The organism is Pseudoalteromonas sp. McH1-42, assembly GCF_022347845.1.
Lineage (GTDB): Bacteria > Pseudomonadota > Gammaproteobacteria > Enterobacterales > Alteromonadaceae > Pseudoalteromonas > Pseudoalteromonas rubra_D.
In genome coordinates this window covers 1-57,671 of record NZ_JAKRFU010000024.1, presented here as the reverse complement: position 1 = coordinate 57,671, position 57,671 = coordinate 1, and the positions used below count along the sequence as shown (strand labels likewise).

Below are 57,671 nucleotides of genomic sequence, written 5' to 3'. Positions count from 1 at the left end.
GATACGCAGCGGTAAGGTCTGACTCTGTGAGCGGCTTTGGTAAAGCTTCCAGGTTTGTTTATCGATACCAGCATCGTGTGCACTGGTTATGCCCAGGCTGAGCAAATGATCACCGGCTTTATTCAGAGCCTGATTAAGGTGTGCGGTGGACGTGGGTGGAATGTGTTTTTTTACTAAGTTCTCTGCTTTGTCGATAAAAATACCGGTCGGATTGCCTGAAGAATGCCGAAGGATCTCACCGCCAGCAGGAGAGGCCGTTTGTGCATCAATCCCCGCCAATGACATTGCCATGCTATTGACCCAGATGGCATGTCCATCAACCCGCGTCAGGACCACAGGTCGATCTTTGACAAATTTGTCCAGATCAGCCGCAGTGGGAAAACGATTAGGCGTCCAGCGTGTTTGATCCCAGCCGCGCCCAAGGATCCAGCCCTTGGGGTTTTGGGTGCTAAATTCTTTAAGTTGCTGACCTACCTGCTCGACTGAATTGGCTTCACGAATATCAAGCCGGGATAGGTTATTGCCCAAGCCAATGATATGACCATGGGCGTCTATCAGCCCTGGTAGTAAAGTCATCCCCTGGCCATCAAATTTGCTGGCTTTTGGGTATTGGGCTGTAAGCTGCTTGTTGCCCACCCGAACGACTTTACCATCCTTAATCACTAAGGTTGCAAAGGTCTTGATTTCGCCGCTGCGAGTGGGGGTATAACCGTTGACATTGTGTATCAGTGTAAACTGAGCCATGCTGATCCCACTGTACAAAGTCAGGGCCAGGCAAATAAACCGGATCATGGCGGGAGTTTCCTTGTGTTATTTTATTTGTTTAGCAACCAATACCGCATTTTGTCTTAAAAAGACATCGAACTGAGACAGAAAAGCCACTGTGGTACCATAAACTGGTATATGTTCATTTTATAGGGTCAATAATGCAGTTATTTATGGTTTATCTGGGCGGCCGTTTGAGTGGCTGTCACATTGAAATGCATGATATTCGTTTCGTGGTTGGTACATGTATTGAAGACACATTTGGCGCGCTAAAGCAGCAATGGGTCGGTGACAAAGACAAAGTACACATGGACAGCTATGTCGCGCTCAGACATATCGATGGTTACCAGGTAGATCTGGTCAGTGAACCACCCGTTCAACAGCCCAATTTATATTTTGTGAATCTGGGAGGCTATCGCCATGACAGTCTGGCTGAGCAGCATGAATTTGGCTTGTTTGTTGCGCCAACAGCACAAGCGGCCAAAGCCCGTGCGCTCAACACATTACTGCCTGATACCGAATTGCGCCATAAAGATGATTTGTATGCCGTGGATGACTGTATGGTGTTAGATCTCATCGATGGAAAGCACTATGTTCAGCTGACGCCCAGCGGTCAGTCTCAGCCCATCGTCCCGCAGTGGTTTGGCTACCACAAGTTGTGATGATGCCTTGGCCCCGGTTTATTCTTCTTTATCTGCTTTAATGGCGATCTTGATGGCAATAATGACAATCGCAAACATCAGAAAAGGCAGCGCTGCTAAAGCATATTCTGCAATATGACTGTCCTGATAGTTAGGCTGCAAAATAAAGTGGCCACCAATACACAAAGCGATGCTTACAAAGAGTAAAGGTAACATTTTTAGTTCTTTATTTGGTTTGCTCATGATCCCAGCCTGTCATTACTTTTCGTCACAGGCTTTTTAAACGAGTTGGCTCGACAACGCAAGTTAATGCGGGCGTTTCTTTGATCCAACCCCTTTTTTGCAGTGCCATTTTTTTGCACCCCTCTTCGTGATATAACAAAGCTCAATGCCTGTCATTTATACAGTGAAGGAATGAGGAATGAAGAAAAGTAAAGTTATCGTGATTAAGCTGGGGACCAGTGTGCTTACTGCCGGTACAGATAAGCTCAATAAACCACGTATGATCGATATTGTCACTCAGTGTATGGCACTCAAGCAACAGGGTTATCTGCCCGTGCTGGTGTCCAGTGGGGCGGTGGCTGCGGGCAGAGATGCGGTTGAGCACAGCGTCGGCGTTTCGATAGCAGAAAAACAAATGCTGGCGGCCATTGGCCAGGGTCAATTAATCCACTTATGGCAGTCTCTGTTTGCGCTATTTGATCAGCCAGTGGCACAACTACTGCTCACACGCGCAGATGTAGAAGACCGGGAGCGCTACCTGAATGCACGCGATACCATAACCCAGTTGCTGAAACATCAGGTGATCCCCATCGTTAATGAGAATGATGCCGTCGCCACCTCAGAAATAAAAGTGGGTGACAATGATAATTTATCTGCGCTTGTGGCGATTTTGGCCAATGCCGATAAGCTTTTACTGCTGACCGATCAGCCCGGCTTGTTCACGGCGGATCCCCGTAATAATCCTAAGGCCACGTTAATCTCTGAGGTCGAGTTTATTGATCAGTCACTGATGGCGCTGGCGGGTGGGGCTGGCAGTAAGCTGGGCACTGGCGGTATGTATACTAAGCTCGAAGCCGCACGCACAGCACAGCGGGCCGGGATTGAGACCATCATTGCTAAAGGGGCTGAGCCTCAGGTAATTGAACAGGTGATGGCGGGTACTGCACAAAGCACCACCTTTGTGCGCTTTGATGCGCCGCTTGAGGGACGTAAAAAATGGCTCTTGTCAGGTCCTAAATCAACGGGCTATGTGCAATGTGACCCCGGCGCGGTGGCTGCCATCGCGCATCAGGGCGCAAGTTTATTGGCGAAGGGCATTGTGGCCATCGGCGGCGAGTTTGCGCGGGGCGATGTGATTGAAGTACGTGACCTTGACAATCAATTGCTTGCTAAGGGACTGGTCGCTTTTGATCATCAGGAAATGGACCAAATCAAACGTCTGCATAGTAGTGAAATCCCCCTGGTTTTGGGGTATCCGGCGTCTAATGTAGTGGTACATCGTGACGACCTGGTGTTACTGGATATCTACGCCGGCTCACTCTAAGTTTTACTCGTTGCTACCTGGCTGAGTCTGTTATTCGTGGGCTCAGGTCAGGCCCGTTTTGAAGGTTGGATTGAAAGCTGGTAAATAAGCGCTAATCTTTAAGTTGGGTCTGAATACTGGGCAATTACGTGACTACCTCCACTTGCGGACACGAATACACCATTAGCTTGTTAGAGCTGAAAGAAGAGCAGGCATTGTATCAGCAGTTTTGCGACATTCTACAGTCGCTGCTGCCAGAACAACCTTTGAGTTTTTTTATTCGCCCTAGCTTGTCTAACAAAGAAGCGCTAAAGCTGATTTATCAGCAACATGTCAGCGAACCCATGGTATTGCAAGAGATGCTCGAGAAAGCCCAACTGTGTATGGGCAAATCTGTGCTCATCAGTAAATCCTACACCTGTATGCCGTTACGGCTTGATGACCAGGTGATTGGGTTGCTGTGGATCTATGAGGCGTTAACCCCGGCTAATTGCAATCTGACTGCACATTTGATGAATGTGTTTTTTCATCAGCTACATACACTGGCACTGGCCCGTATTGACCCCTTATCTCAATTACTCAACCGCCAGACCTTTGATGAGAAGGTCCTTGAAATCGCCTCAGGCCAGGGCTTTTTGCAGCCCCGAGAAGAGCCGGATCCGCGTCGCTGGTATCTGGCCTTGTTCGACATAGACCATTTTAAGCGCGTCAATGACTCCTTTGGTCATGTCATAGGGGATGAAGTGATTTTATTGACCGCTCAGCATCTGAAAGAGAATTTTCGAGCCGAGGACTATGTGTTTCGCTACGGAGGCGAAGAGTTCGCAGTCTTGTTTCAGGCGCACAATGATAGCGAAGCCCAATCTTTGTTAGATCGCGTACGCGGCGTGATCCGTTCTGTGACGTTTCCTCAGGTGGGCCAGGTGACCCTGAGTGTTGGCTTTACGGATGTGACGGATGTGATGCAAGTGTCCGAGCTGGTTAACCAGGCCGATATGGCACTGTATCACGCCAAACAACATGGCCGGGACCGGGTCATTTTTTATGGCACGCTGGAGGGCGTCTCTTTACAGGTTACGACCTCAGATATTGAACTTTTTTAAGTCATTCGGTGCCAATTTTCCGGCAATTCTGTGGTATTCTACGCGCCACAAGAATTCTGGAGTATGACAATGAAATTAATCCGTATGCTGCTTGGCAGCCTGATTTTACTGTTTGATTTTATCTTTACCCCGCGCAGCAAAAAGCGCCCTGCAGAGGCGCAAGCCAAGTTGGATGCGCAAACCGCCAAACTGAAACTGTATCAATTCAAAGGGTGCCCATTCTGCGTTAAGGTGCGTCGTGCCGCCAAGCGGGAAGGCCTGAAACTGGAAACCCGTGATGCCAAGAATAATCAGGCATATCGTCAGGAGCTGCAAGAGCAGGGGGGCAGAATCAAAGTACCTTGCCTGAGAATTGAAGAGCAGAACCAGGTAACCTGGCTGTATGAATCGAACGACATTGTTGACTATTTACAAAAGCTTGAGCAAGCCGCTTAATCTCGACATCCGGCATACTGGCTGTCAGCGGTTTGCCCGTACAAGGGGCTATGCTAGCATTAGCCCCATGACCTCATTAGACACAATTTAAGAGAAAAAACATGACTATCCGCACGCGTGTTGCACCGTCACCGACGGGCGATCCCCACTTAGGCACAGCCTATATTGCGTTATTCAACTACTGTTTTGCCAAGCAGCAAGGTGGTGAATTTGTTCTGCGTATCGAAGATACCGATCAGCAAAGAAGCACCCCGGAGTCAGAGCAAGCAATTATGGACAGCCTGCGTTGGCTTGGCCTGGAGTGGGATCACGGACCGGATGTCGGCGGTGATTTTGGTCCTTACCGTCAATCTGAACGCAGTGACTTATATAAAAAATATGCTCATCAGCTGGTGGAAGAAGGCAAGGCGTTTTATTGTTTTGCAACGGCCCAAGAACTCGACGAAATGCGTGAGCAGCAAATGGCCGAGGGTTTACGTCCTAAGTATGATGGCCGTGGTCTGAAACTGACTCAGGAAGAAGTACAGGCAAACCTGGATGCGGGCAAACCTTATGTGATCCGTATGATGATCCCAGAAGAAGGCAGCTTTAAATTTAACGACTACCTGCGTGGTGAGATTGAGATCCCGTGGGAAAATGTCGACATGCAGGTGCTACTGAAAGCGGATGGCTTCCCAACTTACTTCCTGGCCAACGTGGTTGACGATCACCATATGCAGATCAGCCATATCTTCCGTGGTGAAGAGTGGATCAATTCAGCGCCGAAACTGCTCAAGCTGTACGAAGACTTTGGCTGGCAAGCGCCGGTTCTTGGCCACCTGCCATTATTACGTAACCCGGACAAGTCGAAGTTGTCTAAGCGTAAGAACCCGACTTCTATTAACTACTATAAAGAAATGGGTTACCTGCCAGAAGCGGTCCTGAACTATCTGGGCCGTATGGGCTGGTCTATGCCTGATGAGCGTGAGAAGTTTACGCTGGCTGAGATGATTGAACACTTCGACATGAAGCGCGTGTCTTTGGGTGGTCCGGTATTTGATATCGACAAGTTAAGCTGGCTAAATGGCCTGTGGATCCGTGAAGATCTCAGCGATGAACAGCTGATTGAACGCTTTGTTGACTGGAAGCTCAATGGCCAGATGTTGGCGCGAGTGCTGCCAGAAGCGAAAACCCGCATTAATACCTTGTCTGATTTGGTTGGTCTGGCAGGTCACTTTGTTGGTGGGATCCCTGAGTATGATCCGGCACTATTAACTGCGGGCAAAGCAGAAGAAGATACCGTGCGTCAGGCACTGCAGTTCTTTATCTGGGAACTGGACAAGCTGCGTCAGTGGAACAAGAGTGAAGTTTTCGCCGTGGCTAAGTCTGTAGCGACCTTCCACGAGTTGAAGATCAAGGACTTCCTGGAGCCCATCTTCGTTGCCATTACCGGCAAGACCTCGTCGACCTCTGTGGTGGATGCCATGGAGATCCTGGGATCAGACTTGTCTCGTGCGCGCTTACGGGTGGCATTAAACCACCTGGGTGTGTCTAAGAAGCAAGCGAAGAAGCTGGAAAAAGCATACCGTGAATACCCAAGCATAGGGTAACGGCGAACAACTCACATTATGCCCTTCAGATTGACGGGGTAATGAAACGGGTTGGATATAGAAGGCTGAACTGAGGTTCAGCCTTTTTTATGGCTAATCAGCGTCTGACTGACTCGTTAAAAAGCCATCCAGGAGTGCCTTGAGCTGTTGCAGATCTGCCAGTGGCATTTTGGTCTGTGCCAGCATTTGTTGGGGAATGCAGCTACAGTCAGCCTCCAGTGCTTTGCCTTTTTCTGTGAGGTAAATATGGCACTGGCGCTCATCACGTTCTGAGCGCTCCCGCGTGACTAATGCTTGCTGGGCCAGCCTTTTAAGCAGTGGCGTAAGTGTGTTGCTATTGAGTTGCGCGCGTTTGCCAATTTCTCCCACCAGTAACCCATCCTGCTGCCAGAGGATCATCAGTACAATATATTGCGGATACGTCAGGCCGCGCGCCTTCAACAGCGGTTGATAAAGCCGGGTGACCTGCCGCGATGCGGCGTACAGGCTAAAACACAGTTGATTGTCCAGACGTAGTTCCGAGGGCTGCTCTTTCATTTTATGCGCTTAATGCTTTTTCGATGTCTTTACTTATTTTCTCAGGTTTTGTTGTTGGCGCATAGCGTGCTAATGGCTGGCCATCTTTACCCAGCAGGAATTTAGTAAAGTTCCACTTAATTTTATTACCAAACAGGCCGGGCAGAGCGTCTTTAAGATAAGCATACAACGGGTGTGCCTGTGCACCATTGACGTCGATTTTTTCCATCATCTGAAAATCCACGCCATAGTTGATCAGGCAGCCTTGCTGTATCTCGCTGGCACTGCCGGGCTCCTGCTGGCCAAACTGGTTACAGGGAAAGCCAATGATGCTCAGACCCTGGGAACCATATTGCTCATGCAGCGCCTGAAGCCCCTCATATTGCGGGGTCAATCCGCACTGGCTGGCAGTATTAACAACCAGCACCACTCGACCTTGCAGGCTGCTAAACTCAAACGGTTGCCCTTGCAGTGTGTTTGCACTGAACTCATATAGTGTTGTCATTTAAAATCTCTCAAGATTATATCGTGTGCGATATAATTTAAAGTAACAGACCACATAGATCAAGCTTTATTCAGTCAAAGCTTGTCTATGTGGACTGAAACCGCTCCAAGAGAAAGTCGATAAGCAGGCGCACGCGGTAGGGCATGAGATCTTTACGCGGATAAACCAGCCAGGAGGCGTTGTCGGTGACCTGAAACTCATCCAGCAGGCTGATCAGTGCACCTGAGGCGAGATGCGGCTCGACAATGTCGCGTGCCAGATGAGAGATCCCCAGTCCTTGCAGGCAGGCCTGTAACAGGGCATGTGGGTGATTCGTCCGCCAGTTGCCGTTGATTTTGACTTCTTCAATCTCACCATCAATGATAAAACGCCATCGATTATTTGCGGCCAGCAGGCAATTATGCTGAGCCAGCGCATGCGGATGTGTGGGGGCTGGGTGAGCATCAAGATAACGAGGGCTGGCAGCCAGGGTCATGGGTCGGGGTGTCAGCTTACGGGCGATGAGACTGGAGTCACGCATCCGGCCAAAGCGGATCGCCAGATCAAAGCCATCTTCAACCAGGTCAACGTTGCGGTTGTTGAAGTCAATCTCAACGGTCACTTCCGGATACTGAAGGCAAAACTCGGCAATCACCGGCGCAACCGTATTGGCGACGAAATCCCCGGCACCAGTAATGCGAATGTGTCCTTTCGGTATTTGCTGGCCACCCAGTAGCTGATCATTGGCTTCGCTGAGTTCTTGCTGGATCAATTTGAGTTTGGCTGCGTAATGCTTGCCTGCATCGGTCAGGTTAATGCTGCGTGTGGTGCGTTGCAGCAACAAAGTGCCCAGTCGCTGCTCCAGTTGTTGGATCTGGCGGCTCACATGTGAAGTTGATACATCCAGTGCCTGAGCGGCTTTACTGAAACTGCCCTGCTCAACGACGGCGAGAAAGATATCCAGCCCTTGCCACATTTTTGTTTCTCCAGTGCAAGTAAGATTAATATGGTATTAGTATTGTTGCAGTATGGCAAAATTAATTTGCCAGTGAACTAATGATCATGACAGTCTGTCAGGCTAGACTGAGAGTCGTTTTATATCGAGTCACAAACTAACAGGAACAAAGCATGCTGAATTTCAGTTTTCATAACCCAACGCAGATCCTCTTTGGAGAAGGTCAGATTGCCGCTATGTCGGACAGTATTCCTGCTGACGCGAAAGTGTTGGTCATCTATGGTGGTGGCAGCATTAAAAGCAATGGCATATACCAGCAGGTAAGTGATGCGCTGGCCAATCATCACTGGGGTGAGTTCAGTGGTATTGAGCCAAACCCCAGCTATCAGACCTGTATGCAGGCGGTCGAGGTCATTCGTCAACAAGGATATACCTATTTGCTTGCTGTTGGCGGTGGCTCGGTCATTGATGGCAGTAAGTTTATTGCGGCAGCTGCTGAGTTTAAGGGTGAGCCCTGGGACATTCTGGCCAAAGGGGCGCAAATCGAATCGGCCCTGGATCTGGGCGTCGTGCTGACCTTACCTGCAACCGGCTCTGAGTCGAACAGCTTCAGTGTGGTCTCAAACAAAGAAACCAACGACAAACTACCGTTTGCCTCACCGCAGGTACAGCCTAAATTCGCGGTGCTGGATCCCACAGTAATGAGCTCATTGCCTGAGCGTCAGTTGATCAATGGTGTGGTCGATCCGTTTGTACATGTGATGGAACAGTATCTGACTTACCCCATTGATGCGAAAGTCCAAGACCGTTTTGCAGAAGGTCTGTTGCTGACTTTGATGGAAGACGGCCCGAAACTCTTCTCAGACGAGGTGGACTATAAAGTTCGCGCTAATGTGATGTGGTCAGCGACCATGGCTCTGAATGGGCTGATTGGTTCGGGGGTACCGCATGACTGGGCAACTCACATGATTGGCCATGAATTAACAGCCGTTTATGGATTGGACCATGCTCAGACTCTGGCCATTGTTTTACCACGCGTGATGCATGAACAGCGCGACAGTAAACAAGGCAAATTGCTGCAATACGCAGAGCGTGTGTTAGGCCTGGATATCAGTGACGAAGCACAGGCGATTGATCAGGCGATTGAGAAAACCGAAGCCTTCTTCCAGTCGTTGGGCATGAAAACGCGTCTCAGTGACTATGGTGTCGGTGAAGAGGCGGTGGATAAAATCGTCGCTCAACTGGAGCGTCATGGCATGGTTGCACTGGGAGAGCATCAGCAGGTTGACCTGAGCAAATCACGCGCCATTGTGGCTGCGTGCCTGTAACCTCAGAATCTTGCATATTAATCTCACTGTTCGGGGCGATGAGCGCAAATCTTCGCCCCGAATTCACGTATTTTTCCCGGCTGTGATACCCTTCGGGGTTGTAACCAATATCACGCGGGGTAAATAGCATGGCAACTAAAGTTTGGGACGGATTCATACGTGGCTTTCACTGGCTACTGGTCATTGGCATTGCGGTGCTGTATTTCAGTGGCGAAGAAGGCTGGCTGGAAATCCACTTTGTAACAGGCTACCTGTTATTGGCACTGATGGCGACGCGTTTGATTTGGGGCCTGATCGGGAGCCAGACGGCAAAACTCAGCAGCTTATTCCACTCTCCAAAAACCGTGCTTGCTTCGTTGAAATCTTCAGCCCCGTTTGTTGGTCATAATCCGGCAGGTAGCCTCATGGTACTGGCATTTTTTGTGTTGATCATGGTGCAGTTGATCTCTGGGTTGTTCACTACCGACGATATTTTGGTTGAAGGGCCACTGGTTTCATATGTGCCTTATAGTTGGGCGGAGTTGGCGGGTGATATTCATCATACCAATATCGACATTTTGCTGATTGCCATTGCCGTGCATATTAGTGCGATTGTGCTCTATCGTCTGAGAGGCAAAAACCTCGTTAAGCCGCTGCTCACGGGTAAGACAACTGAGCCAGTTGCAGCAGCGCCGGCGATGCGCAGTGGTTTGTTGGCTTATGGTATCTTTGTTGTATTCAGTGTGGTGTTGCTGCTGACGTGGGGGTATGAACCCCTTATGGCTCTATTTTGATTTTGTTAACTTGTTGCAATTACTAAACTTTTAACAGATAAAAACGTCTTTTTAAGGAAACTTAAACAGATATGACCTCTGTGGGTCATAATTCTGCTAACATAGTGCGGTTTTAACGCAATACAGAAGTGAATTATGCTAACTCCTTATTACCAGCAAGAAATGGATAGCGTGGCAATTAGCCGCGAGCAGGCCAGTCAGTTCGCTAAACAAGTGGCGGATGACTTTAACCCTTTGCACGATGTGGATGCTAAAAAATTCTGTGTACCGGGTGATCTGTTGTTCTCACTAGTCCTGGAACGCTACGGTGTGAGTGAGAATATGCATTTTGATTTTGTCGGCATGGTGGATGAAACCAGTCGTCTGCAGTTTCCACCGTTGAGTGACGCTTTTGATATTACCTCAGAAGACAAGGTCATGCTGTCGGTGAAACGCAGTGGTGAAATCAAACAATGTGACAGCCTGACCAGCAGCTTGATCCGTAACTACGTTGAGTTCTCGGGCACGACTTTCCCACATGTGATTATTCCATTGATGGGCAAACAAGATGTGATGATCAACCCAGCACGTCCTATGGTGATCTACGAATCAATGTCGATTCACCTGGATATGCTGGACATTGAGTCGGTGACTCTTGAACCGGCGGAGCCTGAGTTTTCCTTTGAAGGCAAACGCGGCAAAATCGTCCTGCGCTTTAATCTGTTCCATGGTGATGAGCAGGTTGGTCAGGGTGAAAAGCACATGGTGGTTGCAGGCGTACGGGAGTATTGTCAGGAAGCTGTCGATAAGCTGATTGAGTATTACAACGAGCGAAAAGCAACCTTGTAAGCACTGCACACACAGTTTAAAAATAAAAAGCCCGCATCATGCGGGCTTTTTGTTGCGGGAGTTTTAAAAAACATACTTTACGGAGAACTGCAGGCGGTCCAGATCGCCTTCTGCGCCACTTTCAGTTTCACGTGTTGCGACTTTATATTCCGCACCAAAGGTCAGCTTTTTAACTGGTGAGTAGAGGATATTCGCGCTATAGCTGGTGGTCGACTCTGTGGGATCTATGGTGATACCAAGCAGATCTTTGTCATTATCCGCAGACAAGAAAGAATAGAGGAAGGTCGAACGCCACTGTGGGTTCCAGTAATGCTGGTAGGCGATAAATCCGGAGGTCGAATCAATTGCATGCAGGTCTTTGCCATCATAGACCGCACCATGTGCTGCATTGAGGCCCACATAACGACCCAGACCCTGGCCTTGTGTCAGCATAAACTTAAGGTTGTTCTTACCAAAGTTGATACGACCAGATGCGCTGATCCCGAATGAGGTCTCGCTTTCATCTGCTGTGGCGACTTTATAGGTCAACTCGCGACCTAAGGCGGCAACTACCAGGTGTCCCCAGTCCGCTTTATAGGTATATCGTGCGGTAAAATCAGGCATACTGGCGTCGTCTGTTACCACGCGCGCGCCACCTTCAGAGGTAATGGTACTTTCCGGGTTTTCCGCTGAAAAAGACCAGTTACCAATGGTGTATTTGGCCATAGCTTGGCGAACAAACACGGTGCCATCAGCCGGGCCGACAAAGTCCAGGGTTTCAGGCAGGGCGCTAACATTTTGGAAGTTAGACCAGGCCTGACCAAACAACCAGCCTTTGTAAGTGACATACGCCTGACGAATTCGTGGTGAGTAAGAGTTAGTCACACGCTCGTTGCCGCCGGTTGAGGCGATAAAATCCAGCTCAATTTTTGTTTTAATACTGCTACCATCATCCAGCTTGGTATCTGTAGACAGGTTGAAGCGCGACTGACGGGCATGCATATCAAATACCGCATCTTTAGGTTCGCCGCCACTAACAGGAGTGGTACCAGGGACATAGAAATCCCGGCCAATATGCTGTGAGCCTAAACTGCCATCGGAAAAGTCACTCCAGATAGCATCCAGCTTAATGTATCCACCATATTTTACTTCAGTACTGCCCAGCTCAGCCGCATTGGCACTGGCTGTGAGCAGGCCGCCAAGTAACGCGGTTTGCACGGCCAGGGCACTAAGCGTTAAGTTATTTTTCTTTGCTGTTGTCATAGTTGAATTCCTGTATACATTGCTCCGGATTGCGCAGACAAACCCGGGGTGAGGTCAGCGAATGTGCTTCGTGTTCTTCAATGTTGTTGATGACGGCTTTTTACTCAATTAACCTTTGGTCTATACGACTAAGGTGGGATGTCTGAGGGAAACGACTCTGCATTGTGTATCTTGCGCTTGTCGTACATCTGCAGAAGTGCCCGGTTTGTCTACTATGTTTGCAATACAGGTGCAAGTACAACTAAGGTCTAATACTTAATATAAAAAGAGTGGGCGATCCTTGGTGAATCGCCGTCTGGCCAAAAATCAACATGGAGATGACTATGTCACAGAGCATTTATCCGGTTCCTGAAGCCATCAGGAACGCAGCGCTGGTAGATAACGATCAATATACAAAGCTATACCAAGAATCCATTGACGATCCTCAGGCGTTTTGGGCGGAGCATGGTAAGCGCCTTGACTGGTTTACCCCTTACAGCAAAGTAAAGAATACGTCGTTTGACAAAGGTCATATCAGCATTAAATGGTACGAAGATGGTGTATTGAATGCCTCTTACAACTGTATTGATCGTCACCTGAAAGACAATGCAGACAAAGTCGCGCTGATCTGGGAAGGCGACGACCCAACGCAAAGTGAGCATATCACCTTCCAGCAACTGCACGATGAAGTGGCAAAACTGGCCAATGGCCTGAAGAAGCTGGGTGTCCAAAAAGGCGACCGTGTTGCCATCTATATGCCAATGACGCCACAGGCAATTTACGCCATGCAGGCATGTGCCCGTATTGGTGCTATTCACTCGGTTGTGTTTGGTGGCTTTTCACCTTCAGCGATTGCTGATCGGATCAAAGACTCGGGTGCAAAAGTTGTGATCACATCAGATGAAGGCCGTCGTGGTGGTAATTGTGTACCGCTTAAGGCAAATGTGGATGAAGCGGTCAGCCAGGACGGTGTTAACATTGAACATGTAGTTGTGCATCAGCTCACCGGTGGAGAGGTGGAATGGCAAGCGCACGATGTCTGGTGGCATGAACTGGTGGCTGATGTAGCCAGTGAGTGTGAGCCTGAGCCAATGAATGCCGAAGATCCTCTGTTCATCCTTTATACGTCTGGTTCAACCGGCCAGCCAAAAGGGGTCGTACACACGACCGGTGGCTATCTGGTTTATTCATCCATGACACACGAGTATGTGTTTGATGTTAAAGCCGACGATGTTTACTGGTGTACTGCCGATGTGGGTTGGATCACCGGCCACAGTTATATGGCTTATGGTCCGCTGGTAAATGGCTGCACTCAGGTTATTTTTGAAGGTGTCCCGACTTACCCAAGTTCAGGACGTATCGGTGAAGTTGTGGATAAGCACAATGTCACTATCCTATACACAGCACCGACTGCTATCCGTGCCTTAATGGCGAAAGGCGATGAGCCAATTGCCAGCTCAAAACGCACCAGTTTGCGCATTATGGGATCAGTAGGCGAGCCGATTAACCCGGAAGCCTGGAGCTGGTATTACGAGAAGATTGGTAACAGCCAGTGCCCCATCGTGGATACCTGGTGGCAGACTGAAACTGGTGGCATCATGATCACGCCACTGCCGGGCGCAACGGATATGAAACCGGGTTCGGCGACCCGTCCATTCTTTGGTATCGCACCGGCCTTGTTCGATGCAGAGGGCAATACATTGCAAGGTGCGACGGAAGGGAATCTGGTGATCCTGGACAGCTGGCCTTCGCAGGCACGCACAGTGTATGGCGATCATGAACGTTTCGAACAAACTTACTTCTCGGCCTATCCGGGCGTGTATTTCACGGGGGATGGCTGTCGTCGCGATGAAGATGGCTATTACTGGATCACCGGTCGTGTGGATGATGTACTCAATGTGTCGGGTCACCGTCTGGGCACCGCTGAGATTGAAAGTGCTCTGGTTGCACACGAAGCAGTCGCAGAAGCGGCGGTTGTGGGTTATCCCCATGACATTAAGGGTCAGGGCATTTATGTATACGTGACGCCAAACGAAGGGGTTGCCGTCACAGACGAGCTGACCAAGGAAGTGCGCAACTGGGTACGCAAAGAGCTTAGCCCGATTGCGTCACCGGATATGATCCAATGGTCACCGGGTCTTCCTAAGACGCGTTCCGGTAAAATCATGCGTCGTATTCTGCGTAAGATAGCGGCGAATGAGTATCAACAATTGGGCGATACTTCGACTTTGGCAGACCCTAGCGTGGTCGATGAATTGATCGAAAACAGACTAAACCGTTAATTGGGCGTTAATCGCTTGAATTATGACAAAATATTGACCTACTATATCGGCTGTCGAAATGACAGCCGATTTTTTAGGAGCCAAGCATGAACCAGTTTTTAATTGCGGACGATCACCCTCTGTTTCGCGAAGCATTAAAGGGGGCACTGCAGAATCAGTTTGACGGGTTAGAGATTTTCGAATCTGAGAACTTTGAGCAAACCTTGCAACAATTATCCGAACAGGAAGAGCTGGATCTGCTGTTGTTGGATTTACATATGCCGGGCAATGGCGATTTATATGGCCTGATCCGGATCCGTGAAGATTACCCGAGTTTGCCTATCGTAGTGGTGTCGGGTAGTGAAGACCTGAATGTGATCTCTAAAGTGATGGGCTATGGTGCTATGGGCTTTATTCCCAAGGCGTCATCATCACAAGAAATTGTTGAAGCATTGAATCAGGTGCTCGAAGGGGATGTCTGGTTGCCTGCCAGCCTGAAAGATCAGATTGCCGAACTCGACGGCGAAGACAAGCAGCTGGCACAGCAAATTGCTTCTTTGACACCCCAGCAATACAAGGTTCTGCAATATCTGCACGAAGGTTTACTCAACAAGCAAATCGCTTATGAACTGAATATTTCAGAAGCGACGGTCAAGGCACATATTACCGCGATATTCCGTAAGCTGGGTGTCTATAATCGGACACAGGCGGTGTTAATTGCAGCTAAGTTGCAACTGGAACCGGTGGAAAGTACGAGTTAGCTGCGAGCCTGGAGCGTGTCAAACGCCAGCCCTGGAGGTTGGCGTTGTGTTGTGTGCTAGGCAAACACGACGGTTTTGTTGCCGTTGATAAACAGCTTATGTTCTGCTGCCAGCTGAATAGCCTTGCAAAATACCACTTTTTCAATATCCCGGCCCATTTTTGCCATGGCTTCTGCGCTATCTGCATGACTCACCTGGGTGACATCCTGCATAATGATTGGCCCCTCGTCCAGCTCATCATTAACGAAATGTGCAGTCGCACCAATGATTTTTACCCCTCGCTCAAAGGCCTGGTGATACGGCTTTGCGCCAATAAACGCAGGTAAGAAAGAGTGGTGAATATTAATGATTTGATTGCTAAAGCGCGCAACAAAATCGGGGCTGAGGACGCGCATATATTTAGCCAGACCGATAAAGTCGGGCTGATAGTGCTCAATGACTTTGGCCATGGCATCGTCATGTTGCTCCCGGGTCAGGCCGTGATGAGACACCAGATGAAAAGGCACGCCAAAGCCTTCCACCAGTGGCTTAAGCGTATCGTAGTTAGCGATCACCGCCTGGATTTCGACATTAAAGGCATTTTCGTACTGTTTCAGTAGCATACCACCCAGACAATGGGCTTCTTTGGTTGCGAGCAGGACTACTTTGGTTTTTTCATTACCGTGTAAATGCACCTGGGCACCGTCTGGGAGTGCACTACGAAGCTGTGGTAAAAATGCTTCACTGACTGTCCCGGTCAATTCTGTGCGCATAAAAAAGCGCTCGCCTGCGTTGTCAACAAACTCATTGTTGCGCACGATATTCAGATTATGCTCAAAGCACAGCCCGGTTACTTTGGCTATCAACCCCACATCATCTCGGCACTGGGTCGTTAAAACTATACTCATATCCTCATTCCCATACGTTTTTATGAATTCTTCACAATACCCCGTTGAACGTAAAAAACAAGCAGACAAAAGTCCGTACCCGGTCAGGGGGTTTACTGGCTTACTTGATTAAGTAAATGTTAATTTCTGTGTTGAATTTATGTGTATAAAAATGGCGCTTTTATAGTGCCTGTTGTCACATCAAACACCAATACTATCGTTAAGCTGCGTAAATCACTGCGCTTAAATTCGAAGAGTGACAAGGTTGACAATAACAATAAAGGAAATAGGTATGGACCATTTAACTGGCACTTCAGTCTCATCCGATCAGCACACACATCGGGAAAAAGAGCTGAGAGTGTGTGATACATCAAGCATCACGCATTCTATTGCCGCCACATTGACCGCCCTGGTACAGCGTAACCCAGAAAAAACCGCACTGATTGACGGGACGAAGGAGATTAGCTATCAGGTATTGTGGGGGCGTGCCGGGGCCATTGCGGCTAAGCTGGTGAGCCATGAAATAGAGCCCGGTGCATTAGTCGGTGTGTGTATGGAGCGCAGCTGGGAGCTGGTGGCTGCTTTACTCGGGGTGTTGAGAGCCGGGTGTGCTTATGTGCCGTTGGATCCGAGTTATCCGCGTACCCGAATTGACTATATGCTAGCACATAGTAAGGCTGCTGCAGTTATCGTCGATAGCAACACGTCGGCTGAATTATGCCAGAGTATGCCTGGACAAATTTCGCTGGCTGATATCGGCGATGAGTTGCCTTCCTGTTCACCCCCTGAGCTGGACCCGCAGGCCCTCGCTTATGTGATTTATACCTCAGGGTCGACCGGAGAGCCCAAAGGTGTGGCTGTCACGCAAAGTAACGTGCTTGCCATGACTCAGGCTATGGGGGCACTATTAAACGAAGAGGAGCTGAACGGAGTTTTGGCTGCTACCTCAGTGTGCTTCGACCCCTCAGTGATGGAGATCACAGGCACCTTATTGCTGGGGGGGACCGTGATCCTGGCGAAAAATATTTTGGCACTGCCAGATTTACCGAGTGCTGGTCGGGTTCGAACCTGCATCGGTGTGCCCTCAGCCCTGCGGGCCTTGCTCAGTGGCTATACCTTACCAGACACACTGCGATGCTTAATTTTTGGTGGTGAAGTACTTAAACCCGCATTGGTAAAACAAGTCTATGCGCAGCAGCCTACTCTGCGTGTTATCAATGTTTATGGGCCAACAGAAGACACGGTATTTTCAACGGCCGTCCAACTACACCCAGACATGGCAGAAATCACCATTGGCCAGCCTGTGGCAAATACCCGTGCTTATGTGCTTGATGAGGCGTTGCAGCCTGTTTCCAAAGGTGAAGCGGGTGAGCTGTATCTGGCGGGGGACAAGCTGGCTGCGGGTTATCTGTTTGATGACTCGCGCACAGCCACGCGTTTTATCACGCCATCTCCGGATAGTGGCATAGCAGAGCCGCGCTTATACAAAACCGGCGATGTGTGTCAGTGGACGGATAGCAAAGAGTTGCGCTTTATCTCCCGTGTCGATCAGCAGGTCAAAATTCGCGGCTTTCGCATTGAGCTGGAGGAAATCGAAGCGGTTCTGAACACTATGCCGGGTATTGCCGCCGCCGCTGTGAATGTGTTGCAGCAGGGACATGTGCAGGCCAGGTTACAGGCTTGTATTGTGCGCCAGGAGGGAGAAACTTTAAGTCCAGATGTGATTTTAACTTTCGTGGCACGGCATTTGCCAAAACACATGGTGCCCCACAGCGTATGTTTTCTGGCGGCTTTGCCGTACCTACCTAACGGTAAGTTAGATCGCAACAGCTTACCTGAGCTGTCGGCAGAGCCAGAGCCACGGCGATCCGCCAGAGTTGCCGACTCGGAGCAGGCACTGATTGCTGTGATCTGTGACGAGTTAAGTACTCTGTTGGGCCACAGCGCTCATGCTGTGCAATCGCAGACTTTTGAGCAGGCGGGTCTGGATTCACTAACCTCGCTGGAGCTGAGCAACCGTCTGAGCAATCTGCTTGAATTGCGCTGCCCGGTGCAGGCCATTTATCAATTCAATACGCCTCAGCGTCTGGCTCAGCACCTGAAGGCGTCAAATGGTTGTGAGGAATTACAGTCTCAGCAACCATTGCGTGACACTTTGGCTGACTTGCAATTTCAATTGCGCGCCAGCCATCCGACGTTTGCTGTGGCCAAGGCGCCGTCCTGGTCGGCTAGCGATAAAAGTAATGTGGTACAGGCAGCCACGCAACTGGTCAACAAACGTCGAGCTAACCCCTACAGCAAAGTGCTGCGCTCAGGAAGTGGCACCCGTGGTACGGTCGCAGATGCACATCATAGCGATGCACGCGAGGCGATTATCTGGACTACGAATTTATACCTTGGCTTGAACCGGGATACAGAGGTAGTCGATGCCGCATGTCAGGCCGTCACTGAGTTTGGCACCGGCATGGGCACTTCGGCGGCTGCGTCCGGGTTAACTGATCTGCATTTGGCGTTTGAACAACAATTTGCTGCGCTGGTGGGCAAATCTGCCGCTTGTTTATTTCCCACCGGGTATACCGCCAATGTTGGGGCGGTAGCGGGCTTACTGGACGAAAACGATGTGGTGGTGATCGATCAACTTTGTCATGCCTCGATTGTTGATGGTGCACGCTTGTGTGGTGCCAAAGTGCGCACCTTTAAGCACAACGATGTGGATGATCTGGCCTGTGTGCTGGAGAGCGAAACTTCTCCCTATCGCACTGTGTTAGTGATTATCGAGGGCGTGTACAGCATGGGGGAAGGCGCGGCACCTGTGGCAGAAATTGTACGCACCGCTAAGCGTTATCAGGCTTTAATACTGGTTGATGAAGCCCATTCCTTTGGGTTTTACGGGAAGCATGGCGCGGGGATCTGTGCGGCACAGGGGGTCAGCGAAGAGGTTGACTTCATCATGACCACACTGAGTAAGTCATTGGGCAGTCTGGGCGGTGTCGTGGCCGCCCGAGCTGAGTATGTTGATTTACTCAAGGCGTCTGCCAGAGCCTATATCTTTCAGGCTTCTGTAAGCCCGGCTGACATTGCAGCGGCACTCACTGCACTGCAGCGCATCAGCCAGGATGATTCGCTGCGTGAACGGCTATGGGAGAATGCCCGCTACATGCGAGCTCAATTCAGTGCCGCCGGCTTTGATTTAGGCAGTGGAGACGGGCCGATTGTTACGCCGCATTTTGCTGATAAAGACAAGCTGTATGCGATTGTACAGCGCTTGTATGAAAAAGGTATTCAGGCCTCAGCGGTGACTTATCCGATTGTTGAAACGGGGCGTGGCCGCTTAAGGTTTATCTGCTCTGCGGCACATACTAAACAAGATGTGGATGTCACACTGGTGGCGCTGCGCGAAGCCGTGCAGGAGGTAGAGGCGGTATTTGCCAGCGCTGCGGCTGTACAACCAAAACCCTGGTTCGAAACAACGCGACTGAATGACTGGTGGTGCTCCTTTGCCGCTTACCTGGAAAAGTGGCGAGAAACGCAGTCAGGCAAAGTCCCTGAGTTACAACTTGAATTGAGCACGCCAGACAGCAGGTATACTTTGACTTTGTCGCAAGATGCCGTGACGACGAATGAGGCGACAAAGGCTGGGTTATCGGTGTGCCGCATACATTGCCTTAATAGCAATGCGCTGGCTGCATTGACGCGTTTGGATGTGCGGATGCTACTGCAAAGTTTGTGTGACGGGGAATGTGAGTTAAGCGGCCAAAGCGAGGTGTTTATTTGGTTTATGAGTCGTTTACTGACCTCGTCTACCGGGCTAAAACCGACTCATACCTCGTCTGAAAATGTCGAGATTTCGTCGTAAAAGTACTGTTTACTTATACAGTCCAAGTGCTAGAGTAACGCTCGATAATGATAATAAAACAAGGGATTATTATGCTTGAAAGCAATGCACCTGGCGCACCTGGAGATTTCGATTTTATGGTTGGCCAGTGGTCAGTTCAGCACCGCCGTTTAAAAGACATACTGAATGGAGGAGATGAGTGGATTGAGTTTAAAGGGGAGTCATCAACACTCAATACACTCGGCGGATTTGGCAATGTAGAAGATAACCACCTGCATTTTCCAGAGGGATCTGTCAGAGCCAAGGCAATCCGTTCATTCAATGCAAGCACCGGCCTGTGGTCTATCTGGTGGCTGGATGGGCGTAATCCTGGCATGCTGGATACACCGGTGGTGGGCGCGTTCACCGATGGCATAGGGCGTTTTTATGCCGACGAGGAGTATCATGGTCAGGCCATCAAGGTATGCTTTATTTGGGATGCCACGAACCCGGAACAACCAACCTGGGCACAGGCATTTTCTAAAGATGGTGGTGAGCATTGGGAAACCAACTGGGAAATGACGTTTACCCGCATCCAGTAGCGATAAGCACCCACGTAATTAGTTACGTGGGTGTGCTAGTGCCTTAAGATTTACGGTCGTAAACCACAGCATTGTGTGCATGCAGGCTTTCCTGGTGCTCAACTTTAAACTGGTAGTCTGTGACTTCTGTGATTGATTCCAGTGTTGCTTTAATACGCCGTGCGGCGTCTTCACAAAACATCAAGTTTTTCGCATTCTGTGCAGCAAACGCCTGCTCATCTTCGCGCTTAACCGCCGTTTGAACTGGCGTTGCCAGTGTTTCTTCAAACAGCGCAAGCCAGTGCGCCAGATCGGGTAAGTGACCGCCAGCGAGATCGGCTTCAATGTAGGCAAAAGAGCGTTGACTGTGTGGAGTGGCGACCGACCCCTGTGGCCCTTTGAGCCATGCCAGTAACTGCGCTTTGTCTATGTTGTCCTGATCGGCAAACTGTTGCTCGACCGTGTCGCTCAGTAACTGGCGAGACAAAGCCGCTGAACAAGGGCAGGTACTGCTGTAGGTAAGGGTACTGATAAGTTTGCAGTGGGTTTTGCCGTCAAGGTGCTCACAGTGCAATTCTATCGGATAGGCATTGTAGCCGCTGTAGCTGCTTTTCAAAGCTGGTCTGTTCAGTGGCAGCTCAAACTTCAACACCAACTTGGCAGACTGACTGAGGCCCTGCTGAGACGCCACTATCCCTTTGAGTACTTTGTCCAGCTGTGCGAACGTGAGTTCAGTCCCTACTAATGCTTCGTTGGCAAGCAGGTAAAGGCGTGACATATGAATGCCTTTTGCGCCAGTGTCCAGGCTGACAAAAACGTCCATCAGAGTGTTAATGTTGACGCTGGTCTGATCGCAGCGCACCTGCATGGGTAGTGCGATTTTTTCCATCCCAACCCACTTCAACGGGCTCTGGCTGTCTGGCTCAAAATGGGTCGCAATATCGGGGAGTTGCATCATTATTTATGAGTCTCACTTAACGGTTAAAACGTAACGCCTGCGCGGCATTGTGCTCGGTATTGACCTTGTCACCATCAAACACCATTGCACCATTAACAAAGGTCGCACGGATCTGATGTGAGAAAGTGGTGTTATGAAACGGACTCCACTTACACAGGTAACGGGTTTGTTCGTGTTGTACGTGAGTTGCGTGATTTGGATCAACCAGCACCAGATCGGCAAAATACCCTTCTCTGAGGAAACCCCGTTTATCGATGGCAAAGCGGGTCGCGACGTTATGTGCTGTTTTCTCCACCACCTGCTCAAGCGTCATTGCACCACGTTTAACCTGCTCCATCAGGGTCAGTAAGGCATGTTCAACCAGTGGCAGACCTGCCGGGGCTTGCGGATAGGGCACGTTTTTCTCTTGCCAGGTATGCGGGGCGTGATCGGTGGCAATGATATCAATGCGGCCGTCATGCAGGGCCTTTAACAGCGCGAGCCGGTCCGATTCAGCTTTTATGGCCGGGTTACATTTGATGAGGTTGCCCAGGGCCGGATAATCTTGTTCGTTAAACCATAAATGATGAACACAGGCCTCGGCTGTGATGTGCTTTTCTGCCAAAGGTGCCGTGCTGAATAAGTTCAGCTCTTTTGCCGTGGTTAAGTGCAGGACGTGTAGCTGGGTACGGTATTTTTTTGCAAGCGCAACGGCATAAGAAGACGACTGATAGCAGGCTTCATCATCACGGATCATTGGGTGGTGGATGATTTGCGGTGTGCCATATTGCTGCTCAATGCGTGCATTATTTTGCTGGATCACCGAACCTTGTTCACAGTGTGTGGCGATAAGGGTGGGGCATTCTCTGAAAATTGCGTCCAGGGCTGCGGGGTGCTCCACCAGTAAATCGCCAGTAGATGCGCCCATAAATACTTTTACACCACATACCTGGCGTGGATCAACGGCTTTGATCTCATCTAAATTATCAGGCGTGGCGCCGAGGTAAAATGCATAGTTTGCAACGGAATCTCGTTGTGCAATAGCCTGTTTGTCTGCCAGTGCTTGTCGGGTGGTGGTGGAAGGGGAAACATTGGGCATTTCCATAAAACTGGTGATCCCGCCGGCTGCGGCTGCGGCCGATTCACTGGCTATTGAGCCTTTGTGGGTCAGGCCGGGCTCTCTAAAGTGTACTTGATCATCTATCATGCCGGGCATCAGCCACATGCCCTGGGCATCGATGACTGTTTCATTGGGCTTGGCCGATAAATCCGGGCCAATTTCGGCAATGTACTGGTTTTCAATTCTGAGATCAGAAACGTAAAGCTTACCTTCATTCACTAAGGTGGCGTGTTTAATTAAGCGTGCCATTGGTATCCTGATTAATTGTAAGAGATAAACAAAACTAAAGGCCGTTTCTATGGGCCACGACGCAGGCCCAATCAACATTGCGCGTGCTTTTCTTTGCGTACCCAACTCACATATGGGTCTGTTTAGCGCAACAAAGATTGTTGATTGTTTTGTTATATTATAACATACCCGTTCTATTTTACAGATGAGAGAATCGACGATGAAAAAGTTACTTGCACTGGCAGTGAGTTCTGCCTTACTTGTGACGGCCTGCACGGGCGGGGATCGTACGTCAGGCTTGCAAAAAACGGCGGCGTCTGCGACGGTAACTGAGGGCAATCCATTACTGGTAGCAAGCACCTTGCAATATCAATCACCCGACTTTAACCGCATTGATGACGCACACTTTATGCCGGCCTTTGAGCAAGGCATGGCTGAGCAAATGGCCGAAGTGAATGCCATCATTAGCCAGACAGACTCTGCCAGTTTTAGTAATACCATTGTTGCATTAGAGCGAAGTGGTGAGTTACTAAAGCGCACGCAGGACGTGTTTTTCAACTTATCAGGTACCGACTCAAACGCGAAGCGTCGTGAGATCCAGTCTGAAATGGCACCTAAGCTGGCGGGCCACTACGATAATATTTATCTGAACAAAGCACTTTATAAGCGAGTGGCAGAGGTGTACGGCCAGCTCAATGCGCTTAACCTGAGTGCAGAAGAAAAGCGCCTGACTGAAGTCTATTATAAAAATTTTGTCAGAGCGGGCGCCAAGCTGACTGAGTCGCAACAAAAAGAGATCCGTGAAATTAACGCGGCTTTGTCTTCACTGACGACGCAGTTCTCACAGCACTTACTGGCCATGTCAAAGAGCAACGTGGTGTTGGTTAAAGACAAAGCAAAACTGGCTGGCCTGACAGACGCATATATCACGCAGCTGGCACAAGCGGCTGAACAAGCCGGGCATCCGGGTCAGTACTTGATCAAAATTACCAATACCACGCGCCAGCCTATTTTGGCTAAGCTGAAAGACCGTCAGTTGCGTGAGCAAGTATGGCGTGCTTCTGCTGAACGCGGCTTAGCTGGTGAGAATAACAACCGTGAAATTGTTGCACAACTGGCACAGCTGAGAGCGAAAAAGGCTGCTTTACTGGGCTATCAGAGTTGGGCTCACTATGGTCTGGATGCACAAATGGCTAAAACACCCACTGCGGTGTACGACATGTTTGCCAGCATGGTACCAGCTTTGCTGAAAAACGTTGAAGCGGAAGCGCAGGCCATCAAAGACAAAATTCGCGCAACGGGTGGCGACTTTGAACTGGCTGCCTGGGACTGGTTGTACTATGCCGATCTGGTCCGTCAGGATAAGTTCGACCTGGATGAATCTGAGGTGAAAGCTTATTTTGAGTTTGATCGGGTTCTGGAAGACGGCTTGTTCTTCACTATGGAGCGCCTGTATGGCGTGACCTTTAAGCCACGCACCGATATTCCGGTCTATCACCCGGATGTGAAAGCCTATGAAGTGTTTGACGCGGACGGTACCAGCCTGGCTATTTTTATGGCCGACTACTTTGCCCGTGAAGGTAAGCGCGGTGGTGCCTGGATGAGTTCGTTTGTGAAGCAATCAGGCCTTGACCAGAAGCGCCCGGTGGTGGTGAATGTGATGAACATTGAGAAAGCCCCTGAAGGTCAGCCGACCCTGCTGAGCTATTCTGAAACCACCACTATGTTCCACGAACTGGGTCACGGCCTGCACGGTATGTTGTCTCAGGTTAAATATCCGACGCTGTCGGGGACGTCTGTGTCTCGTGACTTTGTTGAATTCCCGTCAACTTTCGAAGAAGACTGGGCTATCCACCCGGAAGTCATTAAGAACTACGCTAAGCATTATCAAACCGGAGCAGCTATTCCGAAGGCATTGCTAGAAAAGGTCATTGCCAGCCGCAGTTTCAATATGGGTTTTGACACGCTGGAATATGTGGCGGCTGCGTTGCTGGATATGGAGTGGCATGCACTGGCAGCTAATGCGCCGTTGCAGGATCTGGTTGAATTCGAGCAAGCTGCATTGAGCAAGCATGGCGTGAACATCGACTATGTACCACCCAGATACAAATCGGCTTATTTTGCGCACTCAATGGGTGGCGGCTATTCAGCGGGTTACTATGCCTACATGTGGAGTGAGATCCTCGCGGCGGATGCCTTTGCTTATGTACAGTCTCAGGGCGGGCTAAACCGCAAGATTGGTACGCACTATCGTAAGAACATTCTCGAAGTGGGTAACTCTCGTGACCTGATGGAGTCTTATAAAGCGTTCCGTGGTGCAGAGCCAACCACCGAAGCGCTGCTTAAGCGACGCGGACTCAATGTTGCACCATAAAACCCGCAATTGAAGGGCTGCCTGCGGGCAGTCCTTACTCTGTTTGAAATTCTCTGATATGTTATACTGTATCCTTTGTTGTGAATGTCGCACAACTCGGTTCAGATGTAGGAGAAGACCATGACCCGTGCTTTAGCCACCAATGACAATTCAATGATCCCTGCCAATCGGTATGCTGCCATATCCCCTGAGCCGAACGTTCTGACGGATATCTATCGCGAAGATATTAACCTGAGTGTCTGGCAATGCACGCTGACTCAGGCGCTTAATTCAGAAGTGACGAATTTACTCAGCAATACCAGTGAGTTGCAGCTGTCGATTGCGGCGACTCCCGAGCAAACGATAGGTGAATTACACGCCGCCTCGGCGTTGCTTGTTGATAAGCCTGCGCTGACTGAGCACCTGGCGATGCTGGTGGATATGTTTTGTACTTTGTTTGAGTTAAAGCGCGCCGGGCTCAGGCTCACGATACTCAATAAAGCCATGTGTCCTAAGTTTCATGTCGATCACATACCTTGCCGGCTGGTCAGTACGCTGGGCGGTGTGGCCTCTCAGTGGCTGCCTCACGACACAGTCGATCGCAGCAAACTTGGTGCCGGTAGCAAAGGTAAAAAGGACCAGGAATCCGGAATCTATACATCTGAATCCGACATTCAGCAACTCAATACAGGTGATGTTGCGCTATTGAAAGGATCTGGCTGGCTTGGCAATGAAGAGGGCGCCCTGGTGCACCGTTCACCTGCCCCCGCAGCGGGAGAAGCGCGCTTGTTGCTCACGCTGGATTTTATTGACTGAGTGGTAAAGTCACAGTGTGTTACTATTTGACTGCACTGGATTATCGTCAGATGACTATCAGGTCATGAGTGTTTGTAAGTTGGCAGGAGAGCAATGTAAGTATGGAACCAATCCTTGTACTGGTTGGCTTTTTGGGTGCGGGTAAAACCACGCTGTTAAAACGTCTGCTGCTTGAGGCTCAGCAAGCCGACTGGGACCCGTATGTGATCCTGAATGATTATGAACATGCCGAGCTGGATGCCAGACAACTGGCCGAACAGCTCAGTGAAGGGGCGTTAAAACCGCTCGACGGCAGCTGTATTTGTTGCAGCGGCATCACGGCGCTGCGCGACAGCATTAATCGTATTCCACAGCGCAAGCGAGGGATCACCTTGATTGAAGCGAATGGCACATCCGATGCCTGTCGTTTAATGGGGTTTCTTGGGGTGGGGCTGGACGAACGCTTCAAGCCCCCGGTACAGATCGCGGTGGTCGATGTCAAAAACTGGCAGTGCCGAGGTGAGCACAATGCGCTGGAAGCCAATCAGGTGCAGGTCTCTTCGCTCATTGTGCTCACACATACCACCGGCTTATCCGACGCGCGCATACAGAGTGTTAAGGATGAACTTCATCAGGTGAACCCAAACGCGACAATTCAGGGCGTCAATGAGCTTGCGCTTTGGCAGCTGCCGGAGCTATCACCTGTGTCGGGTAATGTCGATGCATTCGAGCATCAAAAATCACACTGGGCGTCCTGCTCTGTGGCGTTACCTGCTTTACCTGAGGAAACCTGTATTGAGGCTTTGTGTGCGCGAATACCCGAGAGCATTTTGCGCGTGAAAGGCTGTACTCGTATTGGCACAAGTTCTGATTATACTTACTTTGAGCGATGTCCGGATGGCGCTGTGTCGATACGGCCATTCAAGGGAGAGCCGGTTACAGGGAGTAAATTGCTGGTCGTTGGACCGGGTAGTGACCCAGGCAAATTGAATAAGCTTGTTTCACAGGTCTTGGCCGCACATTGATTGTAAAGGCGGCCGTGCAGGGTGGATTAGTGGCAACGCCCGGTCTGACACAGATTAAAGTTTTTATAGTGGCTGATCACCAGCAACACGCTGCCCAAAATGGTCAACAGCTTTTCCCCTTCCTCTGCCATTAAGTCATGGGCAAAAAATGCGGCGAAGAATAACACGCCGATGCCGGCGGTGCCGTAGCCCAAAATACGCCACTGGTTGTGCTTTTTACACCCCAGAAATAATGCGCTGCTGCTGGTCACCAGCACACCAACAAGTAACCAGCGATGAAATGCCTCATCTGAAAAGAAGGTCGCACCGAACGCTGGCAGCAGGGCAACCAGCAGGGGCACAAACAAGCAATGAACGACGCACATCGCAGACAAGCCGATGGCGTATTTGTCTAACCTTTCAGACAGGTTTCTCATGGATTCCTCACCTTGATGATTAACGCAAGCGCTTGCACAGGCTGATCATACGAGCTGCTGAGCGCCTTGAATAAACTGTTATATTATATCATTTGTGGGGTGTTGAATAGCTTGGCGGAGATGAAAGCACCACGGGAGTCGGGGCTGAGGCCTGCTACATCGCGGTCACAGCAAGCAACACACTCACCACAGCAAATAATATCCATGACCAGTGCTTTCCCTTTGATAGACCCAAAGCCAGCAAACTATGTAGCGCAAATGTCAGCGCGGTGATGTGCAGCAGCGTAGCCGGGGTGGATCCAGGTGATGCCAGCGCAATCAACAGTGCGGCAAACCCCAGCCAGGCAATGGAAGTCAGGTGCCAGGCAAAACGCAGCGTTCGGATGGTAAAATCGCTACTGCCAAACAGTTTGGGCAGATTATCCCGCTTAAACAGCCGCATCAGAATAAAGCGCTCACCGAGGTAAGAATGCGCCAGCGAAACTAAAATGAGCAATGTGGCGGCAAGGTAAAGCAGTACAGTCATAATAACATCCAGGTGTCGTCAGAGGGGAAAGTGACTCTATTTGTACCTTAATAGCTCTGTTGTGACTAGAGGTGCGTAATGTGATCATGTCCCTAACATCCTTGTTAGAGCGTGTGATACGAGTTAATTACAGCTGATTGTGTCACCACTGCTGTTATAACAAGTCTCAACCTGTTGGATAACGTGTCGGCAATTATAGGCGACGTTGTTTTCCATACAGTTAAAGTAAGTGCCATAAATGGCGGAACCGCTGACATTGTAATCAACCCGCCATTCATAGTAGGAATATGGCAGAGTCGATTGGTCGCTCAGCCAGCGTGTAAATACGGCACTGGATACAATGTCGTATAACGGAGTCGGGCGGACACCCAGGCTACGCCAGCCATTGTTATAGCCGGAATACTCACCGGACATTTCAACTACCGCGTTGGCCGCCTCGTAATACGGGTTATTGAAGTTACTTCTGTTATCCACCTTAGACAACAGACCCTGGTAGTCTTTGACCCAGGTAGTGCCTTCACAGCTATTCAGAAATACCATGCCCTTGTCATCGCCTTTACCACAGGTGCCCTGAGGTGCAGCGTCGGCACTCCAGATGAAGTCGGCACTTTTTCCGCCATGAATTTTTGCTTCATAGCCACTTGAAGAAGTGATGATCACATCATTGTCTTTACCGCCTTCCTGGTTGGAGTTTTCGCCATTGGTAAAGAGGATATCGTCACCATTGTTACCCCAGGCTTTGTGCCAGCGCAGGTTGTTTGGATTACCATCGCCATTTTCGAACAAGGCATCGTTGCCATTGCCGCCATGTAAGCGATCTTCGCGGCCGCCATTGCCGGTCAGGTAGTCATTGCCATCTTCGCCATACAGGGTGTCATGACCGTTGTCGCCGCTGAGTACATCATGACCCGCGCCGCCGTATAGTTTATCGTTGCCATCACGATTGCTGTTGCAGTTACTCTGCGCATAAATATAGCCGTTGTTGGCATTGGCCAGACGACAGCCACCGCCCAGATAGTCGTTGTCATTGCCTCCGTAAAGTACATCGGTACCCTGACCACCCATCAGCAAGTCGCCGCCATCATCGCCCCATAAGGTGTCGTCATTGTAGTCACCAAACAACTTGTCATGGTGGTTGCCGCCTTTGAGCTGATCATTCCCCCAGCCGCCGTGCAGTGTGTCGCTGCCATCTTCACCGAACAGCTGGTCATTACCACTGTTGCCCTTTAGGGTGTCGTTGCCCCGGCCACCGTAGAGCCGATCGTTCTGATTACCTGAGATCAGGGTGTCGTTACCATATTGTCCGTACAGGGTTTGTGATACCGAAATGCTGCTGGCATTGAACGAATCGGCCCCATTGCCTAGACGCGCTTCAAGCGCACTGATCTGGCTCATAAAGAAGGTTTCACAGCTACTGTTGCTACCCACTTTACGGGTCACGGTCAGGGTATCGCCTGATTTACTGAGGGTGAACTGTTCGCTGTGGCGTGAGCCCTTAACTTTCAGTGTTTCGCCGTCCAGGTAAGCTGAAGCGCCGCCCGCAAGCCCGTTACAGGCTGCCATTGCCTGCCCAGAGGTGCCCAGCGCAACCGCCAGGCAGAGCGCATTTAACTTGGTGTTCATTAGGAAATCCTTAGGTTTTTTGTTTTGGATAGTTCCGATGATAGGGTAGCGAAGAAGTTTGTGCGGATTATGGAGTGTCGATGCTGGCCTGAGATATGGATTGTACGCAAAACTACCTTGCTATCAGCCAAACTCGTTGTTTGCAAAGGTCAGACTATTGAAAAATAATCAAAAATCAGACAAGTTATACAGGAGCAACTGGAAATAAAAAGGAAGGAACGAGTGAAATTACAATCAACCATGAAGTATAGCCTGTGTGCCATGCTAACAGCACTGGCTGGTTATAGCTTTGCGGCGCCAGACAGATTACTTGCCAATGATGGCAAGGCGGAAGACTATTTTGGCTATGGTGCAGCGATTGACGGCAACACGGTTGTGGTGGGCGCGCACAAAGCGGACATCAATGGGGTTGAAGACGGTGGCGTGGGCTATGTCTACGTATTAGGGGAGAAGGGCTGGCAGCAACAAGCTAAGCTGGTTGCAAAGCCACTGTCTGCCGATGACACCCTGGGTGGTAAGGTGGTCTTAAAGAACGACATTGCCATGCTCGGCGGTATGAGACGAGATGACAAAGGCAAAGACGCTGGTGCGGTGGTGGCCTTTGCAAGTAAAGCGGACACATGGACACAAACTGAGATTTTCACCGCGCCAGATGCCAAACCGGGTGATGCCTTTGGTCAGAGTGTGGCATTTACCGACAAAGTGCTGGTGATCGGTGCCCCACGTAATGATGCAAAGGCGAACGATGCCGGTGCTGCGTATATTTATACCCGCTCTGGTGATACCTGGCGCTATCAGAGCAAAATTATGGCCAGTGATGGCGCGGCAGGCGATCTGTTTGGCATCGACGTCGCGGTTGATGGCAATACCATAGTCGTTGGCGCTGACTTGCATGACAAAACGGCAGAAAACGCCGGAGCCGTATACATTTACGTGCAAGACGGGGAGCAATGGCATCAGCAGGCCAAGTTGATGGCTTCCGATGGTGGTGACACAGATATCTTTGGCGTCAGGGTCGCAATTTCAGGAGATACGGCGCTGATTTCTGCGAGGCGGGATGACGTAGAGGGTCTGGGCGTGGATGCCGGCTCTGCCTATATTTTTGAGCGCAACGGCACACGCTGGACCGAGGCGCAGAAATTGACTTCTCCTGATGGTGCAGCTGATGATCGCTTTGGCCGCGGTGTGGCACTCAGTGGTGACACGGCGATTATCAGTGCGATGAACCATGACGAACAAGGCAAAGACACCGGTGCGCTATATGTTTATAAAAAGCGCGCTGATGGCTGGCACTATTCATCCAAAGTGGTCGCTAAAAATGCGCAGCCAGGCGATCAACTTGGCTGGAATGTCGGCCTCTCCGACGGTAAGGCGGTGATAGCCACCCCACATCATGACGCCAATGGTAAAGAGTCCGGTGCGGTCTACGTACAGGATCTGAATCAGTACAGCGCATTTCATATTGAAAGTCGCATAAGTGAAGCAAATAAAGGTCAAAAGGTGACTTCGCAGTAGGATTTTGTTAGCTCCGCTTATGTAGGAGCTAACGTTAGTGTATTTGAGTTGAGTCGGGGAGCTAGATCAAACGTCAATTAAGTACTGATTTAGTACTGTTGGTATTTGAAATTTACTAATCGTCAGGCGAGTATGAGTCTTCGCCAACTGATTTGTTTGCGAAGTCAGCTACTTTAACCTCATAGTCAACATAGCAGTCTAATTGGTGGGGATCGACCTGTTTAGAAGTAGGCAATTCGTAGCTAATAATATCTCCCCTGCTATTTTTTCGGTCACTTTTTTGCATAAAAAATTCAGCGTACCTATTTGGAGATACCCCTTCGAAATTTTTTAGTACAAGTTTATCTTTTGCTTGGTTATCTTCTTGTTGGCAGATCGCGTCATTGTGCAAGTCTAGAGCTAAGCTTTTCTCGTATGGCTCAATATACACGACGTTTTTAATACCTGCTGCGACGATGTGTCTGGCGCAGTTGTGGCACGGAAATGTTGTACAATATAAGGTCTTATCTACAGTACTTGAACCACTCGTACGAGCAAGAGAAATTATAGCGTCCATTTCCGCATGTATGGCTCTTGAATATTCGATGAGTGATTTTGCTTTTGAGTTATTAAAGATCGTGCTTGCAACTTTTTCTGCTTCTGCAACTCCCTCTTCTGAAAGTATTTTCTCAATTTGGCCCTTTAACTGCAATTTATGTTTGTCGTTTTGGCAACCGGATTTGTTATAACAACGTTGATCTTTCTTTGCTTCACTATCATATAACCCACCACCGAATTTAGGGACATCGTTACAGCCGGTAGAAATGATCTTCCCGTACTCATCCATTATTGCAGCCCCTACTTGTCGTGATAAGCAGGCGGATGCTAACGATGCGGAGTGAGCTGAGTACATTCCTCTTTCATCTTTAGTTGGTGTGTAGTTGCCCACACCGTGTATAAGATTAATGAACCTTGTGATAGATTTTTTTAATTCTGAGGTATCGTCGAGATTTCTGATAAAGTAATCTGACATTTGAATTGCTTTTTCGACATGCTGCCCAAATTTGTCATTACTACTTCTGTCCCTCTCTATAAGCTTCTCTGCATCTCCTCTGTCTGTAATACCTTCATCTTTAAGGTTCTGGAGCCTTTGGTTTTTTGTTCTTAAAAGTCCAACAAGATAAAAGTTCTTTCTATAGACTTCTTGAAAGAGGGCGACTTCGTCGTGGTGTTTAATTTGATCAATAACGTAAGCAATTTTTTTGGTAACTTTTATAGCAGTACCACTATTCTTTCCATCACCAAAAATTGCATTGCGAATTAAATGAACTCGACGTATTCCCATTTCTGCAACTATCGTGTTTGAATGCTCTTGTCGTAGCTCGTCTCCGAGGTTTTGAAGATTGTTGTAGCGCTGGAATCCAGTTAGGCTTAATATAGATTTAGGGTCTTTTTGAGTTTGTGCAATAAGTTTGCTCAACCTGATGTGTTCAACATGATAGTTGGCAGACTTCAGTTCAGTAATTACTGCATCTTTGAGTCGTTTAACTCCTGCACCTACAGCACCACAAAGTCCAATGACTAGCTCCTGAGAATGTCGAGAGCGAATAGCTTCAAGTGAGTTCTTGTAACTGTTTTTTAATTCTGAAGAAGTGTGTAATGGAGGTAAATTCTTAACTGATTCTGCTGACATCATATATCCCTGAGAGTAATTCACTTAGAAATATATTATTAGGACTAAATACCTTACCAATCAAGTTTGTCAGCAGCAGCTTTTAGGTTCTTCTTTGCATTCTCGAATGCAATCCTGTCTTTCTTTTTATGAATCGAAATTACGGAAGCCATCTTAGAGTTAGTAGGGGACGTGCTTACTTTGCCAACAACCCGAGATTCAGATACTTTTATATCAACAACACTCATTGCGCTTCACCTTGGGAAAAATCGAGCAGATTATACACAGACTACATGTGTTTTCAACATAAATGAAATGACGTTATGTTCTATATATATTAGTAAAAGAATCTAGGGGCTCAAATGAATTGTTCTCATTACTTCTAGCAAGGTAATTTTATGTAGAGATCACAATCTATCAAAAAAGGCAGTATAAGAAACGCGAGCTGTTGTAGCAGACTCGCGCTTTTATGTTATTGCTCACAAAGAGACTTATCTCATCGTCACAAACTCTTCAGATCCCGTTGGGTGAATAGCCACAACCGAATCAAAGTCGGCTTTGGTTGCGCCCATCTTCATGGCAACACCAAAGCCCTGGATCATTTCATCAACCGCGAAGCCGATGCCGTGCAGGCCAACGATTTTTTCGTCCTCACCGGCACACACCAGTTTCATTTTACAAGGCTGACGGTGCTGGGTCACAGCTGTATACATGGCCGCAAAGGTTGAGGTGTAGACCTTGATGTTGTCTTCACCGTATTGTGCAACAGCTTCTGGTTCGGTCAGGCCGATGGTGCCGATGGGCGGGTGACTGAAGACCACAGTCGGGACCAGGTTGTAGTCCATTTTAGCGTCAGGCATTTCCGGGTTAAACAGGCGCTCGGCCAGCATACGACCGGCTTTTACTGCCACCGGCGTCAGTTCAATGCCACCTTCCATGATGTCACCCAGCGCATAAATGCCAGACACTGAGGTGTTCTGGTATTCGTCTACTTTTACGTAGCCGCTGTCTGTGATGGCCACATCGGTGGCAGCCAGGTTGATTTTATCAGTCACAGGTTCACGACCGATGGCCCAGATCACTTGTTCAACTGTGTGTGACTCGCCGTTTTCCAGGTGTAAAGTGACGCTGCCGTCGTCGTTTTTGCTCAGCGACTTAGGCGTGCTGTGAGTGTGCAGGGTTGGCCCTTCTTTGTCCATTACCTCGGTGAGGGTGTCAATCAGGATAGGGTCAAAGTTGCGCAGCGGGGCATGTTTACGTACAAACAGGTGTGTGTCTGTACCCAGGCTGTGTAATACGCCCGCCAGCTCAACGGCAATATAGCCTGCGCCAATCACGGCCACGCTCTTAGGCTGTGCCTTAAGCTCAAAGAAGTCATTAGAATCAATGCCCAGCTCAGCGCCCGGAATATTCGGAATAGACGGGCGACCGCCTACGGCGATACAGATGTGGTCGGCGGTGTAGTGTTCGCCATTGACTTCAACCGTATTGTTATCAACGAATTTGGCAAAGCCATTGATCACAGTGACACCATTGCTGGCCAGGTATTTGTTATAACCCTGGTGGATGCGGCCAATGTAGGCTTCTCGGCTTTCAACCAGTTTGCCCCAGTCAAAGTCCTTCACCTCTACATCAAAGCCATAATCCGGTGCATATAGTTTAATGGCTTCGGCCACTTGTGCGCCATGCCACATGACTTTTTTGGGCACGCAGCCCACGTTTACACAGGTGCCACCCATGTGCTTAGCTTCGATAAGGGCGACTTTTGCGCCACGCATTGCTGCCCGGTTGGCCGAGGCAATACCACCACTTCCGCCACCAATGGCGATATAATCAAAATGTTGTGCCATGCTTTAATCTCTATAAATGCTGATAAATGGTCCTAGCTTAACACTATATCTGCCGGGGCAAAGTCTGGTGGGATGAATTTTTCCGATGATAGCCATCGCTTTTTCCGATGGTATGGTGATGTTGCACGTGACCAGAGAGTGTGACGTCTTAGGATGGCCCTGATTAATTTTTCTGGATTGACCGGGGAGCCTTGTTTTTTGTCAGAAAACACCCCAAATACATGAGATAAGCAAAGATCTACTGAGAGGCGTTATGACTAACCCGTTAATTGGCATGGAAGGCTTGCCACCGTTTTCACAAATTAAACCAGAACATGTTGTAGAGGCACTTAAGCAGGCAATCGCGCACTGTCGTGACACCATAGAGGGGGTGCTCAAAAACGATTCATATAGCTGGGAAAACCTGGTCTTGCCGCTCGAAGAGGCTGATGACAAACTATCTCGTATGTGGTCGCCGGTGTCGCACATGCACTCGGTTGTCAACAACGATGCTTTGCGTCAGGCCTATGATGCCTGCCTGCCGTTGATCTCAGATTACAGCACCTATGCCGGACAGCATCAGGGACTCTATGAAGCCTATAAATCTCTGAAAGAGTCTGATAGCTTTGCAGCACTGAGCACGGCACAGCAAAAAACCATCAACAATGCACTGCGCGACTTTCAGTTGTCGGGCATTGCCCTGGCCCCTGAGCAGCAAAAGCGTTACGGCGAGATCAGTGCTCGACTATCTGAGCTGGCAGCCAAGTTTGGTAACAATGTGATGGACGCCACTCAAGCCTGGACCAAGCATGTGACTGATAAAGCCGAATTGTCTGGCTTACCTGAATCAGCATTGGCACTGGCGGCTCACACGGCGCAGAGCAAAGAGCTGGAAGGCTGGGTATTTACCTTGGATATTCCGTCGTACCTGCCAGTAATGACCTATGCGGACAACCGATCGCTGCGAGAAGACATGTACCGTGCTTTTGTGACGCGTGCGTCAGATCAGGGCCCGAATGCCGGAGAGTTCGATAACTCAGAGATCATGCGTGAGGAGCTGGCTTTGCGTTATGAACTGGCGCAGTTGCTGGGCTTTGACAGTTATGCAGATAAATCACTGGCCACTAAAATGGCGCAGTCACCTGAGCAAGTATTTGCCTTTTTAAATGACCTGGCGGTGCATGCCAAGCCACAGGCAGAGAAAGAGCTGGCCGAGCTTAAAGCATTTGCAGAAAAAGAGCATGGTACCAATGAGTTGGCGGCATGGGACTACGGTTATTATGGCGAAAAGCTAAAACAGGCCAAATATGCCATCTCTGATGAGCTATTACGTCCTTACTTCCCGGCAGATACCGTACTCAAAGGCTTGTTTGAAACCGTTAACCGTCTGTTCGGTATTAAAGTCACAGAGGTTCAGGATTTCGATACTTATCATCCGGATGTGCGTTTTTTCGCTATTCATGATGCACAAGATACTTTGCGCGGCCATTTCTATCTGGACCTGTATGCCCGCGAACATAAGCGCGGCGGCGCCTGGATGGACGACTGCATGGGCCGTAAGGTACGTGCCAGCGGTGAGTTGCAAACACCGGTTGCTTATCTGGTGTGCAACTTCAACAAAGCGGTAGGCGATAAACCAGCGTTGTTCACGCACTACGAAGTCACGACGTTATTCCATGAGTTTGGTCATGGTATTCACCATATGTTGACTCAGGTCGATGCTGCACCGGTTGCAGGTATCAACGGGGTTGCCTGGGACGCGGTAGAATTGCCAAGCCAGTTCCTGGAAAACTGGTGCTATGAGGAAGAGGCGCTGGCCTTTATTTCTGGCCACCATGAGACTGGCGAGCCGTTACCTAAAGCATTGCTCGACAAACTGCTGGCAGCGAAAAACTTCCAGTCCGCGATGCAGATGCTGCGTCAGCTGGAGTTCTCTTTGTTTGATTTCCATATTCACAGCGATTTTGATGCAGATAAACCGTGTCAGATCCAGCAAACGCTGAATGCCGTTCGCGAAAAAACAGCGGTTGTAAAAGCGCCGGAGTTTAATCGCTTCCAGCACAGCTTTAGCCATATTTTTGCTGGTGGTTACAGCGCAGGTTACTACTCCTATAAGTGGGCTGAAGTACTCTCAGCGGATGCATTCTCCCGGTTTGAAGAAGAGGGGATTTTCAATCGCCAGACCGGTGCGGACTTTATGCAGCATATTCTGGAGAAGGGCGGCTCAGAGGAGCCAATGGCTTTGTTTACCCGTTTCCGTGGTCGTGAGCCAAGTGTAGACGCACTGCTGCGTCACAGTGGTATCGAAAAAGCGGCATAATCGCCCTTATGCTGGTGGCGTTTTGAACATCTGTTCCCCGCGTGCCACCAGCGCCGACTCAAAAACACCACATAAGTACTTTGTGTGGTGTTTTCCATTCGCAAATTAGACAGTTCACGCTATGCTGTTCTAAAGAACAAACCTTGTAGGGAATGCTGCATGAGCAATCTAGTACTGGCCATTGACGACGATAAACTGGTACATCACATTGTTGAACAATCTTTACTGCACAGCTGCAAAGTCATCCATGCCTACAGTGGCGAAGAAGGGCTGGAAATGGCAGCACAGCAGCGCCCGGATATTATTTTACTCGATATTGAAATGCCAGGCCCTTCGGGGTTTGAGGTGTGTGAGCGACTCAAAGCCAACCCTCAGTTGTGTGATATCCCGGTGATGTTCTTATCTTCCAAAAGTGCTACCTCTGAGCGCATGCGAGGCTATAACGCCGGTGGTGCCGACTACATTGTCAAACCCTTCGACAGCGATGAAATGCTGGCCCGTATTAAAGTACTCGATGAGTATCGCCGCCAGTCACTTAAGCTGAAGCAGGATGTTCAGAAAGCGCAAATCACGGCCGAAATTGCTATGTCGGATTCGGGTGATATGGGCCGCATTATGCGATATGTCGGCCAGTCTTATCATGCCCATGACCTGAATACGCTGTCGGAGTATTTCTTTGAGTTTTTTGTGCCTTTGCAGCTGCAGGTTGCCGTCGCATTTTGGTACCACGACAGTGAAGTGTTTTATTCTCAGGAGGGCGCTATTCAGCCTTTGGAGCAGGAGCTACTCGAAAAACACCGTGATGGCGACCGGTTTGTCGATTTTGGCCGTCGTACCATTATTAACTATCCCAAAGTCTCACTGCTGATCAAAAACATGCCAACCGATGATGTGGGCTTGTACGGACGTTACAAAGATCTGCTACCGCATATACTGGAAGCCACCAATGCCAAAATCAAAGATATGGAGGTCAGCGAAGTCGCCCTCACTAAAGTGGAGCAAATTGGTCTGGCATTTGAAGAGCTGAGCGATCAGCTGGGCGAGGTGGCCACAGCGTATAATGACAAACTGAGCCAGTTTTCTGACTATGTGAGTGACGGGCAGGCCAATGGCAAGCAGGCTGAAGTAAAGCAGTTGTATGAGCACTTTTCACTGATCAATGATGACTTTTCGATTATCCGCTACAAGCTGGGAGAAATCACAGAAGTACGCCATGAACTTATCCAGAGCCTTAACCAGATGGCCAAACCCTGGAGCGAGGAAGATGTGCCCGCCCAGACCGACATTGAGCTGTTCTAATCCGTTCAGGCGCAGACACAAAGATTTCATAACCGGGATGATCCAGATATAATCTCCGCGTTACTATTTGCGGAGCCTGCTGTTGATCATCCACACCCCTTTTGCCGAAAACCGACCTTATCTTGAGCGTATAGAGCAGCAGTTTGCGTTGCACGACTGGCAGCAGGCCAATCCTAATTTTCGTCTGACTTATGATGAAGCGGGTTTGCAGCTGCTAAAACTGGATGAGCCAAAGCTTGGTGGCATACGGGTAGACTTTGTCACCGGCGCCAGTGCACACCGTCGTAAGTTTGGCGGTGGTAAAGGGCAGGCCATTGCTAAGGCGGTGGGGCTGAATAAAGGTGCAACCCCAGTGGTACTTGATGCAACCGCTGGACTGGGACGCGATGCCTTTGTACTGGCTGCGTTGGGTTGTGAAGTAATATTGCATGAACGCCACCCGGTGGTGGCTGCCTTGTTGTTTGACGGTCTGGAGCGGGCCTATCAGGATAGTGAAATCGGCAGCTGGATGCAGCAAAATATGCGGATGATCTTTGGTTCCAGTCATGACTTGTTAGCGCAAAGTGCGTTAAACCCGGACGTTGTTTATCTGGACCCCATGTTTCCGCATCGTGAGAAATCCGCCCAGGTTAAAAAAGAAATGCGGGTGTTCCAGTCTCTGGTGGGAGGAGATGCCGACGCCGATGCCTTATTGCCATTCGCTTATGCACTGGCCACCAAACGGGTCGTGGTTAAACGCCCGGATTATGCGTCTTTCCTGAACGAGCAAAAACCCAGTATGCAGATAGAAACCAAAAAGAATCGTTTTGATGTCTATGTCAAAGCCGCGATGAAGTAGCGCTATGTGCGCTTAACTTTTGTGTCTAGCACTCATCCCGCATTGGATGCGGGTACTGCTTAACGGCCAATCGGCAAGCCTGCTCTTCATTCATTCATTGCATTAAGTGCAGTCACCCTGTATTTGATGTGGGACCCGCCAAAAGGCAACTTGGGAGTTGGCCTTTCGCTCATTGATTGCAATCAGCCCGGTCACCCGGGTGTTAGCCGGACAACCTTTGGCTTATGTGTGGCTAAAACACAAGCTGAAAATAGAAGAAGCTCCCCCCCCGTTTTGTGCTAAAAATGGGCTTTTAAAGCAAAAGTAGAGTCTGAAATTGACCATTCTGAACAGGCTGTCATCTGTATGAAGTAAAGTTCCTGTAAAAGGTAGAGAGTTCTCCTACGCCAAAAGTATGTTTTTAAAATCGCCTGGCTACTTTCTGAGCAATCTACATCAAATTGTCATAAAACATTAATAGTCTACGCCCGAATTTGAATCAATATGGCTGTAGTATCTATGCGTGTTTCTACCTTTACCCGGCTGCTTGCTGTGTTACTGGCCCTGGCCAGTATCGTGCTGGCTGCCACTCTGTTTTGGGCCAGTCAGGTCTTTAGTGAATTAGACAAACAAAACAACGCCTATGTTACGCTGAAAAACACCATACTGATCGATTTAGCCGGTACGATCGAAGATTATCTGAGCAGTGGCGACAGCCAGGAGCTCAGTAAAGCCAGCGGACAAATAGCGCAACTTAAACAACAGCAATTGACAGCGTTGCCTTCAACCCTTGCCAGCGATATGACCAGCCAGCTTGATGCACTCGATGCGGACATCAATGGCAAGTATCGCGCGTTGGGCAAGCTGTCGGGCAATGAAATGGCATTACTGGACAATGCCATCAGGCAGATGTCAGGCTCGGCGTCATCATTAATGAGCTACACGGCCAAAGCCCCTGAACATCCGATAGCACCGCGCTACTATGCACTGGCTTCAGACTATTATGGTGAAGTGACTAACCTGAGCATTTACACCTACCAGCTCGTGATCCATTTTGAACAGCAAACACGTCAGAACCTGATGAACAGCGTGCGTCGCCTTCAGGATCTGGCGCAACAAATCGATCGCCTTGGCAATCTGGGCGTAATGAGTGAAATTGATGAAGATGAGCTGTTCCTGGGTGCGGAAGCTGAAGATCTGGCTTTAGAGATTAAGGCTGAGCTAATCAGCTGGCCCAAACGGTTTAGTCGCGATCTGGAAAATACCCTGGCCCAGGCCGAGCAGCGCCAGCAGGGGATGGCGCAATTAAGAGGTGATATTAAGGACATTTCGGCACTGGTACTGAGTGCGGAAGTAGCACTACAAGCCGAGCAGAATTCACTGAAGAAAAACGTGTTTACTATCTTTGGTGTGGCGATCGGCTTGCTGGTGCTATTGGCCATTGCCGTTTACATCGTCCAGTTTAGCCAGGTACTGACGCCACTGCGCCAGTTACGTAATGGTTTTGCGTTCCTGATAGAGAGCAATGAGCTGAAAAATATCGACAGCCAGAATGCCAATACCGAAATCGGTGAAATCGCCAGTTACTTTAACCAACTGATTGAACGTCAGCGCGGTGAAGCCGAGGAGCGAGAGCAAATGCTGGCGGTGATCAATGACTTTATGCAGGATATGAACACCAACCTGGCCAGTATCAGCGAACTGGCTGAGACCACCTCAACACAGGTGGAGCAAAACCAGGACCAGCTGGATGAGATTAAAGCGCTGGGTCTGGAAGCCAGCGAAATCAACCAACAGGTATCAGATAATGCGGGTGAAACTTTCTCTGCGATGAAACAGAGTGTCGGTTACGCTGAATCGATGCTAAGCGCAAGTTCCAGCACACAACAACGGGTTGAGCAAGGCTTGTCCAGCCTTAATGAGCTACTCAATGGCGTTGCCGATGTGGGCAAAGTGATCGAAATGATCCGCACCATTGCGGAACAAACCAATTTGCTGGCGCTGAACGCCGCCATTGAATCTGCGCGTGCGGGTGAACATGGACGCGGGTTTGCTGTGGTGGCCGATGAGGTACGTAAGCTGGCGCAACAAACGCAGGATTCACTCTCTGACATCAATGAACAACTGAATATTCTCAGCGATAACTCAAGCAAAGTGTCTTCACAGATCAGCGCACTGGCTGATGAAGCGCAGCAACAGACCGAGCATGCTCAGGAGTTAAAGGGGAACTCTGAAGGCGTCGCGGAGCGCGCGCAAAGTGCCAGTCAGGTTGCTGAGCATGCCATGGAACTGGCACAGCAGCAAAGTACATTGGTTGATAACTTCAGTAGCGCAATGGCCACGATGAAGCAGCAGGTGAATGGCTCTAACCAGCAGGTACGTGACATTCAGCACAGCTTGCAGGAGCAAATGGCCAAGATCCGTGAGAGTATCGGGATTCGATAATCGTTGCGGTCACTGAGTTAACTTATCTGCTCGCCTGACGTGTTGTCTGCATTAAGCGAGCAGAAGCTCTGGCTGTTCTTTTCTGGTAAGTCGCCGGATCTTTGTTAATACTTGCCAATGCATGATGGAAAAGTAAGGACAGCACACAATGACTTGGCTAGCCAAAGCGCTGACAGCGGGCATGTTCACCGTGAGCGTTGGATTGGGCATGATTGCCTGTACTGACAGTACCCAGCAGGGCGACCCGGACTTCACACCCCAAAATACTGAACAGCGTTTCTCAGCAGATAATAGCCCATTGGTGTTGTTTGATGAGGCACACCATAACTTTCTGACTATGCATGGCCGCTATCGGGCCTTCACTCAGGTATTGCAAAGTGATGGGTATACTGTGAAAGCCCGCAGTCAGCCTTTCAGTACGACACACTTAAACCAGGCCGATATCCTTGTCATAGCCAATGCGCTGGACCGTCACCGCACAGACTGGAGTCCCCCCTTTGGTCAGGCGTTTACAGCAAAAGAGGTGAGCGCCGTCATTAGCTGGATAGAGCAGGGCGGATCGCTGTTTTTAGTGGCAGATCATACACCGTTTCCTCGCGTGATCGATAATCTGACGACAGCGCTGGGTGTTGAGTTCAGTCATGGCCATGTGGGCGAAGCGCAGTTTAGCACCGCTGATAATACCCTCGCACAACATGCCATCACACTGGCTGTGGTGCCCGCACTGAGAACCTTGCCCGGCGCGGTGTCTATGACCGGGTTTGGCGTAACAAGTGCGGTTGGTGGGGTTGCATCAGCCGCGGCAGAGCAATCAACAGGTCAAATCGAGCAGGTGCGCTCCTTTGGCGGGTCGGCATTCAAAGTACCACAAGGTGCTGTTTCGTTACTGACGCTTGGCCCAGGTAAGATAGCGGTGACACCAGAGATCCCCTTTCAGATCACAGCCGACAGTCCTCGTGTGGATGTCGCAGGCTGGAGCCAGGGCGCCGTATTCGAGTTTGGGAAAGGCCGCGTTGCGATATTTGCAGAAGGCATGATGTTCTCCTCTCAGGTTGATAGCAAAAGTGGCAAAAAATATGGTCTGGCGTCTCCCGGTGCCGAGCACAACGAGGGATTTTTACTGAATGTGATGCACTGGCTGGCCCGTGCTGAGTAAACCAGAACACGCTCATCTTTGCTGCGCCAATTTGTGCGCTTATTTTGCAGCGACTATCTTTAATTAAGGTGGTCGTATAACACCGTAAACAGTGAATATTGCAAAGCAGGAGCCACAATGAGCGACGGTAATTTAACGGAGAACTTTGAACATAAACTCAATCTGCGTAGCCTGGAGGCTGATGACTACAAGGACCTTAAAGAGGTCATGGCCATTGTCTATCCAGACTTAGGCGGGGCTCCTTCAGAAAAACAATTTAAGGCTCAGCTCTCTAGTTTTCCAGAAGGCCAGATCTGTATTGAGGACCATGGTAAAGTCGTCGCTGCTGCATTCTCATTGATTGTGGATTACGACAAGTTTGGCGATCATCACACCTATGAGGAGATCACCGGCGATGCCTATCTGACCACCCATGACCCACTCGGTGACGTGTTGTACGGCGCAGAAGTCTTTGTGCATCCCGATTACCAGGGCATGCGCCTGGGGCGGCGGTTATATGAAGCCAGAAAAGAGCTCTGCCAGAGTCTCAATCTTAAATCGATTGTGGCAGGCGGGCGTATTCCCAACTATCAGCACCATGCCAGTGAGATGTCGCCACAGAAGTATATTGAACTGGTCAAAAAGAAAGAAATTTACGACCCCATTTTGAGCTTTCAACTGTCCAATGATTTTGAGGTCAAACGGGTGCTCAACAAATACCTGCCTGAAGACAAAGAATCAAAAGGCTACGCCACTTTGCTGGAATGGACTAATCTTTACTATGAACGCAATGAAGTGCCGCTGTTTGGTGCGGTGAAGAAGTCGGCCCGGGTAGGCTGTGTGCAATGGCAAATGCGGCCACTGCATTCCGTGGAAGAGCTGACACAGCATGTGGAGTTTTTTATCGATGCCCTGGCTGATTATCAATGTGATCTGGCGCTGTTACCTGAGCTTTTTAATGCGCCTCTGATGGGCATTGAAGCGCACGAAAACTCACTGGATTCAATCAAAGCGCTGGCTGAGTTCTCGACAGAAGTGGTGGAGGCGATTTCGCATCTGGCGGTGAGTTATAACATTAATATTATCGCCGGCTCCATCCCGGTGATTGAAGACAAAGCCCTCTACAATGTGTCCTATTTCTGCCGTCGTGATGGCACCATTGAATCGCAAACCAAGATCCACCCGACTCCCTATGAAAAAAGTGCCTGGATCATGCAAGGTGGCGACAGTCTGAACGTGTTTGACACCGATTTTGGCAAAATTGGCATCCTCATTTGTTATGACGTGGAATTCCCTGAACTGGGGCGGTTACTCTCAGAGCAGGGCATGCAGATCTTGTTTGTCCCCTTCTGGACAGATACCAAAAATGCTTATTTGCGGGTACGCTGTTGTGCCCAAGCCCGCGCCATAGAAAACGAATGCTATGTGGTGACGGCAGGCAGTGTGGGTAACTTACCTAAGGTCGATGGCGCAGATATCCAGTACGCCCAGTCTGCGGTGTTCTCGCCCTCAGATTTTGCATTTCCTCACGATGCCACTATGGCCGAAACCACCCCCAACACAGAGATGACTCTGATAGTCGATTTGGATCTGGAGAAGTTACACGAGTTGCGTCACGAGGGCTCCGTCAGAAACTATCTGGACAGAAGACGGGACCTGTATCGAATTAACTGGCTGGGCGAACAAAAAGTTAAGTGATTGGGATGGGCGCATGTGATGAACATGCGCTGAGACTATGGCTGCTCAGAAGAGCTACCCAGCACCTGAGTGCTGGGTTTGTATACCCGCTACTCTGACTCCAGGCCCTCGATATCAATACCAAATTGGGTGCTGGTCACCCCTGCCAGGCCCTCGATATGGGCTTTAAAGGCACTGAGCTCTGTACCAGGTTGTGCTGCGAAGATGGCACGATTGGCCCGGACATAAACCAGTTCCAGGTTATGTGCCGCAGCAAATTCCTGTGCATTGATGAGCGGCTCCAGTTCTGCAACCACTTCACCGGTTAAAATGTAGGTGGTGCCGGTTTTCGCATCTGTGATTGCTACACCTGTTAGCAGGTGCTCACTGGCAGACAAATAACTTTTTCCATTGAGCGTCACGCTATGGCTGAGTGTCGCACTGAGCGGTTGTGCTTCATACACTTCGTTACTGGATGCACTGGCAGTTGAAATTCCGCAGGCAAGTAATGCGGTGGTGAGTAAGTATTTTTTCATGTCAGTACTCCTTATTTACGACCGATGAAGCGAATGTCCCACGACTTCAGCAGGCCATTGTCTGAATTGTTTCTGTGCACCATGTTGACGTTGGGCGCACCAGCTGCACGCGGGTCGAAAACATAGAATTCGTCCTGAGCTGCTGTATCGATGACACGCAGGGTCCATTCACCTTGTGCCTGCTCACCATAGAAGTGATGTGTCAGCATTTGTGTATTTTCCATGCCGTTTTGTCCCAGGATGGTGCCTGTGCGTGGTGTCATGATCACACTGCGCGTACCTGATGGAGAAATCAGTTCAATGGCTAAATCTCTTGTGCTGGTGTGGTCGATGTTAACACGTACCTGAATGGCATCGACTGTCATCACTTCTGTTGACTGATAAGTGCTTGATACACCGTTGATATCGCCATCTGGAATGGCACTGTTGGCTGTCACTGCAAAGCGTTCAGTTTGTGTGAACTGACCCAGCTGTTGGTCATAGAAGCGCGCCATGTTGACGGCTGCGTCAACGTCTACTGCACCGAAGCCATAGAAGTTATGGAAGGCATAGCCTGCAGCGTTGGTTTGCCAGGCGTCAATGGCCTGATAGCTGACCGTGTCACCTTGCGCAGTTTCAAACGACAGTGCCACACCGGCGTTATCCGGATCGATTTGTCTGGCGGTGCTGGCCAGTATGTGACGCACATCTTGCCAGCTCAATGCCGGGTTGGCAGACATGATCAGGGCAATGGCACCCGCGGCGCTTGGGGCCGCCGAAGACGTCCCGTTGAAGCGCGCGCCATAATCACAGTTCGGATCTAATGGATGGCCACCATGTAAGTCATTGCGACCATAAGCCGGGTTGTAGCCAGCATCACAGCCGGTCAGATCGGTCGTGACCATTGCCGGGGTATAGACACCATATTGACCGCCCGTGGCTGATACGAATACTGCCGAACCAACGGTGGAGTATGAAGACAACTGGCCATCGGCGTTGTAGGCCGACACAACCATATTCCAAAATGAGGTATCCATTTGCTCCAGGTTGACGTTCTGTAAAGGCAGGCCATGGTTGTTGTTTTCAAAGCGCAGATAGCCGGAGCCAAAACGAGGATCTGTAAAAGTTTGTCTGGCGTAGCCATTACCCGCAGATTTGACGAACAGGGCACCACGTCCACCATGGGTGGTACGAGTGATCTCTTCCTGGGCATCTTCATAGGTTTTCAGCCAGGGATCGACTGTGTAGTCAAAGCTGTCTGGTGCAGACATAGTGCGGCCATAGCTTTGGTTAAAAATTCTCGGAAAATCAAAAGAATGTTTATTATAGCCATCTGAGTACATGCCGTGCGATTGTAGCCAGTTCGCGGTATTGTAGTTGCCTGATGAGATCAGGTTAAAGCCCACAATACCGGCGCGTGGTGCGATACCTCGTCCACCAATGCCGTTAAAGGCACTGGCAGCAATGATCCCGGCAACCGACGTGCCGTGACGATCTGTGGGGCCACCAGGGACCAGATCCGGTGTATCAGTGGTAAAGTTCCATGAACCAGGGCGCACGTTGTCGCGCAGATCCGGGTGGGTTAGCTCTACGGCGCCATCGATCACCGCGGCTGTCACACCTGTGCCCAAAATGCCCAGCGCATGGGTTAGTGACAAGTTCATGTCTTCACCGGCTTTACCACCTCTGTCAGAGAATGCTGCCTGACCTGTATTTTGCAAATGCCACTGATGAGAGACCAGCGGATCGCCAGGCATTAGTGGATAGTCGTTAGCCGAGACGGCTAAGCTGTGGGTAGCAGCAATACAGGCTGCCAGTATTGTGAGCTTAGTTCTTATCATAAATTAGTTTCTTCTTATTTACATTTGTACCTGTTGTTTTATGTACCCTATATTGTCACATTTGAAAATGCAAGGTTGCATTTTGTTTTTATAATGGGGTTTTTTATTTGTTTTTTTGTTTGTTTTGACTAGTTGGTGTGGATTTTTACTGCAATCGCAAATGAGGATGCTGGAACTGCACCTGGCTGATCTAGCCAATGCAAAAACACTCTGGCTTTATCATCCGTTTTTTTTCGCCTACATTATTAGCATGAACACTTCTACGACTTCAGTATGGCTAAATTACCGGATGTAAATATTTTGGACGGAACACCACAATTAGATGCTGAACCCGCGCAGTTTCCGCGCAGTATGAGTGAAACTGAGTTGCTCCAGTTTCTGAAGTTGTCAATGGAGTATGCGACCGATGAAATCTTATGGATAAGTTCTGACTCTGAAATCCTGTATCTCAATAGTGCTGCAAGTAAAAAACTGGGTTATGCAAAAGGTGAACTGATTGGATCGCACATTTGGGAGTGTAACCCCAGTTTCACGCCAAAAATCTGGGCTGAGTTTTGGCTGAGGGTGCAGAGTAACAAGCACATCGATTTCGAAACTCAACATCAGCATAAAACTGGCGCGCGTATTCCTGTCAGGGTTCGTGGACATTTGGTTGAACATGGCGCTAAGAAGTCTTTGCTGGCATTTGTCTCTGATCTTGAAGTCCGTATGCATACATTGGGCGGGGCCAGTATGCAGATTGAAACTTTGCTCGAACAAGAAAGGCAAAAGTTTGCGGAGTTTGTTGATCTTGCACCGATTGGTATCGCCATTAACTATCTGGAAGATGGCCGGTTCGATTATATCAACGCAGAATTTAGTCGTTTTACGGGGTACGGTATTGATGAACTAAATCAGATGGATTACTGGCAACTCACGCCAAAGAAATATGCAGATCAAGAAGCTAAGCAACTTGCTGACATGGCAGAAACGGGGCGTTATGGCCCATATCAGAAAGAGTATATTCATAAGCTAGGGCACACCTATCCCGTATTGTTATCAGGTATCCTGATAACCGATGTCACTGGACAGGGTTTTATCTGGTCCATTGTTCAGGACATTTCAAAACAAAAAGAAGTGGAAGAGCAAATTCGTGCAGCTAAGGAAAAGGCAGATGTCAGTGCATTTAGAATGCAATTAGCGAATGATTCTGCCGGGATAGGTGTATGGGAGTGGGATTTGCTGACCAATGCACTGGTATGGGATGACTGGATGTATAGGTTGTATGGTATCTCGGAAGAGACATTCTCAGGTGCTTATGAAGCCTGGGAGAATAGTGTTCACCCTGACGATATTGCCTCAGCTAGAGCTTTACTTGAATCGGCAATCGCAGGAACAGGTTACTACGATACTGAGTTTAGAGTGGTCCATCCCGATGGGCGGGTAAGAACCATGAAAGCGACAGCTGAGGTGATCCGAAATGAGCAAAATCAGGCCGTTAAGGTCATTGGTGTTAACTATGATATCACTGAAAAAGTGACTGCCATGAAAACCATGATTAAGGCTAAGCAAGAAGCGGAAAACGCAGCTAAAGCTAAAAGTGATTTTCTTGCCAATATGAGCCATGAGATCCGGACGCCGATGAACGCCATATTGGGCGGGCTGCAATTGCTTCATCAAGCCAGGTTGGAACCTGATTTAAAAGTTATCTTGGACAATGCGGCTTTTTCGGCTCAAAGCTTGCTGACAGTTATCAATGATATTCTGGATTATTCTAAAATTGAGTCTAATCAGTTAACGCTGGAGCAGATACCTTTTTCGTTGATTGATGTGTTGGATTCAGTGAAGTATGACCTGGATAGTATTGTAAGTAAAAAAGGCATTGAATTGATTGTGACCATTGAGCCGTCATTTACAGACGGCTGGCTGGGCGATCTTGTCAGAGTCAAACAGGTGTTGCTCAATCTTATCTCTAATGCGGTGAAATTTACGGATCAGGGCTGTGTTAAAGTGATTGTGAGCTGCACAGAGCAGAATAACCAACAGGCGCTCTGTATTGATGTGATTGATTCAGGGATAGGGATGAGCGTAGAAGCTCAGCAGCGGATTTTTGAGCGTTTCTCTCAAGCAGATAGTTCAACTACACGAAAATATGGTGGAACAGGTTTAGGGATGTCTATTACGCTGAGCCTTGTTAAGTTAATGAATGGCTCTTTGGATTTAATCAGTAAAGTGGGAGAGGGCACCCAAATTAAGGTTGTATTACCCCTGGAGAAAACAGTACTTAAATCGAGTGGCCAAAAAAGTGAATCGTTATCGCCGCCAGATTTGACGGGGAAACACATTTTAGTTGCCGAGGATAATAAGATTAACCAAATGTTGATCAAGGCAATTTTAAAAAGTACACAGGCAGCACTGACAATTGTCGAAAATGGCACTCAGGCTGTCGACGCGGTAATGCATACTCACTTTGATTTAATACTGATGGATATTCACATGCCAGAAATGGATGGCAACGAAGCGCAGCGTCAAATTAGAAAGAGTCATGCGGACATGCCTGTTATTGCACTGACTGCGAATGTGATGACAGAAGATGTGAAAGGGTATTTGGCACAGGGATTTGTGGCGCATGTTGGCAAGCCTATAGATATGAATAATCTATATCAGGTGTTAGCGCGTTTTTCGACCTCTTCAGAGCCGTGAGCCGATATGATTACGTAAGTAGCACGCACTATGGGTTGTAAAAAAGAAGCCGCTTAGCGGCTTCTTTTTTATACTTAACTCTGAGCCAGATAACTGACTCTGGCTAAAAGCTTACAGGCTTTCGATTTTGGCTTTTTGCTCAAGCAACTTAGCTTTGGCGTCGCTGTACTCGGCCAGCTTGGCCTTTTCTTTATCGAGTACCGCAGCAGGGGCGTTGTTGACGAACTTCTCGTTTGCCAGCTTTTTCTCAACCTGTGCCAGGCCTTTTTCTGCTTTTTCCAGCTGCTTGGCGATACGGGCCATTTCGGCTTCGACATCAATCAGACCCGCCATAGGGATCATGATCTCAAGGTCGCCAATAAAGGCGGTAGCGGACGCCGGGGCATCGTCTTTGCTTGCCAGTACCTTGATGTCTTCCAGTTTAGCCAGTGAGCTCAGGAACGCCTGGTTGTCGTCAAGACGGCGTTGATCCTGCTCAGACACATTGGCCAGCAACACGCTAAGTGGTTTGCTTGGACTGATGTCCATCTCACCGCGAATGTTACGGATAGCCAGAATGAACTGCTTAACCCACTCCAGGTCTTCCATTGCTTGTGTATCTACCTGTTCGGCATCAAACTGTGGGAAGCGCTGCAGCATGATGGTGTTTGCTTCGATACCAGCCAGAGGTGCAACACGCTGCCAGATGGTTTCTGTGATATAAGGCATCAGCGGGTGCATCAGACGCAGCAGGCCTTCCAGAACCGTGATCAGGGTGTGACGTGTACCACGTTGTTGCGCTTCGTTGCCCTTGAACAGAATTGGCTTAGTCAGCTCCAGGTACCAGTCACAGAACTGGTTCCAGGTGAACTCGTAAATGGTGTTCGCGGCCAGGTCAAAGCGGTAGTTGTCCAGGTGCTCAGTGAAGGTTTTCACTGTGTTCTGGAACTGACCCAAAATCCAGCGATCTGCCAGAGACACCTGCATCTCGCCACCGTTGAAACCACAATCCTGCTCTTCGGTGTTCATCAGCACGTAACGGCTGGCGTTCCATAGCTTGTTACAGAAGTTACGATACCCTTCCAGACGGTTCATATCCCAGTTGATATCACGACCGGTTGAGGCCATGGCAGCCAGGGTAAAGCGCAGTGCATCGGTGCCGTGTGCTTCAATGCCATCAGCAAAAGTTTTACGGGTGTTCTTTTCAATCTTTGCGGCCAGCTGCGGCTGCATCATGTTGCCGGTACGCTTCTGAACCAGGCTTTCCAGATCGATACCATCGATCATATCCAGCGGATCCAGCACATTACCTTTGGACTTAGACATCTTGTCGCCATTTTCGTCACGGATCAGACCGGTCACGTAAACGGTTTTAAATGGCACCTGAGGCTTGCCTTGGTCGTCTTTCACAAAGTGCAGTGTCATCATGATCATACGGGCAACCCAGAAGAAAATGATGTCGAAACCAGTCACCAGCGTGTCTGACGGATGGAACATCTTCAGATCGTCAGTATTTTCTGGCCAGCCTTGGGTTGAGAAGGTCCACAGCGCAGAAGAGAACCAGGTATCCAGTACATCATCGTCCTGGCTCAGAACGACATCGTCTGCCAGGTTGTTGTCGCGGCGTACTTCGGCTTCATCGCGTCCAACGTAAACATTACCTTCGTTGTCGTACCAGGCCGGGATACGGTGTCCCCACCATAGCTGACGAGAAATACACCAGTCCTGAATATCGCGCATCCAGGAGAAGTACATGTTTTCGTACTGTTTAGGCACGAACTGGATGTCACCGTCTTCTACGGCTTTGATTGCCGGCTCAGCCAGTGGTGCAACGCGTACATACCATTGGTCAGTCAAAAGTGGCTCAATGACCACACCAGAGCGGTCACCGTAAGGGACAGTCAGGCTGTGGTCGTCGATTTTTTCCAGCAGGCCAGCTTGTTCAAACTCATCAACAATCAGTTTGCGGGCATCGAAACGGTCAAGACCATGGAAGCGCTCAGGCAATGGCGCATCCAGCTCCAGTGGCTTGCCATCAAAGGTGAAGGTTTCGCCTTCGCTCAAAATCGCCGCATCTTTGTTGAAGACGTTGATCATGGGCAGCTGATGACGCTTACCGACTTCGTTATCGTTGAAGTCGTGCGCTGGTGTGATCTTCACACAGCCAGTGCCTTTTTCCATGTCTGCGTGCTCGTCGGCAACGATTGGGATACGACGGTTGACGATTGGCAATAAGATCTCTTTGCCGATCAGGTCCTGATAACGCTCATCATCCGGGTTGACTGCCACACCGGTGTCGCCCAGCATGGTTTCCGGACGCGTTGTTGCCACTACAATGTAGTCTTTGCCGTCTTTGGTTTTTACACCATCAGCCAGCGGGTAACGCAGGTTCCACATGTGGCCCTGCTTGTCTTTGTTTTCTACTTCCAGATCAGAAATCGCGGTGTGCAGTTTCGGATCCCAGTTAACCAGGCGCTTACCGCGGTAGATCAGGTCGTCTTTATATAAACGGACAAAGACTTCTTTCACTGCTTCAGACAGGCCGTCGTCCATAGTAAAGCGCTCACGATCCCAGTCTACCGATGCACCCAGGCGACGAAGCTGTTTTGTAATGGTACCACCCGACTCGTTTTTCCACTGCCAGATACGGTTGATAAATTCTTCGCGGCCCAGGTCGTGACGGGTTTTGCTTTCTTCAGCGGCCAGTTTACGCTCAACAACCATTTGGGTTGCGATACCTGCGTGGTCTGTTCCCACCTGCCATAAAGTATTTTTGCCCTGCATACGCTGGTAGCGGATCAGGGTGTCCATGATGGTGTCCTGGAAGGCGTGGCCCATGTGTAGGCTACCCGTGACATTCGGTGGTGGGATCATGATCGAATAGGCATCGCCCTGACCTGATGGCTTAAAGTAGCCATTCTCTTCCCAGCCTTGGTACAAAGACTGTTCGATATCTTGCGGATTATAGGTTTTATCCATTACACAGAACCTTAAAAAATACTTTAGTTGTCAATTTCTTTGGTTGAAATTTCAGCGCCGAGCTGACGCAGTTGCATGAACCGCTGGCGTGCCGCGTGTTTGGCATTGCTTTCAACCGGCACAAAATCGTAGATCTTGTCGAATCGGCGCACAAAATCTGGCAGCTGTTGTGCCAGATTAATTAAAATGGTGCGTCTGCCAACAGGTGGCATCTGGCCGATCTCGACCGGTGCGCCCCCTTTGGGGCCTTCGCCTTGCAGGTTGTGAGGCACAAAGCTGTCGGCCTCAAAACACCACAAGTGCTCGTCAACCGCATGGGCATCTTCAACGCTGTCTACGTAAATAAAGACACGTTGTCCGGCGCGGTACAGCTTTGCGGCGCTGCGTGCGGCGAGATCAAAATGAGCCGGCACTGGCTTGCCCGGCTCATTGTCCTGCTTTAATACAAAAAAGCGTGCGTTGATGGTCATGACATGTGGTTTTCTAGCTAGCGAAACGCCTTGCCATAAGGGGAAAGCCTGTAAATGACACAGCGTTCAAAATAAAGCCGCATTCTGACACAGAATACGGCTATCATCAATCAACGTGGTGCGTGACATCGGCTGTCACAGCATGAATTAGTCCTGAGGTTGCTCAGTCACGTCCACGCGGTTAAGCAGGTATTGCATTAACATAGGGACCGGACGACCGGTTGCACCTTTGTTGGCACCACTGCGCCAGGCTGTTCCTGCGATGTCCAGGTGTGCCCAGTTGTACTTCTTGGTGAATTTAGACAAGAAGCAGGCGGCGGTAATCGTCCCGGCAGGGCGGCCACCCAGGTTGGTGAAGTCGGCAAACGGGCTCTTCAGTTGTTCCTGATAGTCATCCCACAATGGTAGTTGCCATGCGCGGTCACCACTTTGCTCAGACGCTTTAAGTAAGTCATGCGCCAGCGGATTGTGGTTCGACAACAAACCGGTTGCATGATGGCCCAGGGCGATAATACACGCACCCGTCAGGGTTGCCACGTCAACGACCACTTCTGGCTCAAACGCTTCAACATAGGTTAATGCATCACACAGGACCAGTCGGCCTTCTGCGTCGGTATTGAGTACTTCAACCGTCTGACCAGACATAGTGGTCAGGATGTCACCCGGGCGATAAGCATTGCTGCTCGGCATGTTTTCACAGCCAGCCAGCACGCCGATGACATTCAGTGGCAGCTGCATTTGCACGACGGCGCGCATCAGGCCCAGTACGCCGGCGGCGCCACCCATGTCGTATTTCATCTCGTCCATGCCTTCGCCTGGCTTGATAGAAATACCGCCAGAATCAAATGTCAGGCCTTTACCAACGAACACGATAGGCGCTTGCTTTTGCGGGGCACCGTTATAGTGGATCACCGACATCACGGATTCATTGTCACTACCGCGACCAACTGCCAGATATGAGTGCATACCCAGCTCTTCCATTTCCTTTTCGCCAACCAGATTAACCGTGACGTTGTCGAATTCATCGGCTAATGCCTGAGCCTGCTCACCTAAGTAGCGAGGATTGCAAATGTTTGGTGGCATGTTTGCCACGTCTTTACATAAAGTGGCACCAGCTGCGATGGCCAGTCCATGCTCGATGGCGCTTTCGCCAATTGGCAATTCACGGCGTGTTGGTACGTTAAAAACAATTTTACGTAGTGGACGACGTGCTTCGCTCTTTTTGCTTTTCAGCTGATTAAAGGTGTAAAGGCTGTCCTGAGTGGTTTCGACGGCCTGGCGAACTTTCCAGTAAGTATCGCGTCCTTTAACGTGCTGTTCAGTCAGAAAGCAAACGGCTTCCATTGAACCTGTGTCATTTAAGGTGCTGATGGTTTTGGCGATGATCTGTTTGTATTGTTTGTCGTCTAGCTCACGCTCTTTACCACAGCCCACAAGTAGCACACGTTCACTCAATACGTTTGGTACATGGTGAAGTAAAAGCACCTGGCCGGGTTTACCTTCTAGGTCTCCGCGGCGCAGCAGATTAGAAATATACCCTTCGCTGATTTTATCCAGCTGCTCCCCTACGGGTGAAAGGCGGCGTGGTTCGTATACGCCGACAACAATACACGCACTGCGTTGTTTTTCTGGGCTACCACTTTTTACGCTGAATTCCATTGCGACTCCTGAGTCAATGTGCTGTCTTTTTTGAACTTTTTATGCCTCAGCCACTCCATTTCTAGGTGCTGAACTAAAAAACGGCTAACTGACGCGTGCATTTGGCGCTTTAGCCTGTTGCTTTAGTAGGATATTTGGATCCGATGGCATATAATAAAGTGATTAAAATAACCAGTTTACTCAAAATTTCCTACTATTCCAGTGAAATGAGACGTTTTATAGGGGCGGACATTGCTTATTTTTCGATATCTGACTGCTGAGATATTAAAATCTCAGGTCGCCGTTTTTATGACCCTTATGACCATCTTCATCTCGCAGAAGTTTGTCCGGATATTGGCTGAGGCCTCAGGTGGCAGCATTCCGGGAAAACTTGTTATGTCTTTTCTGGCCCTAAACTTACCTAAGCTGGCGGTATATATCCTGCCATTAAGCTTATTTTTGGGCATTATCCTCGCCTATAGTCGGGTCTATGCTGACAGCGAAATGACAGTGCTTAAAGCGTGCGGCGTCAGTGAATGGTATGTCGTGCGCGTGACTTTGGTGTCCAGTTTTGTGATTGCGTTGATGGCTGCTGTGCTGAGCTTATATCTGGCGCCCTGGGCTGGTGAAAAAGAAAATCAGCTGCGCGAACAAGCCAATGCAGAATCCGGGCTCAGTCAGATCCGGGCCGGGCGCTTCCAGCAAACGGGCAATGAAAAGGCGGTGGTATTTGTCCACAACACCAGTGATCAGGGCAAAGAGCTACATCGAGTGTTTGTTGCTCAGTTACCCGATCGCGATTCAAATCAGGCTGCACGTATCGTGTTTGCTCAGAATGGCCGGGTTGTTGAAGAGGGAACCGGTGAGCAGCAGCTGGTGCTCAGTGAGGGAAAACGATTCGAAACCGACGGTTTCAGTCAGGCGCTGAACAAAACTGAGTTTAGCAGCTACCAGGTGCAGATCCGTGAGCAGGAAATTGAACAGCGACGTCGTAAGCTTGAAGACTTGCCCTCGTCCAGCCTGCTGCAAATGGGCACACCCGAGGCCATTGCCCAGTTCCAGCTACGTTTATCTGTACCAATTTCTATTATTTTGCTGACCTTACTGGCGGTTCCGCTGAGTGTGGTGAACCCCAGACAGGGTAAGTTTGCCAAACTGGTTCCGGCGATTTGTATCTATCTGGGTTACTTTATCATGCTCAATGCGGGTAAATATCTGGTCGCCGAAGGTAAGGTACCAACCTCGGTTGGCTTGTGGTGGATCCACTTGTGTGTGTTATTTATTGGTGCTTACCTGATAGCCAAAGGGCGGCCTTTTGGTGTTTGGGTGCGCGCTATGCTGTTAAAACGGGAGCCACAACAATGATGAAAACCCTGGATTGGTATCTCGGGCGCAGCATTTTACAAACCACAGGCTTTGCCTTGTTGGTGTTTGTGGGGATCAATACCTTAATCAAGTTTATTGAACAGTTACGCTCTGTGGGTCGTGGCACCTATGATGTCATGGATGCGTTGTTGTTCACGCTTTACAGCATGCCCAGTGATATTGTGGTGTTCTTTCCAATGGCGGCGCTGATTGGTGGCCTGACCGGGCTTGGGGCTTTGGCTTCGAGCAGCGAATTAGTGGTGATGCAGGCTGCGGGGATGTCGCGATTACAGATCATTGGGTCGGTGATGAAATCGGCAATTGTGCTGGCATTATGCATGATGGCATTGGGTGAGTGGGGCGCGCCACAGGCCGAAAAAACGGCTAAACAACTGCGTAATCAGGCCATTAATGGTGGTGAGGTGTTTGAGGCGCAGCAGGGCGTGTGGGCCAAAGATGGCAGTAATTTTATTAATATTGCCAACATCGAAAAATCCGGCAATCTGCAAAATATCAATATTTATCATTTCGATGATGATCTTAACCTGCTGAAAATCACCCGCGCTAAGTCAGGTACTGCAACTGATGATGGTTGGCAGCTTAAAGCCATTGAGGAAGTGACCATTGAAGAGCAACAGATCACTACGCAATACGCTCAGACACTTAATTATGCATCACAGCTGACGCTGGACCGACTGGACGTGGCTTCGGTAGAACCAGACGCATTGTCTTTCTCTGGATTGTGGTCGTATTTGCAGTATTTGAAGCAAAATGAGCAGGACACCAGTAACTATGAACTGGCGTTGTGGCGCAAAGTGATGCAACCGGTGACGATTGCAGTAATGCTGCTGGTAGCCCTGTCTTTTATCTTTGGGCCACTACGTTCTGTGAGTATGGGCGCGCGTATTATCATGGGGGTGATCACCGGGCTTATCTTCCACCTGAGTAACGAGATTTTTGGTCCAATCGTTATGGTGTATCAGATCCCGCCGGTCGTGGGAGCTGTGATGCCCAGCGTCTTATTTACCGCCACAGCGTTTTATCTTCTTAACCGCCAACGCGGGTAAGAAAGAGGATGAAAACAAAAAAGCCTGACTGAGTCAGGCTTTTTTGTTGCAATGCTATGGCCTTTTTAATCCAGGCTGTCGTAAATACGTTTGTTCTCTTCTTTGCTCAGCACCACGACTTCAGTGCCACAAATCATATCTTGCAGAGCGCGTTTGTGTTTAAAGTCGAGCAATACCAGCAGGTTACCCAGCCCCAGCAATGCACATAAGGCCCGTGCACAAGCTCTTGGCCAGCCGAGTAACTCACCATCTGGCGTTTGTACTTTCAGTCGCCAGGCGCGCATGCCAATGGTTTGGCCGCTTTTAACCCAAAAGTAAGCAAAAAACAGCACAGATACGGCAATCAGCACAAATCCGCGGAAAAATGACAACAGAGGAGAGGCCTGGATCAGCGCTGACACGTCTTCATGGTTTCCTTGTGAGATCCAGCCCAAAGAGATAAAGCCTTCAATTATCAATAAAAAAACCACCATGGATAGCATTGCAAATGCAATCACAACCAGACCATCATAGATCAGAGATGCAAGACGACGGGTTAAGCCCGCACGGGGAAACGAAGCCATTTAGTTCACTCATTAAAGCCGAAATATGACTTATTCTACCTGATTTTTAATCTAACACTAAAAAACCCGACTAGTTTTAAGCGACTGTTCATTTACCAAGCACTTAAACGACGTTTTGTAAAAAATGCTTGCTACCCTCCCGCCAATTTGTATAATGCTGGGCATAGAGACGAAGGCATATAAAACAAAGCCTAAGCTCAAAGTGGTTTTTCTTTATTTTCTCTTGGTTAGAAGATTAAAGAAAAATTATGCCAGTGTGATGGAATTGGTAGACATGACGGATTCAAAATCCGTTGCCTTCGGGCGTGGCGGTTCAAGTCCGCCCACTGGTACCACTTTTTATAACCCAGCTTTTTAGCTGGGTTTTTTTATGCCTGAATTTTAATGTTTAGCCGAGTGTGGTGTCGGACTTGAG

46 protein-coding genes and 1 tRNA gene (1 of these 47 running past the window's edge) are annotated in these 57,671 nt (G+C 49.4%); 26 read left to right on the top strand and 21 right to left on the bottom strand.

Translation table 11 applies throughout. The features are described 5' to 3' along the window. Positions 1 to 792 carry the beginning of an amidohydrolase gene (locus MHN31_RS19625; protein WP_239445124.1) on the bottom strand. The gene continues 852 nt to the left of window position 1, outside the view, so the window shows 792 of its 1,644 coding nt (coding positions 1-792); its start codon is at positions 790 to 792; the stop codon falls past the left edge of the window. 134 nt (positions 793 to 926) lie between these two features. Here MHN31_RS19625 and MHN31_RS19620 point away from each other — a divergent pair, with 134 nt between their 5' ends. Further along, on the top strand, positions 927 to 1,427 hold the full coding sequence (locus MHN31_RS19620) for a DUF1543 domain-containing protein (RefSeq protein ID WP_239445123.1): 501 nt from the start codon (positions 927 to 929) through the stop codon (positions 1,425 to 1,427). Between the two features lie 18 nt (positions 1,428 to 1,445). On the opposite strand, the gene MHN31_RS19615 is transcribed toward MHN31_RS19620, so the two are convergent. Further along, positions 1,446 to 1,649: a hypothetical protein gene (locus MHN31_RS19615; protein WP_138536078.1), complete on the bottom strand. Its 204-nt coding sequence runs from the start codon at positions 1,647 to 1,649 to the stop codon at positions 1,446 to 1,448. Between the two features lie 178 nt (positions 1,650 to 1,827). Between MHN31_RS19615 and proB the strand changes: the two genes are divergently transcribed. The 4 genes from proB (at position 1,828) to gltX (ending at position 6,058) form a co-directional block, all read left to right on the top strand. Beyond that, entirely contained in the window at positions 1,828 to 2,952 is a 1,125-nt protein-coding gene (gene proB, locus MHN31_RS19610; RefSeq protein WP_239445122.1) for a glutamate 5-kinase, read from the top strand. Positions 2,953 to 3,080: 128 nt separating this feature from the next. Continuing rightward, positions 3,081 to 4,034, top strand: coding sequence for a GGDEF domain-containing protein (locus MHN31_RS24425; RefSeq protein ID WP_239445121.1), 954 nt, complete (start codon positions 3,081 to 3,083; stop codon positions 4,032 to 4,034). Between the two features lie 69 nt (positions 4,035 to 4,103). Continuing rightward, complete coding sequence (locus MHN31_RS19600) at positions 4,104 to 4,469, top strand: glutaredoxin (protein ID WP_010383201.1); 366 nt, start codon at positions 4,104 to 4,106, stop codon at positions 4,467 to 4,469. A gap of 101 nt (positions 4,470 to 4,570) precedes the next feature. After that, a complete protein-coding gene (gene gltX, locus MHN31_RS19595; protein ID WP_239445120.1) occupies positions 4,571 to 6,058 on the top strand; it encodes a glutamate--tRNA ligase in 1,488 nt (495 codons plus the stop codon). A gap of 93 nt (positions 6,059 to 6,151) precedes the next feature. Here the strand turns inward: gltX and MHN31_RS19590 are convergent, their stop codons facing one another. The 3 genes from MHN31_RS19590 to MHN31_RS19580 form a co-directional block, all read right to left on the bottom strand. Continuing rightward, complete coding sequence (locus tag MHN31_RS19590; RefSeq protein WP_239445119.1) at positions 6,152 to 6,595, bottom strand: MarR family transcriptional regulator; 444 nt, start codon at positions 6,593 to 6,595, stop codon at positions 6,152 to 6,154. A 1-nt stretch (position 6,596) separates the two neighbouring features. Beyond that, positions 6,597 to 7,079, bottom strand: coding sequence for a glutathione peroxidase (locus tag MHN31_RS19585; protein ID WP_138536086.1), 483 nt, complete (start codon positions 7,077 to 7,079; stop codon positions 6,597 to 6,599). A gap of 85 nt (positions 7,080 to 7,164) precedes the next feature. Next, positions 7,165 to 8,034 carry a LysR family transcriptional regulator gene (locus MHN31_RS19580; protein ID WP_138536088.1) on the bottom strand — a complete coding sequence of 290 codons (870 nt, stop codon included), beginning with the start codon at positions 8,032 to 8,034 and terminating at the stop codon, positions 7,165 to 7,167. Positions 8,035 to 8,186: 152 nt separating this feature from the next. Here MHN31_RS19580 and MHN31_RS19575 point away from each other — a divergent pair, with 152 nt between their 5' ends. The 3 genes from MHN31_RS19575 (at position 8,187) to MHN31_RS19565 (ending at position 10,942) form a co-directional block, all read left to right on the top strand. Then, positions 8,187 to 9,341, top strand: a complete 1,155-nt coding sequence (locus tag MHN31_RS19575) for an iron-containing alcohol dehydrogenase (RefSeq protein ID WP_239445118.1) — start codon at positions 8,187 to 8,189, stop codon at positions 9,339 to 9,341. A gap of 128 nt (positions 9,342 to 9,469) precedes the next feature. After that, positions 9,470 to 10,114, top strand: coding sequence for a cytochrome b/b6 domain-containing protein (locus MHN31_RS19570; RefSeq protein WP_239445117.1), 645 nt, complete (start codon positions 9,470 to 9,472; stop codon positions 10,112 to 10,114). 135 nt (positions 10,115 to 10,249) lie between these two features. Continuing rightward, on the top strand, positions 10,250 to 10,942 hold the full coding sequence (locus MHN31_RS19565; RefSeq protein WP_239445116.1) for a DUF3581 family protein: 693 nt from the start codon (positions 10,250 to 10,252) through the stop codon (positions 10,940 to 10,942). A 63-nt stretch (positions 10,943 to 11,005) separates the two neighbouring features. Here MHN31_RS19565 and MHN31_RS19560 read toward each other — a convergent pair whose 3' ends face one another. Beyond that, the gene (locus MHN31_RS19560) at positions 11,006 to 12,184 is read right to left on the bottom strand and encodes a DcaP family trimeric outer membrane transporter (RefSeq protein ID WP_125558241.1); all 1,179 of its coding nucleotides are present in this window, start codon (positions 12,182 to 12,184) and stop codon (positions 11,006 to 11,008) included. Between the two features lie 323 nt (positions 12,185 to 12,507). Between MHN31_RS19560 and acs the strand changes: the two genes are divergently transcribed. Beyond that, positions 12,508 to 14,445 carry an acetate--CoA ligase gene (gene acs / locus MHN31_RS19555; RefSeq protein ID WP_125558239.1) on the top strand — a complete coding sequence of 646 codons (1,938 nt, stop codon included), beginning with the start codon at positions 12,508 to 12,510 and terminating at the stop codon, positions 14,443 to 14,445. Positions 14,446 to 14,531: 86 nt separating this feature from the next. Beyond that, positions 14,532 to 15,185, top strand: a complete 654-nt coding sequence (locus MHN31_RS19550; protein WP_138536096.1) for a response regulator transcription factor — start codon at positions 14,532 to 14,534, stop codon at positions 15,183 to 15,185. A gap of 56 nt (positions 15,186 to 15,241) precedes the next feature. Here MHN31_RS19550 and purU read toward each other — a convergent pair whose 3' ends face one another. Continuing rightward, a complete protein-coding gene (purU, locus tag MHN31_RS19545; RefSeq protein WP_239445115.1) occupies positions 15,242 to 16,072 on the bottom strand; it encodes a formyltetrahydrofolate deformylase in 831 nt (276 codons plus the stop codon). 271 nt (positions 16,073 to 16,343) lie between these two features. On the opposite strand from purU, the gene MHN31_RS19540 reads away from it, so the two are divergent. Both MHN31_RS19540 and MHN31_RS19535 read left to right on the top strand, forming a co-directional pair. Continuing rightward, complete coding sequence (locus MHN31_RS19540; protein WP_239445114.1) at positions 16,344 to 19,907, top strand: amino acid adenylation domain-containing protein; 3,564 nt, start codon at positions 16,344 to 16,346, stop codon at positions 19,905 to 19,907. A 71-nt stretch (positions 19,908 to 19,978) separates the two neighbouring features. Beyond that, positions 19,979 to 20,467, top strand: coding sequence for a DUF1579 domain-containing protein (locus MHN31_RS19535; RefSeq protein WP_239445113.1), 489 nt, complete (start codon positions 19,979 to 19,981; stop codon positions 20,465 to 20,467). A gap of 43 nt (positions 20,468 to 20,510) precedes the next feature. On the opposite strand, the gene folE2 is transcribed toward MHN31_RS19535, so the two are convergent. Together folE2 and MHN31_RS19525 are read right to left on the bottom strand one after the other, a co-directional pair. Beyond that, positions 20,511 to 21,404: a GTP cyclohydrolase FolE2 gene (folE2, locus tag MHN31_RS19530; protein WP_239445112.1), complete on the bottom strand. Its 894-nt coding sequence runs from the start codon at positions 21,402 to 21,404 to the stop codon at positions 20,511 to 20,513. A 16-nt stretch (positions 21,405 to 21,420) separates the two neighbouring features. After that, positions 21,421 to 22,752, bottom strand: coding sequence for a dihydroorotase (locus MHN31_RS19525; RefSeq protein WP_194866573.1), 1,332 nt, complete (start codon positions 22,750 to 22,752; stop codon positions 21,421 to 21,423). 199 nt (positions 22,753 to 22,951) lie between these two features. On the opposite strand from MHN31_RS19525, the gene MHN31_RS19520 reads away from it, so the two are divergent. From MHN31_RS19520 to MHN31_RS19510, 3 genes are all read left to right on the top strand, one after another. After that, positions 22,952 to 25,105 carry a M3 family metallopeptidase gene (locus MHN31_RS19520; RefSeq protein ID WP_239445111.1) on the top strand — a complete coding sequence of 718 codons (2,154 nt, stop codon included), beginning with the start codon at positions 22,952 to 22,954 and terminating at the stop codon, positions 25,103 to 25,105. A 120-nt stretch (positions 25,106 to 25,225) separates the two neighbouring features. Continuing rightward, positions 25,226 to 25,900 (top strand): DUF1826 domain-containing protein, encoded by a 675-nt coding sequence (locus tag MHN31_RS19515; protein WP_239445110.1) that lies wholly within the window; start codon positions 25,226 to 25,228, stop codon positions 25,898 to 25,900. 101 nt (positions 25,901 to 26,001) lie between these two features. After that, the gene (locus tag MHN31_RS19510) at positions 26,002 to 26,904 is read left to right on the top strand and encodes a GTP-binding protein (RefSeq protein ID WP_239445109.1); all 903 of its coding nucleotides are present in this window, start codon (positions 26,002 to 26,004) and stop codon (positions 26,902 to 26,904) included. Between the two features lie 26 nt (positions 26,905 to 26,930). Here MHN31_RS19510 and MHN31_RS19505 read toward each other — a convergent pair whose 3' ends face one another. From MHN31_RS19505 to MHN31_RS19495, 3 genes are all read right to left on the bottom strand, one after another. After that, positions 26,931 to 27,320, bottom strand: a complete 390-nt coding sequence (locus MHN31_RS19505) for a MerC domain-containing protein (RefSeq protein ID WP_058797198.1) — start codon at positions 27,318 to 27,320, stop codon at positions 26,931 to 26,933. Positions 27,321 to 27,474: 154 nt separating this feature from the next. Beyond that, entirely contained in the window at positions 27,475 to 27,846 is a 372-nt protein-coding gene (locus MHN31_RS19500) for a hypothetical protein (RefSeq protein ID WP_239445108.1), read from the bottom strand. Positions 27,847 to 27,969: 123 nt separating this feature from the next. Next, entirely contained in the window at positions 27,970 to 29,469 is a 1,500-nt protein-coding gene (locus tag MHN31_RS19495; RefSeq protein WP_239445107.1) for a calcium-binding protein, read from the bottom strand. Positions 29,470 to 29,691: 222 nt separating this feature from the next. Here MHN31_RS19495 and MHN31_RS19490 point away from each other — a divergent pair, with 222 nt between their 5' ends. Then, positions 29,692 to 30,984, top strand: coding sequence for an FG-GAP repeat protein (locus tag MHN31_RS19490; protein WP_239445106.1), 1,293 nt, complete (start codon positions 29,692 to 29,694; stop codon positions 30,982 to 30,984). A 115-nt stretch (positions 30,985 to 31,099) separates the two neighbouring features. On the opposite strand, the gene MHN31_RS19485 is transcribed toward MHN31_RS19490, so the two are convergent. From MHN31_RS19485 to gorA, 3 genes are all read right to left on the bottom strand, one after another. Further along, on the bottom strand, positions 31,100 to 32,656 hold the full coding sequence (locus tag MHN31_RS19485) for an anti-phage dCTP deaminase (protein WP_239445105.1): 1,557 nt from the start codon (positions 32,654 to 32,656) through the stop codon (positions 31,100 to 31,102). A 53-nt stretch (positions 32,657 to 32,709) separates the two neighbouring features. Further along, positions 32,710 to 32,883 (bottom strand): hypothetical protein, encoded by a 174-nt coding sequence (locus MHN31_RS19480; RefSeq protein ID WP_239445104.1) that lies wholly within the window; start codon positions 32,881 to 32,883, stop codon positions 32,710 to 32,712. A gap of 243 nt (positions 32,884 to 33,126) precedes the next feature. Next, the gene (gorA, locus tag MHN31_RS19475; protein ID WP_239445103.1) at positions 33,127 to 34,485 is read right to left on the bottom strand and encodes a glutathione-disulfide reductase; all 1,359 of its coding nucleotides are present in this window, start codon (positions 34,483 to 34,485) and stop codon (positions 33,127 to 33,129) included. Between the two features lie 253 nt (positions 34,486 to 34,738). Here gorA and prlC point away from each other — a divergent pair, with 253 nt between their 5' ends. From prlC to MHN31_RS19445, 6 genes are all read left to right on the top strand, one after another. After that, the gene (gene prlC / locus MHN31_RS19470; RefSeq protein ID WP_239445102.1) at positions 34,739 to 36,784 is read left to right on the top strand and encodes an oligopeptidase A; all 2,046 of its coding nucleotides are present in this window, start codon (positions 34,739 to 34,741) and stop codon (positions 36,782 to 36,784) included. Positions 36,785 to 36,943: 159 nt separating this feature from the next. Beyond that, positions 36,944 to 38,083, top strand: coding sequence for a response regulator (locus MHN31_RS19465; protein WP_239445101.1), 1,140 nt, complete (start codon positions 36,944 to 36,946; stop codon positions 38,081 to 38,083). 82 nt (positions 38,084 to 38,165) lie between these two features. After that, complete coding sequence (locus MHN31_RS19460) at positions 38,166 to 38,921, top strand: class I SAM-dependent methyltransferase (protein ID WP_239445100.1); 756 nt, start codon at positions 38,166 to 38,168, stop codon at positions 38,919 to 38,921. A 498-nt stretch (positions 38,922 to 39,419) separates the two neighbouring features. Next, positions 39,420 to 41,345 carry a methyl-accepting chemotaxis protein gene (locus tag MHN31_RS19455; protein WP_239445129.1) on the top strand — a complete coding sequence of 642 codons (1,926 nt, stop codon included), beginning with the start codon at positions 39,420 to 39,422 and terminating at the stop codon, positions 41,343 to 41,345. A gap of 148 nt (positions 41,346 to 41,493) precedes the next feature. Continuing rightward, positions 41,494 to 42,501, top strand: coding sequence for a DUF4350 domain-containing protein (locus MHN31_RS19450; protein WP_239445099.1), 1,008 nt, complete (start codon positions 41,494 to 41,496; stop codon positions 42,499 to 42,501). 117 nt (positions 42,502 to 42,618) lie between these two features. Beyond that, a complete protein-coding gene (locus MHN31_RS19445) occupies positions 42,619 to 44,178 on the top strand; it encodes a bifunctional GNAT family N-acetyltransferase/carbon-nitrogen hydrolase family protein (protein WP_239445098.1) in 1,560 nt (519 codons plus the stop codon). 89 nt (positions 44,179 to 44,267) lie between these two features. Here MHN31_RS19445 and MHN31_RS19440 read toward each other — a convergent pair whose 3' ends face one another. Together MHN31_RS19440 and MHN31_RS19435 are read right to left on the bottom strand one after the other, a co-directional pair. Then, on the bottom strand, positions 44,268 to 44,693 hold the full coding sequence (locus MHN31_RS19440) for a hypothetical protein (protein ID WP_239445097.1): 426 nt from the start codon (positions 44,691 to 44,693) through the stop codon (positions 44,268 to 44,270). An 11-nt stretch (positions 44,694 to 44,704) separates the two neighbouring features. After that, the gene (locus MHN31_RS19435) at positions 44,705 to 46,513 is read right to left on the bottom strand and encodes a S8 family peptidase (protein WP_194866559.1); all 1,809 of its coding nucleotides are present in this window, start codon (positions 46,511 to 46,513) and stop codon (positions 44,705 to 44,707) included. Between the two features lie 273 nt (positions 46,514 to 46,786). On the opposite strand from MHN31_RS19435, the gene MHN31_RS19430 reads away from it, so the two are divergent. Then, positions 46,787 to 49,195, top strand: a complete 2,409-nt coding sequence (locus MHN31_RS19430; RefSeq protein ID WP_239445096.1) for a PAS domain-containing hybrid sensor histidine kinase/response regulator — start codon at positions 46,787 to 46,789, stop codon at positions 49,193 to 49,195. Between the two features lie 111 nt (positions 49,196 to 49,306). Here the strand turns inward: MHN31_RS19430 and MHN31_RS19425 are convergent, their stop codons facing one another. The 3 genes from MHN31_RS19425 to pepA all read right to left on the bottom strand — a co-directional run bounded on the left by MHN31_RS19425 (position 49,307) and on the right by pepA (position 54,282). Then, positions 49,307 to 52,153 carry a valine--tRNA ligase gene (locus tag MHN31_RS19425; protein ID WP_049863603.1) on the bottom strand — a complete coding sequence of 949 codons (2,847 nt, stop codon included), beginning with the start codon at positions 52,151 to 52,153 and terminating at the stop codon, positions 49,307 to 49,309. A 23-nt stretch (positions 52,154 to 52,176) separates the two neighbouring features. Then, positions 52,177 to 52,623, bottom strand: a complete 447-nt coding sequence (locus tag MHN31_RS19420; protein WP_046004999.1) for a DNA polymerase III subunit chi — start codon at positions 52,621 to 52,623, stop codon at positions 52,177 to 52,179. 147 nt (positions 52,624 to 52,770) lie between these two features. Next, a complete protein-coding gene (pepA, locus tag MHN31_RS19415) occupies positions 52,771 to 54,282 on the bottom strand; it encodes a leucyl aminopeptidase (protein ID WP_010383127.1) in 1,512 nt (503 codons plus the stop codon). 231 nt (positions 54,283 to 54,513) lie between these two features. Between pepA and lptF the strand changes: the two genes are divergently transcribed. Beyond that, positions 54,514 to 55,626, top strand: coding sequence for an LPS export ABC transporter permease LptF (gene lptF / locus MHN31_RS19410; protein ID WP_239445095.1), 1,113 nt, complete (start codon positions 54,514 to 54,516; stop codon positions 55,624 to 55,626). After that, positions 55,623 to 56,693 carry an LPS export ABC transporter permease LptG gene (gene lptG / locus MHN31_RS19405; RefSeq protein WP_125558180.1) on the top strand — a complete coding sequence of 357 codons (1,071 nt, stop codon included), beginning with the start codon at positions 55,623 to 55,625 and terminating at the stop codon, positions 56,691 to 56,693. Before lptF ends, lptG begins: the two co-directional genes overlap by 4 nt. 65 nt (positions 56,694 to 56,758) lie before the next feature. Here lptG and MHN31_RS19400 read toward each other — a convergent pair whose 3' ends face one another. Next, on the bottom strand, positions 56,759 to 57,256 hold the full coding sequence (locus tag MHN31_RS19400; RefSeq protein ID WP_138536143.1) for an RDD family protein: 498 nt from the start codon (positions 57,254 to 57,256) through the stop codon (positions 56,759 to 56,761). A 250-nt stretch (positions 57,257 to 57,506) separates the two neighbouring features. Between MHN31_RS19400 and MHN31_RS19395 the strand changes: the two genes are divergently transcribed. Continuing rightward, a tRNA-Leu gene (locus MHN31_RS19395) sits at positions 57,507 to 57,591 on the top strand. The last annotated feature ends 80 nt before the right edge of the window (positions 57,592 to 57,671 follow it).

What these genes read in the sequence shown, in the direction of transcription:
- MHN31_RS19480 (WP_239445104.1), bottom strand. Translation starts at nt 32,883, where the DNA reads ATGAGTGTTGTTGATATAAAAGTATCTGAATCTCGGGTTGTTGGCAAA.
- MHN31_RS19400 (WP_138536143.1), bottom strand. Translation starts at nt 57,256, where the DNA reads ATGGCTTCGTTTCCCCGTGCGGGCTTAACCCGTCGTCTTGCATCTCTG.
- MHN31_RS19550 (WP_138536096.1), top strand. Translation starts at nt 14,532, where the DNA reads ATGAACCAGTTTTTAATTGCGGACGATCACCCTCTGTTTCGCGAAGCA.
- MHN31_RS19540 (WP_239445114.1), top strand. Translation starts at nt 16,344, where the DNA reads ATGGACCATTTAACTGGCACTTCAGTCTCATCCGATCAGCACACACAT.
- folE2 (WP_239445112.1), bottom strand. Translation starts at nt 21,404, where the DNA reads ATGATGCAACTCCCCGATATTGCGACCCATTTTGAGCCAGACAGCCAG.
- gorA (WP_239445103.1), bottom strand. Translation starts at nt 34,485, where the DNA reads ATGGCACAACATTTTGATTATATCGCCATTGGTGGCGGAAGTGGTGGT.
- MHN31_RS19510 (WP_239445109.1), top strand. Translation starts at nt 26,002, where the DNA reads ATGGAACCAATCCTTGTACTGGTTGGCTTTTTGGGTGCGGGTAAAACC.
- MHN31_RS19430 (WP_239445096.1), top strand. Translation starts at nt 46,787, where the DNA reads ATGGCTAAATTACCGGATGTAAATATTTTGGACGGAACACCACAATTA.
- gltX (WP_239445120.1), top strand. Translation starts at nt 4,571, where the DNA reads ATGACTATCCGCACGCGTGTTGCACCGTCACCGACGGGCGATCCCCAC.
- MHN31_RS19505 (WP_058797198.1), bottom strand. Translation starts at nt 27,320, where the DNA reads ATGAGAAACCTGTCTGAAAGGTTAGACAAATACGCCATCGGCTTGTCT.
- MHN31_RS19585 (WP_138536086.1), bottom strand. Translation starts at nt 7,079, where the DNA reads ATGACAACACTATATGAGTTCAGTGCAAACACACTGCAAGGGCAACCG.
- prlC (WP_239445102.1), top strand. Translation starts at nt 34,739, where the DNA reads ATGACTAACCCGTTAATTGGCATGGAAGGCTTGCCACCGTTTTCACAA.
- MHN31_RS19565 (WP_239445116.1), top strand. Translation starts at nt 10,250, where the DNA reads ATGCTAACTCCTTATTACCAGCAAGAAATGGATAGCGTGGCAATTAGC.
- MHN31_RS19620 (WP_239445123.1), top strand. Translation starts at nt 927, where the DNA reads ATGCAGTTATTTATGGTTTATCTGGGCGGCCGTTTGAGTGGCTGTCAC.
- acs (WP_125558239.1), top strand. Translation starts at nt 12,508, where the DNA reads ATGTCACAGAGCATTTATCCGGTTCCTGAAGCCATCAGGAACGCAGCG.
- MHN31_RS19590 (WP_239445119.1), bottom strand. Translation starts at nt 6,595, where the DNA reads ATGAAAGAGCAGCCCTCGGAACTACGTCTGGACAATCAACTGTGTTTT.
- MHN31_RS19580 (WP_138536088.1), bottom strand. Translation starts at nt 8,034, where the DNA reads ATGTGGCAAGGGCTGGATATCTTTCTCGCCGTCGTTGAGCAGGGCAGT.
- MHN31_RS19420 (WP_046004999.1), bottom strand. Translation starts at nt 52,623, where the DNA reads ATGACCATCAACGCACGCTTTTTTGTATTAAAGCAGGACAATGAGCCG.
- MHN31_RS19500 (WP_239445108.1), bottom strand. Translation starts at nt 27,846, where the DNA reads ATGACTGTACTGCTTTACCTTGCCGCCACATTGCTCATTTTAGTTTCG.
- MHN31_RS19495 (WP_239445107.1), bottom strand. Translation starts at nt 29,469, where the DNA reads ATGAACACCAAGTTAAATGCGCTCTGCCTGGCGGTTGCGCTGGGCACC.
- MHN31_RS19455 (WP_239445129.1), top strand. Translation starts at nt 39,420, where the DNA reads ATGCGTGTTTCTACCTTTACCCGGCTGCTTGCTGTGTTACTGGCCCTG.
- MHN31_RS19525 (WP_194866573.1), bottom strand. Translation starts at nt 22,752, where the DNA reads ATGGCACGCTTAATTAAACACGCCACCTTAGTGAATGAAGGTAAGCTT.
- MHN31_RS19560 (WP_125558241.1), bottom strand. Translation starts at nt 12,184, where the DNA reads ATGACAACAGCAAAGAAAAATAACTTAACGCTTAGTGCCCTGGCCGTG.
- MHN31_RS19600 (WP_010383201.1), top strand. Translation starts at nt 4,104, where the DNA reads ATGAAATTAATCCGTATGCTGCTTGGCAGCCTGATTTTACTGTTTGAT.
- proB (WP_239445122.1), top strand. Translation starts at nt 1,828, where the DNA reads ATGAAGAAAAGTAAAGTTATCGTGATTAAGCTGGGGACCAGTGTGCTT.
- MHN31_RS19425 (WP_049863603.1), bottom strand. Translation starts at nt 52,153, where the DNA reads ATGGATAAAACCTATAATCCGCAAGATATCGAACAGTCTTTGTACCAA.
- MHN31_RS19445 (WP_239445098.1), top strand. Translation starts at nt 42,619, where the DNA reads ATGAGCGACGGTAATTTAACGGAGAACTTTGAACATAAACTCAATCTG.
- MHN31_RS19535 (WP_239445113.1), top strand. Translation starts at nt 19,979, where the DNA reads ATGCTTGAAAGCAATGCACCTGGCGCACCTGGAGATTTCGATTTTATG.
- pepA (WP_010383127.1), bottom strand. Translation starts at nt 54,282, where the DNA reads ATGGAATTCAGCGTAAAAAGTGGTAGCCCAGAAAAACAACGCAGTGCG.
- MHN31_RS19520 (WP_239445111.1), top strand. Translation starts at nt 22,952, where the DNA reads ATGAAAAAGTTACTTGCACTGGCAGTGAGTTCTGCCTTACTTGTGACG.
- MHN31_RS19615 (WP_138536078.1), bottom strand. Translation starts at nt 1,649, where the DNA reads ATGAGCAAACCAAATAAAGAACTAAAAATGTTACCTTTACTCTTTGTA.
- MHN31_RS19450 (WP_239445099.1), top strand. Translation starts at nt 41,494, where the DNA reads ATGACTTGGCTAGCCAAAGCGCTGACAGCGGGCATGTTCACCGTGAGC.
- MHN31_RS19465 (WP_239445101.1), top strand. Translation starts at nt 36,944, where the DNA reads ATGAGCAATCTAGTACTGGCCATTGACGACGATAAACTGGTACATCAC.
- MHN31_RS19435 (WP_194866559.1), bottom strand. Translation starts at nt 46,513, where the DNA reads ATGATAAGAACTAAGCTCACAATACTGGCAGCCTGTATTGCTGCTACC.
- lptG (WP_125558180.1), top strand. Translation starts at nt 55,623, where the DNA reads ATGATGAAAACCCTGGATTGGTATCTCGGGCGCAGCATTTTACAAACC.
- MHN31_RS19440 (WP_239445097.1), bottom strand. Translation starts at nt 44,693, where the DNA reads ATGAAAAAATACTTACTCACCACCGCATTACTTGCCTGCGGAATTTCA.
- MHN31_RS19570 (WP_239445117.1), top strand. Translation starts at nt 9,470, where the DNA reads ATGGCAACTAAAGTTTGGGACGGATTCATACGTGGCTTTCACTGGCTA.
- MHN31_RS19515 (WP_239445110.1), top strand. Translation starts at nt 25,226, where the DNA reads ATGACCCGTGCTTTAGCCACCAATGACAATTCAATGATCCCTGCCAAT.
- MHN31_RS19575 (WP_239445118.1), top strand. Translation starts at nt 8,187, where the DNA reads ATGCTGAATTTCAGTTTTCATAACCCAACGCAGATCCTCTTTGGAGAA.
- purU (WP_239445115.1), bottom strand. Translation starts at nt 16,072, where the DNA reads ATGAGTATAGTTTTAACGACCCAGTGCCGAGATGATGTGGGGTTGATA.
- MHN31_RS19485 (WP_239445105.1), bottom strand. Translation starts at nt 32,656, where the DNA reads ATGTCAGCAGAATCAGTTAAGAATTTACCTCCATTACACACTTCTTCA.